This window comes from Aquimarina sp. MAR_2010_214 (assembly GCF_002846555.1).
Lineage (GTDB): Bacteria > Bacteroidota > Bacteroidia > Flavobacteriales > Flavobacteriaceae > Aquimarina.
Genome location: NZ_PJMS01000001.1, coordinates 1 through 57,671 on the forward strand (window position 1 = coordinate 1; position 57,671 = coordinate 57,671).

The 57,671-nt window shown below is 33.0% G+C and carries 50 protein-coding genes and 2 pseudogenes (1 of these 52 running past the window's edge); 19 read left to right on the top strand and 33 right to left on the bottom strand.

Annotation, left to right across the window (positions count from 1 at the left end):
* Positions 1-204: 204 nt before the first annotated feature.
* From ATE84_RS26510 to ATE84_RS00030, 7 genes and pseudogenes are all read right to left on the bottom strand, one after another.
* A pseudogene (locus ATE84_RS26510) lies at positions 205-729 on the bottom strand (efflux RND transporter permease subunit).
* Positions 638-1,384: an efflux RND transporter permease subunit gene (locus tag ATE84_RS26515; RefSeq protein WP_233195719.1), complete on the bottom strand. Its 747-nt coding sequence runs from the start codon at positions 1,382-1,384 to the stop codon at positions 638-640. Before ATE84_RS26515 ends, ATE84_RS26510 begins: the two are co-directional and overlap by 92 nt.
* Positions 1,385-1,460: 76 nt before the next feature.
* Complete coding sequence (locus tag ATE84_RS00010; protein WP_233195720.1) at positions 1,461-1,862, bottom strand: hypothetical protein; 402 nt, start codon at positions 1,860-1,862, stop codon at positions 1,461-1,463.
* A gap of 1,102 nt (positions 1,863-2,964) precedes the next feature.
* Complete coding sequence (locus ATE84_RS00015) at positions 2,965-3,852, bottom strand: IS1595 family transposase (RefSeq protein WP_101444773.1); 888 nt, start codon at positions 3,850-3,852, stop codon at positions 2,965-2,967.
* 46 nt (positions 3,853-3,898) lie between these two features.
* On the bottom strand, positions 3,899-4,336 hold the full coding sequence (locus ATE84_RS00020) for a hypothetical protein (protein ID WP_101444775.1): 438 nt from the start codon (positions 4,334-4,336) through the stop codon (positions 3,899-3,901).
* Positions 4,317-4,700: a hypothetical protein gene (locus ATE84_RS00025; RefSeq protein ID WP_101444776.1), complete on the bottom strand. Its 384-nt coding sequence runs from the start codon at positions 4,698-4,700 to the stop codon at positions 4,317-4,319. Before ATE84_RS00025 ends, ATE84_RS00020 begins: the two co-directional genes overlap by 20 nt.
* Positions 4,701-4,703: 3 nt before the next feature.
* Positions 4,704-5,336, bottom strand: a complete 633-nt coding sequence (locus ATE84_RS00030; protein ID WP_101444778.1) for an AraC family ligand binding domain-containing protein — start codon at positions 5,334-5,336, stop codon at positions 4,704-4,706.
* A gap of 310 nt (positions 5,337-5,646) precedes the next feature.
* Here ATE84_RS00030 and ATE84_RS00035 point away from each other — a divergent pair, with 310 nt between their 5' ends.
* Together ATE84_RS00035 and ATE84_RS00040 are read left to right on the top strand one after the other, a co-directional pair.
* A complete protein-coding gene (locus ATE84_RS00035; RefSeq protein ID WP_101444779.1) occupies positions 5,647-7,188 on the top strand; it encodes a polyamine aminopropyltransferase in 1,542 nt (513 codons plus the stop codon).
* Positions 7,189-7,197: 9 nt separating this feature from the next.
* Positions 7,198-8,709 carry an FAD/NAD(P)-binding protein gene (locus ATE84_RS00040; protein ID WP_101444781.1) on the top strand — a complete coding sequence of 504 codons (1,512 nt, stop codon included), beginning with the start codon at positions 7,198-7,200 and terminating at the stop codon, positions 8,707-8,709.
* Positions 8,710-8,716: 7 nt separating this feature from the next.
* Here ATE84_RS00040 and ATE84_RS00045 read toward each other — a convergent pair whose 3' ends face one another.
* The 7 genes from ATE84_RS00045 to ATE84_RS00075 all read right to left on the bottom strand — a co-directional run bounded on the left by ATE84_RS00045 (position 8,717) and on the right by ATE84_RS00075 (position 14,418).
* Positions 8,717-10,255: a polyamine aminopropyltransferase gene (locus tag ATE84_RS00045; RefSeq protein WP_101444783.1), complete on the bottom strand. Its 1,539-nt coding sequence runs from the start codon at positions 10,253-10,255 to the stop codon at positions 8,717-8,719.
* A gap of 26 nt (positions 10,256-10,281) precedes the next feature.
* Entirely contained in the window at positions 10,282-11,151 is an 870-nt protein-coding gene (locus tag ATE84_RS00050; protein WP_101444784.1) for a DUF350 domain-containing protein, read from the bottom strand.
* A 34-nt stretch (positions 11,152-11,185) separates the two neighbouring features.
* Complete coding sequence (locus ATE84_RS00055; RefSeq protein ID WP_101444786.1) at positions 11,186-11,887, bottom strand: hypothetical protein; 702 nt, start codon at positions 11,885-11,887, stop codon at positions 11,186-11,188.
* Positions 11,888-11,897: 10 nt separating this feature from the next.
* Positions 11,898-12,431, bottom strand: coding sequence for a DUF4178 domain-containing protein (locus ATE84_RS00060; RefSeq protein WP_101444787.1), 534 nt, complete (start codon positions 12,429-12,431; stop codon positions 11,898-11,900).
* 5 nt (positions 12,432-12,436) lie between these two features.
* Entirely contained in the window at positions 12,437-13,237 is an 801-nt protein-coding gene (locus ATE84_RS00065) for an ion transporter (protein WP_101444789.1), read from the bottom strand.
* Positions 13,238-13,606 (bottom strand): adenosylmethionine decarboxylase, encoded by a 369-nt coding sequence (gene speD, locus ATE84_RS00070; protein WP_101444790.1) that lies wholly within the window; start codon positions 13,604-13,606, stop codon positions 13,238-13,240.
* A 95-nt stretch (positions 13,607-13,701) separates the two neighbouring features.
* Positions 13,702-14,418 (bottom strand): PspA/IM30 family protein, encoded by a 717-nt coding sequence (locus ATE84_RS00075; RefSeq protein WP_101444792.1) that lies wholly within the window; start codon positions 14,416-14,418, stop codon positions 13,702-13,704.
* 737 nt (positions 14,419-15,155) lie between these two features.
* On the opposite strand from ATE84_RS00075, the gene ATE84_RS00080 reads away from it, so the two are divergent.
* From ATE84_RS00080 to ATE84_RS00115, 8 genes are all read left to right on the top strand, one after another.
* Entirely contained in the window at positions 15,156-15,674 is a 519-nt protein-coding gene (locus tag ATE84_RS00080) for an RNA polymerase sigma factor (protein WP_158237139.1), read from the top strand.
* Between the two features lie 72 nt (positions 15,675-15,746).
* Positions 15,747-16,703: a FecR family protein gene (locus ATE84_RS00085; RefSeq protein ID WP_101444795.1), complete on the top strand. Its 957-nt coding sequence runs from the start codon at positions 15,747-15,749 to the stop codon at positions 16,701-16,703.
* An 85-nt stretch (positions 16,704-16,788) separates the two neighbouring features.
* Positions 16,789-19,476, top strand: coding sequence for a TonB-dependent receptor (locus ATE84_RS00090; protein ID WP_101444797.1), 2,688 nt, complete (start codon positions 16,789-16,791; stop codon positions 19,474-19,476).
* A gap of 4 nt (positions 19,477-19,480) precedes the next feature.
* On the top strand, positions 19,481-20,284 hold the full coding sequence (locus tag ATE84_RS00095; RefSeq protein WP_101444798.1) for a DUF4249 family protein: 804 nt from the start codon (positions 19,481-19,483) through the stop codon (positions 20,282-20,284).
* 214 nt (positions 20,285-20,498) lie between these two features.
* Positions 20,499-21,365, top strand: a complete 867-nt coding sequence (locus tag ATE84_RS00100; RefSeq protein ID WP_101444800.1) for a hypothetical protein — start codon at positions 20,499-20,501, stop codon at positions 21,363-21,365.
* A gap of 600 nt (positions 21,366-21,965) precedes the next feature.
* Positions 21,966-24,185 (top strand): TonB-dependent receptor domain-containing protein, encoded by a 2,220-nt coding sequence (locus tag ATE84_RS00105; protein ID WP_101444801.1) that lies wholly within the window; start codon positions 21,966-21,968, stop codon positions 24,183-24,185.
* A 243-nt stretch (positions 24,186-24,428) separates the two neighbouring features.
* On the top strand, positions 24,429-26,597 hold the full coding sequence (locus ATE84_RS00110) for a M3 family metallopeptidase (RefSeq protein ID WP_101444802.1): 2,169 nt from the start codon (positions 24,429-24,431) through the stop codon (positions 26,595-26,597).
* 66 nt (positions 26,598-26,663) lie between these two features.
* Positions 26,664-27,422, top strand: a complete 759-nt coding sequence (locus ATE84_RS00115; protein WP_101444803.1) for a HupE/UreJ family protein — start codon at positions 26,664-26,666, stop codon at positions 27,420-27,422.
* Between the two features lie 533 nt (positions 27,423-27,955).
* Here the strand turns inward: ATE84_RS00115 and ATE84_RS00120 are convergent.
* Positions 27,956-28,465 (bottom strand): hypothetical protein, encoded by a 510-nt coding sequence (locus ATE84_RS00120; RefSeq protein ID WP_101444804.1) that lies wholly within the window; start codon positions 28,463-28,465, stop codon positions 27,956-27,958.
* Positions 28,466-28,663: 198 nt separating this feature from the next.
* Between ATE84_RS00120 and ATE84_RS00125 the strand changes: the two genes are divergently transcribed.
* The 7 genes from ATE84_RS00125 (at position 28,664) to ATE84_RS25945 (ending at position 34,872) form a co-directional block, all read left to right on the top strand.
* On the top strand, positions 28,664-28,975 hold the full coding sequence (locus ATE84_RS00125) for a hypothetical protein (protein WP_101444805.1): 312 nt from the start codon (positions 28,664-28,666) through the stop codon (positions 28,973-28,975).
* A 326-nt stretch (positions 28,976-29,301) separates the two neighbouring features.
* Entirely contained in the window at positions 29,302-29,832 is a 531-nt protein-coding gene (locus ATE84_RS00130; protein ID WP_101444806.1) for a DUF6702 family protein, read from the top strand.
* Positions 29,833-29,843: 11 nt separating this feature from the next.
* Positions 29,844-30,428: a HupE/UreJ family protein gene (locus ATE84_RS00135; RefSeq protein ID WP_101444807.1), complete on the top strand. Its 585-nt coding sequence runs from the start codon at positions 29,844-29,846 to the stop codon at positions 30,426-30,428.
* Positions 30,418-30,852, top strand: a complete 435-nt coding sequence (locus ATE84_RS00140; protein WP_158237140.1) for a GldM family protein — start codon at positions 30,418-30,420, stop codon at positions 30,850-30,852. The genes ATE84_RS00135 and ATE84_RS00140 overlap by 11 nt, the downstream gene beginning before the upstream one ends.
* 929 nt (positions 30,853-31,781) lie before the next feature.
* Positions 31,782-31,964, top strand: coding sequence for a hypothetical protein (locus ATE84_RS00145; RefSeq protein WP_101444809.1), 183 nt, complete (start codon positions 31,782-31,784; stop codon positions 31,962-31,964).
* A gap of 41 nt (positions 31,965-32,005) precedes the next feature.
* Positions 32,006-33,097, top strand: coding sequence for a DUF1611 domain-containing protein (locus ATE84_RS00150; protein WP_101444810.1), 1,092 nt, complete (start codon positions 32,006-32,008; stop codon positions 33,095-33,097).
* Positions 33,079-34,872 carry an alanine racemase gene (locus tag ATE84_RS25945; protein ID WP_158237141.1) on the top strand — a complete coding sequence of 598 codons (1,794 nt, stop codon included), beginning with the start codon at positions 33,079-33,081 and terminating at the stop codon, positions 34,870-34,872. The genes ATE84_RS00150 and ATE84_RS25945 overlap by 19 nt, the downstream gene beginning before the upstream one ends.
* A gap of 121 nt (positions 34,873-34,993) precedes the next feature.
* Here ATE84_RS25945 and groES read toward each other — a convergent pair whose 3' ends face one another.
* The 13 genes from groES to ATE84_RS00220 all read right to left on the bottom strand — a co-directional run bounded on the left by groES (position 34,994) and on the right by ATE84_RS00220 (position 45,022).
* On the bottom strand, positions 34,994-35,299 hold the full coding sequence (gene groES, locus ATE84_RS00160; protein WP_101444812.1) for a co-chaperone GroES: 306 nt from the start codon (positions 35,297-35,299) through the stop codon (positions 34,994-34,996).
* Positions 35,300-35,324: 25 nt separating this feature from the next.
* Positions 35,325-35,519: a general stress protein CsbD gene (locus ATE84_RS00165; RefSeq protein WP_101444814.1), complete on the bottom strand. Its 195-nt coding sequence runs from the start codon at positions 35,517-35,519 to the stop codon at positions 35,325-35,327.
* An 8-nt stretch (positions 35,520-35,527) separates the two neighbouring features.
* Positions 35,528-36,571 carry a beta-1,6-N-acetylglucosaminyltransferase gene (locus ATE84_RS00170; protein ID WP_101444815.1) on the bottom strand — a complete coding sequence of 348 codons (1,044 nt, stop codon included), beginning with the start codon at positions 36,569-36,571 and terminating at the stop codon, positions 35,528-35,530.
* A gap of 49 nt (positions 36,572-36,620) precedes the next feature.
* A complete protein-coding gene (locus tag ATE84_RS26430; RefSeq protein WP_199176844.1) occupies positions 36,621-36,788 on the bottom strand; it encodes a hypothetical protein in 168 nt (55 codons plus the stop codon).
* An 18-nt stretch (positions 36,789-36,806) separates the two neighbouring features.
* Entirely contained in the window at positions 36,807-37,157 is a 351-nt protein-coding gene (locus ATE84_RS00175) for a cupin domain-containing protein (protein WP_101444817.1), read from the bottom strand.
* A gap of 431 nt (positions 37,158-37,588) precedes the next feature.
* Positions 37,589-38,479: a mechanosensitive ion channel family protein gene (locus tag ATE84_RS00180; RefSeq protein WP_101444818.1), complete on the bottom strand. Its 891-nt coding sequence runs from the start codon at positions 38,477-38,479 to the stop codon at positions 37,589-37,591.
* 208 nt (positions 38,480-38,687) lie between these two features.
* Positions 38,688-39,545 carry a prohibitin family protein gene (locus ATE84_RS00185; RefSeq protein ID WP_101444820.1) on the bottom strand — a complete coding sequence of 286 codons (858 nt, stop codon included), beginning with the start codon at positions 39,543-39,545 and terminating at the stop codon, positions 38,688-38,690.
* A 403-nt stretch (positions 39,546-39,948) separates the two neighbouring features.
* Positions 39,949-40,488, bottom strand: coding sequence for an AraC family transcriptional regulator (locus ATE84_RS00195; RefSeq protein ID WP_101450752.1), 540 nt, complete (start codon positions 40,486-40,488; stop codon positions 39,949-39,951).
* Between the two features lie 78 nt (positions 40,489-40,566).
* Positions 40,567-40,914 carry a hypothetical protein gene (locus ATE84_RS00200; protein ID WP_101444823.1) on the bottom strand — a complete coding sequence of 116 codons (348 nt, stop codon included), beginning with the start codon at positions 40,912-40,914 and terminating at the stop codon, positions 40,567-40,569.
* A gap of 195 nt (positions 40,915-41,109) precedes the next feature.
* A complete protein-coding gene (locus tag ATE84_RS00205) occupies positions 41,110-41,304 on the bottom strand; it encodes a cold-shock protein (RefSeq protein ID WP_101444824.1) in 195 nt (64 codons plus the stop codon).
* 1,104 nt (positions 41,305-42,408) lie between these two features.
* Positions 42,409-42,480: a transposase gene (locus ATE84_RS26520; protein ID WP_304528990.1), complete on the bottom strand. Its 72-nt coding sequence runs from the start codon at positions 42,478-42,480 to the stop codon at positions 42,409-42,411.
* A gap of 407 nt (positions 42,481-42,887) precedes the next feature.
* Positions 42,888-43,517, bottom strand: a complete 630-nt coding sequence (locus ATE84_RS00215; protein ID WP_143273536.1) for a transposase — start codon at positions 43,515-43,517, stop codon at positions 42,888-42,890.
* Positions 43,518-43,978: 461 nt separating this feature from the next.
* Entirely contained in the window at positions 43,979-45,022 is a 1,044-nt protein-coding gene (locus tag ATE84_RS00220; protein ID WP_101444828.1) for a hypothetical protein, read from the bottom strand.
* A gap of 732 nt (positions 45,023-45,754) precedes the next feature.
* Here ATE84_RS00220 and ATE84_RS26525 point away from each other — a divergent pair.
* Positions 45,755-45,919 (top strand): annotated as a pseudogene (locus ATE84_RS26525) (IS1595 family transposase); the annotation flags it as partial.
* A gap of 235 nt (positions 45,920-46,154) precedes the next feature.
* The gene (locus ATE84_RS00225; protein ID WP_101444830.1) at positions 46,155-46,496 is read left to right on the top strand and encodes a glycosyltransferase; all 342 of its coding nucleotides are present in this window, start codon (positions 46,155-46,157) and stop codon (positions 46,494-46,496) included.
* A 639-nt stretch (positions 46,497-47,135) separates the two neighbouring features.
* Here ATE84_RS00225 and ATE84_RS00230 read toward each other — a convergent pair.
* The 5 genes from ATE84_RS00230 to ATE84_RS00250 all read right to left on the bottom strand — a co-directional run.
* A complete protein-coding gene (locus ATE84_RS00230) occupies positions 47,136-49,106 on the bottom strand; it encodes an OmpA family protein (RefSeq protein WP_101444831.1) in 1,971 nt (656 codons plus the stop codon).
* Between the two features lie 182 nt (positions 49,107-49,288).
* Positions 49,289-49,720: a DUF6438 domain-containing protein gene (locus tag ATE84_RS00235; protein ID WP_101444833.1), complete on the bottom strand. Its 432-nt coding sequence runs from the start codon at positions 49,718-49,720 to the stop codon at positions 49,289-49,291.
* 5 nt (positions 49,721-49,725) lie between these two features.
* Positions 49,726-50,958 carry a hypothetical protein gene (locus tag ATE84_RS00240; protein WP_101444835.1) on the bottom strand — a complete coding sequence of 411 codons (1,233 nt, stop codon included), beginning with the start codon at positions 50,956-50,958 and terminating at the stop codon, positions 49,726-49,728.
* 48 nt (positions 50,959-51,006) lie between these two features.
* Entirely contained in the window at positions 51,007-51,963 is a 957-nt protein-coding gene (locus tag ATE84_RS00245) for a type IX secretion system membrane protein PorP/SprF (protein WP_101444837.1), read from the bottom strand.
* 71 nt (positions 51,964-52,034) lie between these two features.
* Positions 52,035-57,671, bottom strand: partial view of a gliding motility-associated C-terminal domain-containing protein gene (locus ATE84_RS00250; protein ID WP_101444839.1) — the final stretch only. 16,263 nt of this gene lie beyond the right edge of the window; only the last 5,637 of its 21,900 coding nucleotides appear in the window; its start codon lies beyond the right edge, outside the window — the gene reads right to left on this strand; it ends in the stop codon at positions 52,035-52,037.

Below are 57,671 nucleotides of genomic sequence, written 5' to 3' on the forward strand. Positions count from 1 at the left end.
ATCAAAATAATGAGCTGTCCAAAAATGGCTGAATTCATCATTTTTGAAGCTCCAGAAGATGTAATTTCATCTTTAGGTGTTGTTGTTCAACTTTCGAACAAGCGTTAATTTCATCTTTCTTTTGTGTAATTCGAAAGGCAATAAACTCTACTATAATGACGGCACCGTCTATTATGATTCCAAAATCTATAGCTCCTAGACTCATCAAATTGCATCCACCCCAAAGATGTACATTAAAGATAATGCAAAAAGCAAACACAATGGAATAACCGATGCTACTACTAGTCCAGAGCGAAAATTCCCTAATAGTAAGACAACTACAAAAATTACAATCAAACATCCAAGAATTAAGTTCTCAGAACGGTAAAAGTTGTTTTAGCGATCAGTTCACTTCGATCAAGAAAGGCATTGATATAAACTCCTTCTGGTAATGATTTAGAGATTTCTGCAACCCGCTTTTTTACAGCTTCAATTAACTTTTTTGGAATTTGCATCTTTAAGCATCATAACTTGTCCCAAGACTTTTTCCCCTTCACCATTACCCGTTATTGCTCCAAAGCGAGTAGCGCTTCCGAAACCTACTTTTGCAACATCTTTAATATAGACTGGTAAACCATCTTCATTTTTGACAACGATATTATTGATGTCGCTCAAAGAGGAAACAAGACCTTCTCCACGAATAAAAAAATGCTTGATTAACTTTCTCGATATAACCACCACCTGAAACACTATTATTCATTTCTAATGCCTTAAAAATATCATGCACTGTGATATTCATTGCATTAAGTTTTTCGGTATTAATAGCAACTTCATATTGTTTTAAGAAACCACCCCAGGTATTAACTTCAACGACACCGGGAATACCAGAGAGTTGCCGTTTTACTATCCAATCTTGTATTGTTCTTAACTCTTCTGCATTGTACTTATCCTTGAACTCTGGTCGTACATCAAGAATGTATTGAAAGATTTCTCCTAATCCTGTGGTAATAGGTCCCATCTCTGGTGTCCCAAAGTTTTCAGGAATTTTTTCTGATGCAGATTTTATTTTTTCGGCGATAAGTTGTCTTGGCAAAAAGGTTCCCATATCATCTTCAAAAACAATGGTCACTACCGATAATCCAAATTTTGAAACAGAACGAATCTCTACAACACCAGGTAAATTTGCCATTTCTAATTCTACAGGATAGGTAATAAATTGCTCCATGTCTTGTGTAGAAAGATTACGTGATGTTGTAATCACTTGTACCTGATTATTCGTGACATCAGGGACAGCACCAATAGGAATTTGAGATAAGGAGTACAATCCAAATCCTATAATAAATGTTGTAAATAAAAGAACAATAAATTTATTCCTAATACTAAAATTGATAATATATGATAACATAACTCATAATAATATAAATAAGATTACATCAGCGTATATGCACTGATGTCTAAATAGATAAAACTTATAAAATGAATTATGCTTGCCGTGGTGGCTGAAAGATTCCTGACAGATGACAATTATAGTCAGGGGATTGGTAGAAAAAAGTAGTAGAAGAGTTCTTCTGCTCTTCTATTTTATTCTGATCATTCTTATTGTCATTGATGATTAAGGCCAAAAAAGAATTTGTTGATCCTTGATGTTGAAATGGAAGTTGCTCATGCTCTTCTTTCTCTTCTTGATGCTCCTTATGATGTACTTGTTTTAGCTCTCCATAATGCTTAGAAATGAACACAACAAAATTATCACCATACTCATCTGCATGAAATTTGGCATGCTCCATTAACTCATCTAATTGTACAATATCATTTACACCGACATTGAAACTTTGAGTTAATACTAAACCCGAGATTACTATAGATATTAACTTTGCGATCATCTTGTATATGATAAAGATAACTCATTTTAAGGAAAGTTAATTGATTTGTAGTTAATTCGAAACTGATCTAAATTAAGAAAGAAAAAATCTCCTCTTTTAGATGAACCAGGATATTTGTATAAATGCAATAATTGAGATTGATCTCCATTTTTTTAGAAAAAAAAGCCTCACATTTATATGAATTTTTTCTTTGTGGCGAGAACAGAACTCGAATACTGAATCAACTCTAGCATAGGCTCTGTGGCCTTCGGGTTATGAGAATGATTCACAGATCACTCAACCAACTACTTATAAGTGTTATACAAATTTTAAAGTCAACAAAACACCACAAATAACAATATTTCACTATACCTTTATTATCACATCATCATCCACAGTTTCATTAACTCTTTTATCTTTTTTGAAATAATTTAAAAGATTAAAATTTGCATTTTTATTAACAAGTACCTCTTTTAGTGATTGCTCTTTTTCTTTTTTGATCAAATAAAAATCGTCCTGATGAAACTTATAAATATACTCTTTAGCAACATATTTATATGAATTCCATTCTTTTTTATTTTACAGTTATGATTACTCATCGACCACTTTTGAAAATTTGTGCTTTTGAAAAAATGAAATACTGTTGATTCTAAATCATAATGATGACGATTAATTCCATGAGTTAATCTCATAGAAACAGTTTGCCATTTCAAAGAAAAATTCAACCACCATAAATAATCAAATAGTGTTATTATTTCAATTGGAGATTTCTTGAGTTGAGGTTCTATAAAGTCAATAATTTTACTTGTATATTTATAAGTCCCCAGTTTCTGGTGATAACAAAATCTAAAATTTCAGGATATGGACTAAAAGCATCTCCGGTAATAATTGAGTATTTAAGTTTATCGCTTCCAAAAAGTTGATCGCCGTGCTCCCCAGATATAATAATTTCGTCTTGTGCAATATGATCTATAATAGTGGTCTGAATGATTTCATAATTCAGTTTATCTTGGCTAAGTTCTAAAAAGCATATTATTTACTACTATGTTTTTAAATTCCATCCAGGCAGTATTGGAAGCAAAGGCTATAGCTGCTACGGTTGCCATTTTACTGGTTGAATTTTTTATTTTTCTAAGACTAAAAACCAATTCAGATAATTCTGAAGGTATTTTGTTGCCACTCCATTGAAGGGCTCCATAAATTTCCTTAGACGCATATCCATATTATTCACATTTTGTACGTGATATATTTTGTCAACAGCTCTTTGACCCTTCGAAGCATTAAATTTTTTGTGTGCTACCTTCTTGTCTTTTGCAAATGCAGTATAGCTTCTGTGACTGTCGCTACAAAGGGTTTCTACTTTAGCCAACTTCCCTTGTAATATAGTCTCCAAGTCACTTTTACTAATGCGACCTCTGGTAGCTACTTTGAAATCTTTGTTCCCTGATCGGTCACAACTGGCTATCACAGCTACTTTTTCATTACTGAGACCAGCTTTACTTGCCTTTGCGCCACGTTTTCTAGCAGGACGATCCAAATTTCGATTCCCTTTTTCAGAGTAAGCAAAGAAAAGATCATCACTCTCTAGGATTCCTTGGAATTCATCCACACTTACGCTCCCAAAGGAGACAAGTAATTTGTGCCTCCAATCAAAAGAAGTCTGAATAGAAATCCCTGTTTCTTTGGCACTCTTGCGAATACTATATCCAGAGAGTAAACAGAATAAATAACGATTAACTTTGTCTTTCTTCTTGAGGTTGTACCAGAACTTACCGGTAGTTTCACTAAAGTTTTTATGACAAGTATTACAAACATAGCGCTGTACTCCTTTGAGCTTACCATTAGCCTTAATTTTATTGCACTTACAATGAGGACAGCTTATGGCTTTACTCTGATTGCTATCAATCAGGGCTGAACCCTCAGTAGAGATCTCCAATAATGTGGAAACAATTTCTGATTGAACCAAAGCCGATGAACTAATGAAAAAATCTCTAAAATCTTCTGGTATCATTTCTCCGTTTTTATAAAGTAAAGATAAAACATATTCTAATTAGAACTTAGCCTTTATCTTTTATGATATCATTAAAAAATTTGGGGTATTCAATAATAGATTCTTTAGACAATACTATTTGTAGCCTATCGATATCATCTGTATCCGTTAATTCTAGGATTAATGAAATTAAAGCAACAGTAGAATCTATTCCACCTGACCACAATACTTTTAATTTGCCTTTTGTAGAACTAGTAATCTTAGTTGCTCTGATTCTACATACCTCATCAAAAGTTAAATCGGTATTAGACTCATCCGGTATTTTATCTATAATTCTAAAATCAATTCCCGAATCAATAGTTTCTGTACGATCTATTAATATTGTTCCAAAAAATTCACAGCTTTTTAAATATACAGGGTTTACTTTTTTTTTCCATAAACGATTGCGAAACAATTGTTTTTTGGACAAATAATACACCTGACTATCAAGATTTGGCAAAGACATCTTCAGGTTGTTTTTTACAAATTTCTAAATATTCTTTTAATTGACTTTCAATAAGTGTTATATCAAAATCTAAAAATGAAGATGTAAACACCCCTGTAAAACGAATCTTATCATTGATACGATTAATTCTTAATAAAGGAAATCTTTTTTTAAAAATCCAAAAAACAGTACTAACTCCTTCTATAAGCCACTCATTCTTTTTTCTTCTTATTTGGTGAGTAATGTTATATCTTTTAACTGAAGAACTATGCTCATAGGTAACAATTCTTTCTCGTATTAAAAAATCTTTTCTGGTAGTCGTACACATGTGATTGAATTCTTCTAAGAAATCAATAATGATTTTATCTATTTTTTCATTTTCCATTTGTTATATCATTACAGTACCGTTAAACATTGGGTGATTTTTTTCTAACGCACCTACTGAGGAATAAATATGCAAGGGTATTGCTATTAATGGTTTTTCAGTATCCGTTTCAAAATGATGTGGGCACATTGGTTCTAATATACATACCGAACCCGGTTCTAAATCTGTTACTATATTTCTGTTTTCTATTCCCACAATACTTTTTCCTACCCCTTCTACGATTAGAACAACCCGAAAGGTTGAATGAATATGATGCTCTTGTTCTTTGCTAAAAGGAGGCATCTTAAGGTATTGTAATGTAGGGTCTCCTAACCTTATAGGAGGAAACAATTGTTTCGTAGAACATCCATTAACATAAGGTAGCGTAGTAACTCCTTCTAAAGAAAAACTAGCATTAGGGTGCATATACCCTCTGATTACAGTTGCTAAATATTTTGAATTTATTGTACAAGGTCCTTTCTGTACTTTTACCTCTTTTAACTCACTATCAAAATAATAAACACAATCTCCCTTTTCTACTTTTATTTTTTGCAACCCTATATAGGAAGTAAAAAAATAAAGCTGATTTAGATCACTCTCAAATATTTCTTGATTTTTTACATGAAAATAATGTGCTCCAAATATTTCGTTCGTCATAGTTTTAAATAAACATAATGTTATTAGGATTAATTCTTTGAGTTTTGATTCGAAACTAAAAAAGTAAGTTTGAATTAAAATACTTCTCGCTGACCTAACCGATTCCTAGATAATTAATCTATGGGAATTATATATAAGATATAAGTTCAAAACTAAACATTTAATTAAATTACTACTATATTATATGCTAAATTTTGTATTCTTTATACTTTAGATAAGTTAATCATAGTAGTCTACTTTCTTTCATTTTTTTCTATGTAATTTTGAAACGACTATAAGAGCACGATTGTAAATCCTAATAATACATAAATTGTCACAAAAAAAGTCTAGAATCCTTAAACTAGCACTATTTGCTACAGGACTGTCTGGGATTGTTGCAGAATATATCCTATCAACCTTAGCTACTTATTTCCTTGGAGATTCTGTGTTTCAATGGACGATGATACTTTCGATCATGTTATTTTCTATGGGAGTAGGAAGTAGATTGAGTACATTTTTTACCACTAAAATTTTAGAAAAATTCCTAATTGCAGAACTTTTATTATCATTACTCACTTCTACAGCTGCTCTCACTACTTATTTCTTAATGGGAATGACAGAAAACATAGGAGTGGTTATATATAGTTTTAGTATTGCTATTGGATTATTAATTGGTGTGGAGATTCCATTAGTAACTCGTATCAATGAAGAAAATGAAGAATTAAGAACCAATATTGCCGGTGTAATGGAGAATGATTACTATGGTAGCCTTATTGGTGGGTTATTTTTTGTCTTTGTAGGACTCCCTTTTTTGGGGTTAACTCATACTCCTTTTATCCTTGGAGGAATTAATTTCCTAGTAGCGATTGCTCTTTTTGTAAGACTCAACAAATATGTGGATACCTCTTACAAATTATCCTTTAACATTGCAATTCCTGTTATATTATGTACCATTTTGTTTTTAAGTTATAACGCAGATGAAATCGTATTGTACGGTGAACAAGAAAGATATAACGACAAGGTAGTATTCTCTAAACAAACACGTTATCAAAAAATAACAATTACGCAATGGAAAGAACATTATTGGTTATATTTAAACTCAAGCAAACAACTTTGTACTTTTGATGAATTTTTATATCATGAACCTTTAGTACATCCGGTAATGAAACTTACTAAAGACCCTCGTAACGTGTTAATTCTTGGAGCTGGAGATGGTTGTGCTATCAGAGAAGTCTTAAAATATAAAAACGTACAACAAATCACACTAGTCGATATTGATCCTGAAATGACAAAAATTGGAAAATCCAATGAGATTTTCACAACGATGAATGATAGTGCATATTATGATCCCAAAGTAAAGGTAATTAATCAAGATGCATTTCAGTTTTTAGAAAATACTTCTGCATTCTACGATGTCATGATTCTGGATTTCCCAGACCCTAAAAGCATTGATCTAAACAGGGTATACACCAAGGAATTTTATCGGCTTTGCCATCGTAGATTAAGACCTTTTGGGCATATTATTACACAAGCTGTTAGTCCTTATTATACTACTAAGGCATTTCGATCTATCGAAAAAACAATAGGTGATTCAGGTTTTAATGCACTTCCAATTCGTAATCATGTGTATTCATTTGGAGAATGGGGCTGGGTAATTGGATCTAAACACGAAAGTAAAAGCAAACTCAAAGAACGGCTTTTGGATATGACCTTTGATGATATAGAGGTAGAATGGATCACCAATGAATCCATGAACTTGATGACCTCTTTTGGCAAAGATTTAATCAAAATAGATAGCGTAGAGGTAAATACGGTTCGCAATCCTGTACTCTATAAATATTATTTAGATGGCACATGGGCTAAATTTTTATAGGAGACATTCATGGATAGACGTCAATTTTTATATCTTAGTGGAGGACTGATCACTATCGCATCTTGCAAAAAATCAGATAGAGAGGTCAAATCCAGACCTAATTTCCCTATCCATATTGATTCAAACAGTGCTACAGGGCATCTCGTTAAATCTGCAGTTCAGTTACCAGTTACTACAACATTAACCACAGAAACACTAGTTGTAGGAGGAGGAATATCAGGAATGGCTGCGGCCTGTTCTTTATCATCAAATGATTTTATAGTTTGTGAATTAAACTCAAGCTTAGGAGGCACATCTAGTGCTTTATCTATTAATAATGTATTTTATTCTCAAGGAGCGCATTACGAACATACCTATTTACATAATTATGGATATGAAGGTTTAGAATTATTAAAAAAATTAGATGTTATAAAATTCAATTCATATACTAATTTATGGAATTTTGTAGACCAACAGCATCTTGTTCCTTCTCATCAGGAAGAAGCTTGTTATGTTCACGGAGAAATGAAATCTTCAGTTTTATTAAATTCTGAACTTCGCAAAAACTTTTTTGACTTGATACGAAGTTTTAGAGGCAAACTTCCATTACCAAGTACCCTAATATCTTCAGAACTCCATTATCTTGATCAGATTACTTTTTTTGAATACCTTGATAAATACCTACCTATTGATAACACATTTATCAATGCAATAGATTATCAAATGCTAGATGATTATGGAGGTACTACTAAACAAATTTCGGCGTTAGCCGGTATTCATTATTACACTTGCAGACCTTATTACACCAACAAAAACATAAAAACATTTTCGCCTACTGAGGGGAATTACTATTTTATTAATAAAATGAAGAATTACGTTCCTTCTAGTAATATACATTGTAATCATTTGGTCTTTGAACTGAAAAGAGAGAACGAAAAATGGCAGGCAGATATATTAGACACCAAAAATGGAGTGCGAAAAAAAGTAGTCTCGAATACTGTAATTTATGCAGGCCAAAAGCATGCTTTACAATATATAAACCCCACATCATTTCATCAGTTTAATGATATTTCGTACACTCCCTGGGTCGTTATTAATATAATGCTTACCGATGATATTGCATTACCTAACAGTAAATGGCAAAATGATTTTATATCTACAGACACTACATTTTTAGGGTTTTCCGATTCTAAAATCCAAAATCCGAAAAATGATCGAGTTCTAACTGCATATTATTGTTTTCCTGATATGCATCATTATAGTGTTCAGAATTTAGAGACTTCTTATGACTCGATTGTTCATGAAACAATCAAAAAAATGTCTGCCTATTACAAAAAAGATATTAGCCGTGCTGTAAGAGAAGTATTTATTAAGTTACTGGGGCATGCAATGCCAATTCCACAACCTGGTTATCTAACTAAACCTAGAAATCTATTGATCGATGATCTAGCTTTTGCAGGCGCAGATACAGGTCGTTTACCTCTCTTATTTGACGCTTTAGATTCTGGAATACAAGCTGCAAAAACGGTTTCGAATATCTAACATTTTTTTAATACATATCCCAATTACCATTCAAATAATACTTATAAAGCATGGGAGAGTTAATTGTATTGATTTCGACCTGAGATGTATCTGTAAGTGGTTTTCCGAAAGAGGTAATTAAATCTATTGCTTCTTTATTGAGCCATTTATTATTAAGATTTTTATATGAAGCTTGCTTTAACCGCTTTATCATCTGTTCTTTGGTATGTTTTTTACTACCCAATATCCAACCCCACTCACCTAAAGTCAACACTTGATTATGCATTTGTAAGTTAGTAAAACCAGCTGTTTTCATTGTTTTATCAATACAATAAAACGCTTTTGTCGCATAATAAGGGCTTCCAGCTTGTGTAATAATATGACCATTAGGTCTCAATGCATGGTGTGCTAAACGATAAAACTCTAGTGAGTAGAGCTTATTAATTTCTATGGTTTTAGCATCAGGCAAATCCACTATTATAATATCATAATACGTTTCGTTTTCTTTTAAAAAAGTAAATCCATCATCATTTACAATGGTTACTTTAGGGTTTTGCAGTGCTGATTCATTGTATTTCACAATCCCTTCAAACTCTTTACCTAGCTTAGTCATCGCCGGGTCTAAATCTACAAGTGTAATAGTACTTACTTCTTCGTATTTTAGTAGTTCTTTTACATTAAAACCATCTCCTCCTCCGATGATCAGGATATTTTTATGTTCAGGAGTTAGTGCCATAATGGGATGCACCATTGGTTCATGATATAAAAATTCATCGAACGTACTTAACTGTTGATTTCCATTAATGTACAACCAATAATGCTCTTTCCATTGTGTAACAGTAATATGCTGGTATTTAGATTGTTCTTGATAGACTATTTTATCTTTATACCTTGATTGTTCACCGTATAAAATTATTTCTTCTGATGAAACAAACCCAATACTTAAAATAACAGCTAACAAAAATATGCTGATGTTTATCCATTTTTTTTCTGTAATTAACATACTTCTATAATTCCAAAATAAAAGTATGGCTACTATAAAATTTAAGGTTCCAAAAACAAATGCAGTATTCGTAATCCCTAATTCTGGAAGACCCCAAAAGGCGAACAACAAACCTCCAATAAGACTTCCTATATAGTCCCAAGACATAATATTGGAAATATTTTTATTTAAAGACTCATGAGTTTCATTAAGCCTTGTTGCTAAAGGGATTTCAAATCCTATACAAAAACCTACAGACAATGCTAATCCGTATATAATAATATTTATAAATTCTGTTTTTGCAGCGAATACATATACTAATAATGGAGAAAAGCTAATCAGAATGGATAATGAAAATTCTATAAAAAGAAATGCTAATAATAAACGTTTAGTCACCAATCGACTCATACGACTACCGATTCCCATAGCAAACAGCATTATAGACAATACAATAGTCCATTGTACTATTAAGTTTCCTATAAAATAAGATGCCAATGTTGACAAAATAAATTCTGAGGTTAACCCAGAAACCCCTGTCGCAAAAATGGCAATTTTAAGCCATAAGCTCTTATTTGTTTTTAGCATAAATAATTTTAAAAAAAAGCGGAATCTTATGCAAAACTTAGACAGATAAGTATCGATCCTCCTATATATGAAAAAGCTTCAATGATTGCAGCTCCATTATTTGGTTTTTCTTGATTTACAATTTCATCAGTAAGATTTCTTTTAGGGAGTAATATTTTATCCGTTAAGACCCTTGCTAAAGGCAGTAATAACAGACCTATTCCTGTTTCCAGCAATAAATTTTCTCCAACTACAATCCAACTATCCGCTTCCATTTGTGTTCCAAAACGCACCAAATTAGCAACTGCCACTATGGCTCCTGAAAACCCAATTCCTACAGCTACATTATCCTTTTTGATATACTCGTGGATATCATATGGTGTTATCTTATTATATACAACACTCACTAACGCCAAAACAAACTGTGCAATCAACCAAAGAATAAGTATTTCGAAAAAATTATCTTGATTTTCTGTAATTACACCATAAATTACTAAACTATTGGCAATGCATATAGCAGCTTCTAAAATACCGACACCGACATTTTGATCCTCTACAATTTCTTTTTTTATTGAAAACTTTCTTAATATGACTTTGTCGGAAATTAAAATAGATACATTCAGCAAAAAAATGGATAATAAGCCATATATCCCAACTTCTATAAGGTCATCCACAATATGTCCGATCCCTTCTCCAGAATATACAGCAGATATTACGATCACCATTGCGATATAATAACCAACATTTGCAAATGAAAACGCCAAATTATCCTTTTCTACTAATTCTTGATCCATATTAATGCTTCTATGAAACAATTGATATACTTTTTTACCGATTAAGAATAAGACAAAACTGACGATTAAATAGATTAATGCTGTAATCAAATTATCTATAGTTTCTAAAAAATTAAACTGCATATTCTATTGAATTAATGACTTGTTAATATAAAGATTATTTTCCAAAACCTGTACTTCTTGATCTACTTCCTGATCTGCTTCTTGAAGAAGACCAACCTGATTTAGAAGCTCTTCGCCTAAAGAAATTAGGCTTTTCTTTTCTGGTTTGTTGAGAATTCGTGCCATAACGTGAACTACCTCCTTTTTTAGGACCATAGTAGTTTCTTGACCCATAGTATCCGCCTCCGCGATAGGTATCATAGTCGTTTCTATAGATTGGTCTATTAATCATACCGAACATTTGATTCATGAACATATAACGCCCATAGAACCCCCAAAAAGTACTCCCATTATGAGTTCTCCATTCACCATATCTACTATCACCAACATACCCATATCCAGGCGGCGACGCAACTTTAGAAATCTTTCCTTGACCTTTTTTTTCTAAAATAACCATTCCCAGATTATCTTCATGCTTAGCAAAAAACTTCTTATCTACTTCAATCCAATCAGAAATTTGCTCATATGGCGTATCATCTTCTTTGTGTTTGATGACCCTATATTTATGTGAATATGTTTTAAAAAAAGTACCATCGACATCCATATCTTCTAAAATCACAGAGAATTGTTTTTCATTACTATTCTCTACAATATAATTATCTAATGGTGTTTTTTTGAAATTCTTAGTACCACAACCCACAATACTTGTGATGAGAAATCCTGCTACTATTACTTTTATAAAATTTGATTTACTCATTTTTACATTTTTATCTTGGAAGAATATTAGAAAACTCAAACTCTTTTACATAGTTCCCATGAGCTACTTCAAATTCTTCTTCGCCAACTCTATCGATAGAGATTAACTCTTTATTATCACTATTCTGATACGTCCAATTAACCAGTTCATCGTAGCCTTCCTCATCACCTTCTTCCATACAATGACCTAAACTAGAACTAATTTTTACAAAAGTAGTATTATTATAGTTTATAGAATTAGGTGCTTCATCAGTCGAAGTTATAATTTCTATTAAATTAGGTAAAATATCTAATACGTCGATTTTATTCCAAATAGAACAGATTAAATCATCATCTTCTTCTACATAAAGATATAATGATTCATCACCTGAATCCAAGAAATATTCTCTCGAAAAAGAGTTATTCCCCCAATCGTATACATATACGTTCTTAACTTCCCAAGTTTTTAGAAAATAATCCAGTATATATCCTTTTTTAAGATCATTTACTGTAAAATCAACAATACTTTCTGGTTTGTCTTTTTTAAAAAAATTAAATATTCCCATATAAATTAGTTTATACTCTTACCACAATGTTTACAAGTTGTTTTATCCTTGTCTTTTTCTAATGAACTTCCAAATCCATTTGCTAAAATACCTGCGGGTAATGCAAATAATCCAACACCCAAAATTGCCATGATCCCTGCCATAAATTTACCTAACCCTGTAATCGGATATACATCACCATAACCCACTGTTGTAAGTGTAGCTACTCCCCACCACATGGTTGCCGGTATACTCGAAAAAGCATCTGGCTGAGCTTCATTTTCAACAAAATACATCAGACTTGATGAGACAACCAACAATGTTAATACGGCAAAAAGTGAAATCACTAGTTCTTCTTTTTTAGACAAGAATACATGACGTATGTGACTGAACGCATTATTATATCTTGATAATTTTAAAATTCTAAATAGTCTAATTAATCGCACTCCTCTAATTACCCTAGCATCTACGGCAACTAACAAAGGAATATAAGCCGGCACTAGTGCTAATAAATCAATGATACTAAAAAAAGAAAATAAATATTTTAGTCTTCCCCTAATAGGTCCTGAATATTCTTCTTTCTCTGTAATTGACCATATTCTGAATATATATTCAATTGTAAAAACACAAATAGAAAACAGTTCTATGAAATCAAATATATCTTGATAGTCTTTTTTTAACCAATTAACAGACTCTAAAACAACGGCTAGAATATTGAAAAAAATTAAATAGACAATAAATAAATCCACTCTTCTACTCCATTTATCATCGGCTTCTCCTTTTTCTAGAATTTCATAAGATCTTTTTTTAATGCTATTGTAATTCATTTAGTTGCTTTCTGCTATATTATTAATCAAACCTCGTTCTACACTTTTGTAAGAATGTCTTTTAGACTTCAGTTTTTCAGCTAATAATTGATAAGACAAAAGATAATCCATATCTGTATTACAAGTAAAAAAATCTACTGCTGCATATCCATATTCTGGCCAAGTATGTATTGCTAAGTGACTTTCGGCTATAACGACAACACCTGTCACTCCTTGGGGTGCAAATTGATGAAATACTGATTTTATGATCGTTGCTCCTGCAACAGTTGCTGCTTCATCCATTGAAACTTCTAAGATATCTAATTTATCAAGAATATCAACAGAACATTCATGGAACTCCATAAGTATATGCAATCCTAGTCCATTCATTATGATTAGTGGGATCTTTTTTTAAGGTTAGTTACTAGTAATCATCATAATATAAAAATCTGTAAACTTTAGGTTTACAGATTTAATTTATCCTTTTAAGCATCCTTTTTATTAGAAGCTATTTTGGCTTTCAGCTCTGCCAAACTATCTGAGATCTTATTTCCAGGATCATCCTTAAGCACATTATCTATCTCATCATCTATAGATTTCCCTTTACTAGCAATACTGCCATACGCATCAGATAATGCTTCTTCTTCTGCTACTTTATCTTTCATTTTCTCTAATAAAGAAATAGTGTTAGAAGAATCAATCTCTGAGATTTGTTTATTTAAATTTTTGGTAGCTGAAGCCACTTTTACTCTAGCCTTTAGTGTTTTCAATTCATTTTCCCAGGAATTAATATTATTCCTCAATTCCTTAACATTCCCTTCTAATTTACTAACATTTTGACTAAATAAAGCCTGTTCTTTTTTGGCTCTTTCTAAATGTCCTTCTGACTCTGTTTTCTTCTGTAAGGCTTGGCTTGCTAGACGATCAGCCTCCTCTGAGGTGATTTTCCCATTTGCCGCTTTCTGGAGTAACAAAACTGCCTTTTTTTCATAATCTAAGGCTCTCTCAGTTTCTGCCGCAATATCATTTTTGGATCTAATTTCTAACGCTTTAACCTCTGCTAAAGCTTTTAAACTATCTTCTAAATCCTTTTTCATATCTCTAATACCCTGTTCTGTCATTTTTATAGGGTCTTCTAATTTATCTACTACTGCATTTGCCTCCGCTTTTCCGAGGGTAAATAATCTCTTGAACAAACTCATATTATATATTTTTATTAATCTGTAGTATATACTCTACGTTATTTTACTTTATTTATATGCAAATATAATACATATTTTGTCTATTGCTAATATTTTTAGCAAAAAAATATAAAACTCAACTTCTTTAAAAGTTTCTATACTGAAAGATTTATCGACAAATGGGCTTTATAAATACTCAACAAAACATCCAGAGGCTTCGACCCCTCATCAAAATGCTATTTTTTTTAGCAATTATTGTTTAAAAAATGTAAAATCATTTCTTTTTAGATTTACCAGAGTATTTATATAACAACAACATCTAGTTTCGATTTCATAATCTTTCAAAACAAAGATAAAAGTTTTTAGAGTATAGTTTAGATGAGTCATAAATATAGAATTCTTCCCATTTAGATGAACCAGAATATTTACATAAGCGCAACAATTGGTCTTGATCTCCATTTAAAAAAAAGCCTCACATTTATATGAATTTTTTCTTTGTGCCGGAAACAAGACTCCATCCAATAATGAGGCTAAATCAACCAGAACTTGACTCTCTACATGAAAGTATCTTCTGTATTATTCGTCTTGCAGTTGTCCGTATTCACCAACAAAACAGTACTTTTTGATAAAGCCCCGTTTTTTGATATATTAGTCTATTTTGATTCTTTTCTTGGTATACTTAAAATAAAGAGCAAATGCAACAGTAAAGAATCTTAAGCGTTTTTATTTAACTTAGCCATCTACTGTTACTTAACTATTTGAATAAAAAAATTACATCGAACTCTATCAAAGAGGCCAAATTCTCCAATTTGTTTGATAAACACTATAACAGATTGTACAATTATGCCCTCAAAGTTTTAAAAGAAACTGACCTTTCTGAGGAGTTGGTTCAAGAAACATTTATCAAACTTTGGGAAAACTTTGAAAACATCAAGAAGTCTGAGCGTTCTATAGAATCATTTTTAATTACAACACTCAAAAATAAAATTATAGATGATTATAGAAAAAAACAAACTAGAGAAAAGCATACTAATTTATACACATTAAATACCAGTATTGAAACTCAGATTGACAAACAATGGGAATTAGTACAACGTATTGAAGATATTTATACGACTCTTGAACAAAAAACAACAGATATTTTCAAGCTATCAAGAGATAAAGGTTTGACCTACAAAGAAATTTCTAAACAAAAAGGAGTTTCTGTAAAAACCGTAGAACTCCATATATCAAAGGCTTTAACAGCATTCAAAAATGGCTTAAAGGACTACTTTTAAGAAAAGAAGTGGGTTTTCAATAGGGTAACACTACTTGACAAACGTCTTTTAAGTAGTTAACACCTTTTGGGTATGGAACATTTTAAAATTACAGAAACAGAACTTTGGGAATATATCTCCAAAACTGCTGACAATATAACGATTCAAAAAGTAGAAAAATGGATGGATTCTGCAGATTTTGATGAAGCCTTATTTATCAAAATAAGGACCATCTATAATCATACTTCTGAACAAAATCCTTCTGTCGAACACGCTAAAAAACGTTTCTTTAATACGGTCAAACCAAAAACAGTGGTTTGGAAAGACATGCTTAAGTACGCAGCCATATTGATCGTAATAATTTCTGGAACATATTTCTACAATACGATATCCTCGAATAAGAATCAAATAGTTGTCCAGACAACTTTTGGTGAACAAAGGAGCATTGAACTATCAGATGGCTCCAAAGTCTGGTTAAATGCTTCAAGTAGATTATCCTATGATGTAGAAACCCCAAGAAATTTATACCTAGAAGGAGAAGGTTTTTTTGAAGTTGCAAAAGATACATTGCACCCTTTTACAGTAACTACACCAGATCATATTACGGTCACAGCTTTAGGTACCAGTTTTAATGTCAAATCGTATATAGATAGCTCAATTACAGAAACAAAATTAATTACAGGTAAAGTAAAAGTTACTTCTGATACACAATTTAAAGAAAGCGTAGTCATGATTCCTGATGATAAAGTAACTTTTTACAAGAATACCAAAAAAGTGGTAAAATCTAAAATGGATTTTAATGAGTCCAAAATTGCTTGGAAAGAAGGAAAAATACAATTCGACAACAAAACCTTCAGAGAAATAGCCATCGATTTAAAAGCGCATTTTGGTAAACAAATCCGCTTTAAAAATGAAGACATCGCAGCTTCTAAATTTACAGGCTCTTTTGATAATAATACTCCAATAGATGAGATTTTTGAAATACTTAAAATTTCAAAAGACTTTACATATACACTAAATACAAAAACTAATGAGTGGATAATAAAATAAAAAGTGGGAAAACTGCCATTTTCCCACTATAAATGTTAAAAAATTCTAATCGCGAAATCAGTATAAATTAACAATATTCAAATTTATGAAAATAAACCTTTTTGAGGTCATGACGTGGCCAAAAATTAGTTATGGAAAAACTATTTTTCTAATGAAATTATCTTTCTTTTTTTATTTAGTTTTTTGTTTTCAACTCTTTGCATTCAATGGATTTTCTCAGAACAGCGTTACGCTAGCCGAAGAAAATAGTCCATTAAAATCAATTATACACAAAATTGAAGAACAGACATCCTACAATTTTATTCTAAATAATGATGTGATCGATGTTGATCAAAACTTTAGCATTAAAGTTATAGAAAAAGATCTGACGGAAACAATTGCATTGCTTTTTAAGAATTCTACCATTTCTTATAAAATCAAAAAAAATCATATCATCCTTTCTAAAAACAAAAACGATGATTTTACTATTAGTGGGATCGTTACAGACGCAAGTACTGGCGAAACACTTTTGGGTGCCAGTATTATTGTTAAAAATCTTAGCAAAGGGGTATTTACTAATGAATATGGCTTTTATTCTATAACCTTACCAAAAGGAGATTATGTTTTTGAAATTTCGTATTTAGGCTATTTGACTAAAGAGATCAACGTTCAATTACAAAATAATATGAACGTAAAGATAGAACTACAACCATCTTCAAGTATGTTAGATGAAGTCATCATAGTATCTAATCAGCATACTACAAGTCAGGTAAAATCAATTCTTGGGGGAACTTCGAATCTAACAGCCGAAGGGATAAAAAAACTACCTTCTCTTTTGGGCGAGCCAGATATTAACAGAGCGATACTAACTCAAACAGGGATTAGCAGCATTGGCGAAGGAACCAGTGGTTTTAATGTAAGAGGTGGTAATATCGATCAAAATTTAATTCTACTAGACGAAGCCCCTTTGTATAATACCTCTCATTTATTTGGATTGTTTTCTATTTTTAATGCTGACGCTGTCAAGATCATAAAACTATATAAAGGCGAAATCCCAGCACGTTTTGGAGGTAGAGCATCATCAGTATTAGAAATTCGACAAAAAAATGGAAACTCAAAAAGACTTAAGGGAGAAGGAGGGTTAGGATTATTATTTTCTAAACTCACTATAGAAGGGCCTATTCTAAAAGATAAAATAAGCTTCTTAGCTTCTGGCAGACGATCTTATTTTGATGTGTTTTTCCCATTGTTTCCAGGTAATGAAGCTGTTGACAAATTCCATTTTTATGACCTGAACACCAAACTAACTTGGAACATCAATAAAAAAAATAGACTTTATGCCTCAGGGATTTTTGCCGCAGATGTCATACAACTTAATCAAGATGATACAGGAGAAGGGGGATTTGATTCTGATTTAGATCTTGGATGGACAGATACTACCGCTACCTTACGATGGAATCACATCTTTTCTAATAAATTATTTACCAATATCACGGGTATTTATAGCAATTATAAGTTTAATCTAGGAATAAAAGAAGATATTGAAGGTGAAGAAGATATTGAAGAAACCGTTGGTAGATCAATCGAAAATTGGCTTTTTAAGCCTGATTTTACCTATTATTCAAATCCTACTACAACAATGAGATTTGGTCTTTCTGGTAATTTATATCAGTTTATTCCCAAACAAAGTTCTGACATAAGAGAAGAGCTTGTTGACAAAGAAAAAGCACTAGAGCTAGCAGCGTATTATAGCGTTAAAAAACAATGGGATAAATTATCGGTACAGACGGGTTTACGATACTCTTGGTTTGCAAATTTTGGAGAAGAAAACATTGCTATCTATGACCCTAATCTTCCACAAACACAAAACTCAATTATAGGAAATAAAAATGTTAAGAATAACGAAATATCAAAAAGCTATTTTGGGCTAGAACCACGTATCTCCTTAAAATATGATCTCAATGATCGAAAAGCTTTCAAAATGGGATACAATAGAATGTTTCAATACATCCATTCCATATCCAGCCAAAATATAGCTTTACCTAACGATATCTGGAAACCGTCTGGAGAGCACATTGCACCCTTAGAAGTGAATCAATTTTCTGCTGGATATGCATATGACACCAAGGATCAAGGTTATAATTTTTCAATAGAAGGATACTACAAAACATTTGACAACATTGTAGTGTATAAAAATGGAGCCCGATTAGGAGTCCTTGATAACTTAGAAACAGAATTGGTACCTGCCAAAGGTTTTTCCTATGGATTAGAATTGGCAGTTCATAAAAATAAAGGGAAATTAACTGGAAATATAAACTACACCTATTCTGTATCCAAACGGAAAACAAAAAGTGATTTCTATTCAGAACAGATTAATAGCAGTACATATTTTCCTTCGAATTTTGACAGGCCACATATATTTAATAGTACTGTGAATTACAAACTATCTAAAAAGTGGGAAATGGGAGTCTTCTTCACCTTTCAAACAGGAAGACCTATCACGCAGCCAAATGGTAGATTTACTTTTGATGGAGATTCATTTATTACATATTCGGATAGAAATGCATTTAGAATTCCAAACACACATAGAGCCGACATTTCGTTTACGTATACCCCCACAGATAACCCTAAAACAAACTGGAAAGGAAGTTGGAATTTCGGCGTATACAATGTATACGGACGTAAAAATGCGTTTTCGGTTAATTCTGTTTTTAAGAACAATACATTAAAAACGTCCCAGATTTCTTTTATTGCGGCGCCAATTCCATTCATATCTTATAATTTTAAATTTTAGATCCATGAAAAAACTATATATATACATCACACTAGTTTTATTAAGTATTCTAACAAGTTGTGTTGAAGATATCAATCCAGATTTTGAGTTTGAAGAACAAGTATTTATTTCTGGATTGCTTACCAGCGAAGAGGATTATGTTTCGGTTCAAATTCAAAAAACCACTCCTGTAACTGATACCACTTTTAGTGCTATAAATGATGTACAAGTATCATTGTTTACCAAAAATGTATCCAATACCGCATCACTAGTTTCGGATTCGTTTACCATAGATAATGGAAATTACAGGACTTCAGAGATGATTACTCCCATTATTGGAAACACCTATTGGATAGAAGTTATGTTACAAGATCAAACTGTGATTAAATCAGAAGAAGAAATTTTGAAACCGTCTATACCTATTATAGATATGGTAAAAAACGGTAACACAGTTCGAGTTACTTTTAAAGGCCCAATCGAAGAACAAAATTTCTACCTAATTCGCATAGAAGTTTTTAAAGGCGACATGTCAATTTCTGATGAATATGGCGTATTCAATGATAGAATTGTGAATGAAGTAGAAGAAAAAATTCTTGATATTGGCAATATAAAGACTGGTGAAACAGTACGAGTTAGTCTCCATAATATTAACTTTACTACGTTTCAGTTTTATGCCAATGTACTTAGGAACCAAGGTGATGAACCTGGATTCTCCTCTCTATTTCCACCTATAAATATTGTTGGTAATATTACCAACACAATCACTAATGAATTGATCCTAGGTAATTTTGGTATCGCAGGATTTAGTACCATGACTATGGATTTCTGAACTAAGGTCTTTTATTTTTTTCTAAAATGAAAAAATAGCAAACCATACATATGCACTTTTTATAAACTAGTTGAGGTACTAAACTACCCTGACCTTATCCGTTCATTTTTAACAATTCGTGAGTTCTGAAATACAACTCACTACTAATAAAGGGATTACTTTGATTGAGGTATAGCCCATTAAATTAATATAAACAATTTAAAATCAAATTATTATGAAGCATTATCACATGTACACAACAGTTCTTATTTTATCCTTATTTCTTATTGGCTGTAGCTCTGATGATAGTCCCGTTATTAACGAACCTATTGAAATATCGAAGGAAATTAAAAGTTTAATTTATTTCAGAGGAGACGAAAAAGCTCCTACAGTTCTAATTAATGCGCAAGCTGGACCTAGTACAGCACTCGATCAAGAGATAATAGATTTTTTTGTTGATGATTTTAATACCGCCGGTATTTTAACTGTAAATGTACACCAAGCACAAACGTTAACCCCTAGTATAGTTAATGACAATGATATAACATTAGAGCAAGCGGTTAATTTTAATGCAGAAAGTATAGAAACACTTGCCAAAGTGATTACTTATTTTAAGGATCAAGGCAGAACAGTTTATGTTTTAGGGCTTTCATTTGGTGCGTTTGTAACACAAGGTCTTATTGCCAAAAAAGGAATAGATATTGCTGATAAATATCTAATTATTTCGGGTAGATTAGATATGAATGACGTTATGTGGCAAGGGTTAGCTGAAGGAAAGGAAGGATATTTTGAAAACGGGGTTACTCCCATATTAGATTCAGAGCCACTAGCGAATGCAAAAAATAGAAATCTTCAAAGACTATCTTCTGGATTCGGAAAGAATAGATACACGAAACTTCTTAATACTATTGAGGATTTATCTAGCGTAACTTACATTTATGGAGCAACAGATATAGCTGTTGGTGGTCTTACCGCCGATGAAGTTTTGTTTTTGGAGTCTAAAAACGCTAATATCCTTGCTGGAGATGGGGGTCATGATGAGCCTTTTGTTGGTTTTCTTGAACAAGGTCTTAATGAGGCATTTGGAATACAATTGCAATAACTAATACTGTTAGTATTCAAATCGAAACAAACTAGCATCGCTTACTGGCTACGCTCATCACAAAATGATACTTTTTTGGTGCTTTTTTATAAAATTGTAGCGTTTTCCAAAAAAATAAAATAGTCCTAGATAAAAATAATCTTCTGAAATTCTGAAGGTTATTTTTAGTAGCGTGAACAAGGTTAACTCCTTCACTACTTTTCGTCGTTGGACCTTAAAAGGGGAGTTTGCACAAAGAAAACCATGATGCAAGGCATCAGATTTTCGGGTATAAAAAAACCAGTTGTTTTCACAACTGGTTTTTTTAGTAGCACCCGAGCGACATCTTATCGAACTTTTAGATTATTCATTCTAAATTAATCCTCTCAAAACCAATGGATTTACAAAAATTATGTAAAACAGATTTTTTTGCTTTTTTACTAACAAATTTATTTAATCAAATCTTCCAATCCTAAATTGTCCTATCTATTGGGAGGAGGTCACACCTTGATCTAAGGAACAAGAATTTTAGATAACATTCAAAATTAACATTAAATTTTCTTATTGCAATATTGTTGCATTAAATGTTTTTTTTTAAATTCGTCCCCTAAATAATCATAAATGAAGTTACTTTTCTTTACCATTTCACTATTGCTGCTAAGTAGTTCAATATATGCTCAAGTCCTAATCGGTACTGTGGTAAATCAAAATCAACTAGCAATTAAAGAAGCCAACATCTTAAACAAAACAACAAATGAGCACAATCATACGAATGCCCATGGTAGTTTTAGTTTAAAAAATGTCTCCATCGGGGACATTCTAAAGTTTTCACGTTTGGGGTATCAAAGTGAAGAAGTAATAGTCAAAGATCTAAGCACATCTTTGATTATTGTATTGTATCCACAATCTATCAATCTTGATGAAATAATTATTACTTCAAAAGTCAATACGCTTCAATTAATTACAGATGTAGATATACAAACCAACCCAGTAAATTCTTCCCAAGATATTTTGAGAAAAGTTCCTGGATTATTTATAGGACAACATGCGGGAGGGGGAAAAGCAGAACAAATCTTTTTACGTGGTTTTGATATTGATCATGGTACTGATATTAACCTAACTGTTGATGGACTTCCAGTAAATATGGTATCCCATGCCCACGGACAAGGATATGCTGATTTACACTTCGTAATTCCTGAAACTATAGATAAAGTAGATTTTGGGAAAGGGGTATATTATGAGGATAAGGGTAACTTTGCAACCGCTGGTTATGTAGACTTTAAAACCAAAGAAAACCTGAATACGAGTATGATCAAACTAGAGGCAGGGCAGTTTGACACATATCGCTTTTTGGGGATGTTTAATATTATGAATACTGCACAACACAATGCTTATGTAGCATCAGAATATTTATCTACTGATAGTTTCTTTGACAGTCCGCAAAACTTTAATCGGATTAACATTTTGGGAAAATATACAGGTTTTATTACTGATAGCGATAAGCTTGGTGTTACTGTATCTAACTTTAGCAGTAAATGGGATGCTTCAGGACAAATACCACAGCGAGCAGTCGATAGTGGTTTGATTTCGCGATTTGGCGCTATTGATGATACAGAAGGAGGCAATACGTCAAGGACTAATTTTTTAGTAAACTATGATAAGATTATTAATAAAAATTCAACTTTAAAAAATAGTGTTTATTGGAGTGCCTATGATTTTGAACTCTATTCTAACTTTACTTTTTTATTAGAGGATCCTATCAATGGAGATCAGATTAGACAAAAGGAAGGTAGAACAATTTTTGGATTGAATAGTGAATACCAAAAAGCATTTTCTGGTAATAAAGTGGAAGGAACTTGGCAAGCAGGGATTAGTCTTAGGAATGATCAAAGTAAGGACAATCAATTGTCTCGTTCTCGCAACAGAATAGAAACCTTAGAACAGATTCAGTTTGGAGATATTAACGAAACCAATTTTGGAGCTTACCTTGGGGCAAACATTCACCTGAATAAGTGGACATTCAACCCTTCTATACGGGTGGATTATTTTGATTTTCAGTATAATAATGCGTTATTAGGACTTTATAAAACTCAGGAAGAGACAGAAGCTGCCATTAGCCCTAAATTGAATATTTTTTATAATGCTTCAAATGAATTACAGGTGTACGCAAAAGCCGGAAAAGGCTTTCACTCTAATGATACGAGGGTTGTAGTTGCCCGTGGAGGCGAAACTATATTACCATCAGCTTTAGGAACTGATATAGGATTTGTTTGGAAGCCCACTTCTAAGATGCTTTTCAATCTTGCTTATTGGTATTTATATTTAGAACAAGAATTTGTTTATGTAGGGGACGCAGGGATCGTAGAACCCAGTGGTGAAACGAGACGTCAAGGAATCGATCTAAGTTACCGATACCAGATTTTCCCTTGGTTGTTTTGTAATTTAGATGCCAATTATACACATGCTAGATCTATTGATGAGCCTTCAGATGCGGATTACATCCCCTTAGCAGCAGATTTTACTTTGATGGGTGGATTTAATGTTCTGCATAAATCAGGTTTTTTTGGGAGTGTCAATGTTCAGCATCTAAATGATCGTCCTGCCAATGAGGATAATAGTATTGTAGCAGAAGGATATACTATCACAAATTTAAATGTAGGGTATAAATGGAAAAAAATGAGTTTGAGTATTCAAATACAAAACCTATTTGATCAAGATTGGAACGAAACTCAGTTCGCTACTGAATCGCGTTTGACTGGCGAACCTCAATCTGTTGAAGAAATCCATTTTACCCCGGGGACACCTTTCTTTTTGAAAACAACAGTGCAGTATAATTTTTAAAAAGAATTCTGAAACTGATAAAATGAACTCAATAAAGCCCCTATTTTATAACTATATGTTTTGCTATAGAGAGCGGTTATAAATATAGTATTTAATATGATCCTAACCCTAAGAACAAGTTGTATTATTAAACAGTTAAAAGAAACTAGTTTAAGAAAGTTTTCAAGCGAACTGTTAAAATTTCTTAGTTTCAACTATCTAATTAAAACAACTTTATTTATAAAATCATAAATAAAACCAAGAATGAAAAAACTTCTTTTTATTATTACACTAGCGCTTTTTAGTGCTTGTAAAACTGAAACAGACAAAACTAAAACGGAAGTATCACAAGTATCAGACAACCCATTTTATCAAGAATGGGATACCTCATTTGGGGTACCACCTTTTAATAAAATTAAGGATGAGCATTACATGCCAGCGTTTAAAAAAGGTATGGAAGAAAACCTTGCCGAGATTGATGTAATCGTAAATAATTCTGAAGCGCCTACGGTTGCCAATACGCTTGAAGAATTAGAAAGAACTGGAAAGTTATTTACCAAAGTGCAACGTGTTTTTTATAATTTAACAGGTTCAAATACTAACCAAAAATTACAAGAATTACAACGTGAATTAAGTCCACTAATTTCTGCTCACTACGACAAAATAAAGCTAAATAAAGAGCTTTTCAAAAGAGTTGAAACAATTTATAAAGAGCGTGAGAACCTTAACCTAAGTAACGAACAACGTAAACTTTTAGAAAATACACGTAAGTCATTTGTTCGTAGTGGTGCATTGTTGGATAAAGAACAAAAAGCTAAAATTACAGAAATCAATTCTAAAATTTCTGAGCTCAAAACCGCATTTGGTCAAAATCTATTAGCTGAAACCAATAGTTTTGAACTTATTTTGGACAAAGACCACTTAGATGGCCTATCAGATGGTATTATAGCGGCGGCGGCAGAAACAGCTACACAAAAAATGGAGAAAGCCAAAACTGACGAAGAGAAAGTAAAATACAAAGACAAATATGTATTTACGCCGCATCGTAGCAGTATGTATCCATTCCTAACCGAATCCAACCGACGCGACTTACGTGAGCAATTATACACAGCTTATACACAACGTGGTGATAATGATAATCAAACAGATAATAAAAAGGTCGCTGCAAAAATAGCAAAACTGCGTGCAGAGCGTGCTCAACTAATGGGTTACGAAACTCACGCGCATTTTGTGTTAGAAGAACGTATGCTAAAAACACCAGCAGAAGTTTATGATTTATTAATGCAGTTATGGAAACCTGCATTGGAAAGAGCCAAAGTAGAAGTTGCCGATATGCAGGCAGTTGTAGATAAAGAAGGCCACGATTTTAAAATAGCGGCTTGGGACTGGTGGCAGTATTCTGAGAAAGTTCGAAAAGCTAAATATGATTTAGATGAAGCGGCATTGAAACCGTACTTATCATTAGATAATGTGCTTAACGGTGTATTTGCAACCACAAACAAATTATGGGGCTTAACATATACAGAGTTATTCGATATTAATGTTTATCATCCAGATGCACGTGTTTGGGAAGTAAAAGATAAAGATGGTAGCCACCTAGGGATTTTTATTGGTGATTATTTCACTCGTTCTAACAAACGTGGCGGAGCATGGATGAATAGTTTTAAAGGACAATCAAATCTTGATGGCAAAGAACGCCCAATCGTAGTAAATGTATGTAATTTCCCTGCTCCTGTTGGCGATGATCCGGCGTTACTCAGTTTTGAAAACGTCACTACCTTATTTCATGAATTTGGTCATGCTATGCATGGTATTTTAACTAATGTTACCTACGGTAGTATGGCAGGTACATCTGGACCTCGTGATTTTACCGAGTTTCCAGCACAAATTCTTGAACATTGGGCAAGCGAGCCCGAAATCCTGAAATCATTCGCAACTCACTATAAAACAGGCGAAGTTATTCCTGACGAGTTAATCGACAAATTACTAAAAACCTCTAAGTTTAATCAAGGTTTTGCAAATACCGAATATCTGGCAGCATCATTACTGGATATGGATTGGCACACCATTAAAGCAGAGGAAGATGTTAAAGATGCAGATGCTTTTGAAGAAGCTTCTCTAGCTAAAATTGGCTTGATTAACGAAATAGCACCTCGTTATCGTAGCACCTACTTTGCACATATCTTTGCAGGTGGATATGCTTCTGGATACTATAGTTATGTTCACTCTGCTGTACTTGACTCAGACGGTTTTGAAGCATTTAAAGAAGCAGGAAATGTATTTGACCCAGAACTTGCTGCAAAGTTGAGAACTTATGTTTATCAAAAAGGCTCAACTGAAGAAGCAATGGAACTTTATAAACAATTCCGTGGACGTCAACCCAAAATAGACGCCTTACTGAAAGTAAGAGGGTTAGACGGTTCAACTGACTAACTCAGCTAAAACAATTTGAGAAGCGGTGCGGAAAACCGAGCCGCTTTTGTTTAAAATATCCCTGTTATGCTTATGAGATTTCTTAAAACTCTTATTTTCTGCGCCTTCTTGTGTTCTAGTTCTGTAGTTTTCTCTCACCCTGAAGACGAACTTGTTATATTAGAAATCGAACTGGGGGAACTTGACTTCCTAGATAAGGGAATAACTGCCGAATATGAATTAATAGCAGCCATAAAACGTCAGCGTATGCGTAAACTGGAGGCCATGCCTTGGCAAGAAAAATTTTTGTTATTTATTAAGGCAGGTGTTGAGCACATCATCCCAAAAGGTTTAGATCATATTCTTTTTGTATTAGGGTTATTTTTTTCCAGCCTTATTTTAGGACGCTTGCTTTGGCAGGTAACCGCTTTTACCCTTGCTCACACAATCACCTTAGCCCTGGCTGCATTTGGTTTTGTACAGGCTCCAATCGATATAGTCGAACCTCTTATTGCGCTGTCTATCGTTTGGGTAGCAGTCGAAAATTGTGTATTTAAACAAACAAACAAATGGAGACCTTTCATCGTATTCAGCTTCGGCTTACTACACGGCTTAGGCTTTGCGACTGTGTTAAGTGAATATGGATTACCTAAAAACAATTTTATTCCTTCGTTACTAGCATTCAATATCGGTGTAGAAATTGGTCAGTTGCTGGTATTAGTTACCGCTTCCGCATTAGTATGGTTTATTCGACACAAGAGCTGGTATCGTCGGCGGATACAAATTCCAGCATCTCTAATGATTGCCTTGGTTGGCCTATTTTGGTTTATCGAAAGAGTACTTTAAGTGCAAATTTGGAACTTCAGAAACGAATTTATTGTAACTGATTCGCATTTAATTGATTCAAGTTTCCGAAAAATAAGGGTAAAATGGATTTGTATTTTTAAGGTGCAAACCTTAACAACAGCCCGAAATACGCTAAGACAAAGTTATAGCAATATACTGTTTGGTCGATGACCTACTGAAAGAAATGAATTATAAAGGGTACAAGAATTATTATTATCCTGATTAGTAAGTAATTGCCACAACTCTGGTTTCTACCTTGTATTTTGGAATAACCAAACCTTGGCTCTCAACTATACCGAGTTATATTTTTGATTCAGTGATCCACAATAGCTATAAATATTTAACTATCAAGTCTATATAAAAACAAAAGGAAGTAATCTTGTCATTAGATCACTACAGAACTTATTAAACACAGTAAAGATAAAAAGTACGATATCTCAAAAAGATCACCAAAATCAATGTTTTACAACTTAAAAAGCCAAATTGAACTCTAGGGAACGATTTGGCTTTTCTATAGTTTATAGATGCCTTTTTTATTTTTTATCTGAATTTTCTTCAGTTGCTTTCTCTTGATCTTCTTTCATCATTTTTTGATCTTCTTCAGTAATCCGTTTGTGCTCTCCCGCTATACCTTCATGCTCTTTCTCCATATTTTCGTGCTCTACTTTCATAGATTCATGCTCTGAAGTCATTTGTTCCAATGTAAGCTCTCCTGAAGCATGTTTTGTTTCTAACGCTGCATGATTTTCTATCAAAACCTTATGATTTTCAATAAGTTCGCTATGTTTGGACAATAATGCTAAATGATTTTTTTCGGTTACCATATGAATAGAATCATTCTCGATAGCTTTATGTGCATCTGCCATTTGTTGATGATCATCTTTCATACTGTTATGTTCTTGAGCCATTGCTTCATGAGAAGTTTCCATTTCTTTATGTTTTTCTACCATGGCTTTGTGCTCTGGAGCTTCAGCTGGGTTTTGCTTACAAGAAACAAAGAAAAAGACTACTGCAATTACCGTTAATTTACTAAGTGTTTTCATGATTAATGTATTTACTATTCAAAGATATTAAACTCTTTTATTGATAAAATATTTGCTCTAATATTAATTATTTCAATTTCATTTAAAAACATTTCCAATGTTAAACAAATATGTAATTTTCTCTTAATTTTTGCTGAAAATCACTCCTTGTAAACATATTTAAGATTGGAGTACCGTATTAATTCCTATATTTAAAGCGTGAGAACAGATATCTGGAAAAATATTATCTCTTTCTTTTTTGTCTCCACTTTTCTATTTCTTAGAATTGTTGATGTTCATGCTTTTTCTCACTTCTCTGATGATGATCAAGTACATTGTGAATTATGTGAAATCATTACGGCATCTAATAAACTTACGCCTTTTACTGGTAGTGCATTTGTCGAGGTAGAACAAAAATCTATCATAGATTTTCCTGAATACAAAACCAATTTTTGTTACGAAACATCACAATACAGTATTACACTACCTAAAAGCATCTATAACAAACCTCCACCCACATTTTTAATTTAGAGCTGTACTTTTTTATTAGTGTTTTTACTTTTGTTAGTAAAAAACATAATTTGTATATATGATCATATATAAGCATGTGAAATTGTAGAAAAATACAATTACTCTTTCCTCTATTTTCTAATGCCACAAATTTTAATCACTTATAAAAGCTTTCCGAAATTTTCGGATAACGCTTAAGTACATATCAAATAAACCATTTTATAAACAAATTAATTCAAAAAATCTGTATTTGTTTACACCTTGGAAAAAATAACTCCTTACATACTGGAGACAACTATAAAAAGGTTAGCAAAACAGATACCCTGTAAATAAAAAAATACGCTAAAATGAAGCCGGAAATAAAATTATATAAGATATTGTTGCTATTAAGTGTCCTGTTTTTTTCTACATCTTTTAGAAATGCGCATCCCATTAAATTAACCTCATCTCTAATTGAATACCATCCTAAAACTACTAGTTTAAGAATAGAATGCAGAGTTTTTATTGATGATTTTACGTATAGTATAAACAATACATTCACCAAAAACATTAATCTTTCAAACCTAACAAAAGAAGATAAGAAGGGAATTGAAGATTATTTTGAAAAATACTATTCGATAACCATTAATGATCAAAAATTTCCTCTAAAATATAAAGATTCTAAGGTTCTGGAAGAGCACAATGTATTTATTCTCAAGTTTTCACAAGATGTTTTACCTATAAAAAAAGGAGATCAATTTTGTATAGAAAACACGCTATTTTTTGAAGAGTTCACGTTTATGCAAACCAATATGATTACGGTACGCATACCTCCTTTTATTACTGAAAATTACTTTGAAGCGACATTTAATGACCATTCTTTACCAATTGATTTATAAAATATATACCAATGAATAATTTAAGTTCTTTTTTTATTAACGGATGGAATCATATCGTGGATATAAATGCGTATGATCACCTGTTATTTGTGATGACACTATGTGCAGCTTTTCGATTAACACAATGGAAACAAATACTAGTGATCATTACAGCTTTTACTATAGGACATAGTGGAACTCTTATATTAAGTGCCTTGGACATAATTCCGGCGAATTCTGAAATCATAGATATGCTAATTCCTTTCACAATAATGATTACGGCCGTAGCAAACATTATTAATTATGACAAGCATAGCAAATTTTCGGATACTAAAATAAAATATGGAATTGCTCTGGCTTTTGGGCTGATTCATGGATTAGCATTTGCTAGCAATTTTAAATTTATGCTGTTTGGGGATAATATTATTATGCCTTTGTTTGCATTTAACATTGGTATAGAGGTTGGGCAATTGTTTATTGTTCTCCTTTTTATGATTTTCTTATGGTTCTATACAAAACTCATTAAAGGAGAGCATTTTAAATGGAATTTATTTGTCTCTGGAGCAGGTTTCGGGATTGCAGCTACTATTTTAATAAATGCTGTTAATGGTGGTTAACGAAAAAATAAATGGGTCAGAAGAATATATAATTGATGTTGGAAAAACAAAGGCTCGTAAAATAAATATTAAAGTAAGCGGTAAACTTGCAAATGGTACTGTAGTAACCGATAAAAAGAAATTTAGGATTAAAGATATTCCTAGCCCCGTAGGAACATTGCGTGCGGAAGATGGTAATATAAAGACGTCAAGGAGGGTTATTGAAAATGCGGCAATAGGAGCTATTATTCCGGATTTTGATTTTAACCTTCATGTTGAAGTCAAAGGTTTTAAATTTAAGGTAGATGAACAGCCGCCAATTAGTGTTACAGGAAATAGACTAAACTCTGAGGCTAAGATTGCATTAGAAAAAGCTAAAAAGGGATCTACTGTAACAATTTTCGATATAAAAACCATTTTAAAGAGAATCCTCATTATAGATTAAGAAGAACATCTCCTGTTTTTATTGAGGTAACTCATTGAGGTTTTAGAATAATTCCAAGTATATATGTAGCTGAAGTTTTGTTTAGCAAAAGTACTATTTGTTTCACATAGGGCATAAAAAAAGGGCTTCAATTTATTGAAACCCTTGTCACTGCTAGTAGCGGGAGAGATTGAAATACCTAACCATTCTATTGACAATTTATTTGAATTAGAAGCATTTATAAAAACTCATTCTACATTATTAATAGCATAATAAGGGCTACATTCTTATTTGTTTTCATTAATACTAAAATATTATCCTAAATACTAGGGGTAATATTTTAGTATTTTTTATATGCTACTCCCAACTCTCAGGACAGTTTAAAGATATTTTTTATCATAAAATATTTCATCTAAACACTCTTCTATTTACATTCTAAATATTTAATTAAACAGGTTAGAATTTAACCTATGATTTATGTAACATTCAATTCCTATTGTATAACCTTGCATCGATTAATTATAAAGATCTTTGTAATAAATATTATAAAATGAGAATATAATCGTTTTCAAAAAATGAATCTTGAACGACCTAGAATTACCAAAATGATAATGCATGCGGAGTATTTGATATATACTACAAAACATTTTCAGGTAAAAAAAGAGGCAGAAATTCAAAACTCTGCCTTTTTTAATAAAGTTGAGTAAAACCTTACAAAACAAATATTCTTTAGTAAGAAAATATTAAAACAATACACAAATTAATGTTATAGATCAATTTTAATATAAATGACGACACATAATTAGTCTAACTCTTAAAGCCATTCGAATAGATTCTTTAAAATCGTCATTTTTCTTGCTGATTCTTTTCATCCTCAGAGGTTATTTACTTATTAATTAATTCTCTGGGGCAAAAGAAATGAAAAAAATAAACCTCTTCTAATATTAATTATGAAACTGAATAAAAATGTAATTCTAAAATATGAAGTAGGTGATACGGTATTTACTAAAATAAACCCCAGCATTTCGCTGATAGTAAAGCGATATATTGATGGAATCTACTACTGTGGATTTCAAAATGATCCTGATAGATGGGAATTAGGTTTGACGGCAAGAGCATTGATAGGAAGTTAAATTATTCCGAAATCTTTTTTTTATCTTAAATCACACAAATTATGAAAACATCAGCAATTGTCTACTGCGAAAATGAATATGGCAAACTGGATGGTAAAATAGCAAACGGTCTTGTCCGGCATTCTGATAAGTATAAAATCGTTGGTATTATTGATAGTACAAAATCAGGTCTTGATGCAGGAGAATATTTAGATGGAATCAAAAATGGGATACCAATATTTCAGAATTTTAATCAAGCTATCGAAATGTTGGATAGTATTCCAGAATATTTTATCTACGGAATTGCTCCTCTACAGCCCTTACTTAATGATGAAGAGAAAAAAATTATTTACACCGCCATTAAGGCTGGAATACACATTGTAAATGGACTTCCAGAGTTTCTTTCAGAAGATGAAGTTTGTATGAGTCTCGCAAAAAAATACAATGTATCAATATTTGATGTTAGAAAACCACCATCTAAAGAAAATCTTCAACAATTTACCGGCAAAATAAGAAATGTTCAAACCCCTATCATAACAATATCAGGCACAGATTGTGCTGTTGGTAAGCGAACTACAGCACTCAAGCTGGTAGAAGCTCTAAAAAATGAGGGGTTAAACGCTATCTTTATAACTACAGGTCAAACAGGGATACTCCAAGGTTCAAAATATGGTATTGCTATAGATGTTCTAAGTTCTGGTTTTGCGACTGGAGAAGTTGAAAATGCTATTCTGGAAGCACTCAAAGAAAAACCCGATATTATTGTAGTAGAGGGACAGGGCGCACTTAGTCATCCAGCATTTACCTCTTCGAGTGCAATCATTCGAGGTGCTATGCCTAAGGCTATTATCCTTCAACATCCACCAAAAAGGCGTAACAGATGTGATTTCCCTAAAATTCCCATGCCAACACTTGAAAGTGAAATAAAAATGCTAGAAACTTTCTCTGGTTCCAAAGTAATAGCAATTACAATCAATCATGAAGAGATGAATGACCAAGAAGTTGAAAGTACAACAAAGACTTATGAAGAAAAGTACCAATTACCTGTCACTGATGTCTTAAAAAACGACTGTAGTAAGCTGATAGAAAAACTTTATGAAATATTCCCCGATTTAATTCGTGTCAATCCACTACTATGTCAACCCCAAGAATAGACATTAATCTTGGCAAAATCGCTCATAATGCCAAGGTTCTAAGTTCCCTTTTTCAGTCAAAAGGCATCAATATAATCGTTGTTACCAAAGGAGTTTGTGGGCATCCGCATATTGCTAATATTTTGGTAAAGAGCGGGGTAAAAATTCTTGCTGACTCAAGAATAGCAAATATCAAAAAAATGCAAGAGGCTGGTGTAAAAGCTACTTTCCTATTGATTAGGACACCTATGATAAGTCAGGCAGAATCTGTAGTATTAGATACCGATATGAGTTTAAATTCAGAGCTATCTGTAATAAAAAAACTTTCAGAATTTGCTATCCTACATGGTAAGGTCCATAAAATCATACTTATGGTAGAATTAGGAGATTTGCGCGAAGGTATAGTGCCATCACTATTGGAAAATACGATCAAAAAGGTATTAGCTCTAAAAGGTATCAAACTTCAAGGAATAGGTACAAATCTTGCTTGTTTTTCGGGAGTTAAACCCACAACAGAAAAGATGGACATGCTGTCTACTATTGCTGTTAGTATTGAAAAAAAATTTCATATTAAACTATCCATAATTTCAGGAGGAAATTCGGCTAATTATAATTGGTTCAGCACTACAAAAGATGTTGGCAGGATAAATAATTTGAGATTAGGAGAATCTATATTTTTGGGTTATGAACCCTTAACAGGAAAACCGATTCCAAAACTTCATCAAGACGCTTTTATGCTAGTGGCTGAAGTTATAGAATTGAAAAACAAATCATCCGTACCCAATGGTGAAATAGGTCTGGACTCTTTTGGTAACAAACCAAAATTTAAAGACCAAGGCATGATACGACGGGCTATCTTGGCAATGGGTGTACAAGACGTAATGGTGACCGGGCTAACTCCAAAATTAGATATTGAAATCTTGGGGGCCGGCGGTGATCACATCATCATCAATGCTAAAAAAGAGGACTTAAAAGTGGGTAGTGATGTATCATTTACATTAAAGTATGGCGCATTAGTTACTGCAATGAATTCATCCTATATTTCTAAAAACATTATCACTCCTATAAGTGCGGCAGCGTATTGCGCCATAATAGAAGAAAAAGACAGGTTGCACAAAAAGAATACGGCTACTATGCCAATTAATGAGGATCACACTCCGTTGATAAGTCTCCAGGATTCGGATTTTAATTTAATATTTGAAAAGTCTATTCAAAAAAACTATCGCTATTTGGTTAGAAAAGAGGTATATAAAAAAATAGGTCGAATCAGTAAGCTTCTGGATAATCTGGGCAAAAAACTAATTATTAGATCAGCCTGGAGATCATTTGAACATCAGCAAAAACTATGGGATCAAAAAGCCAGTTTTATGAAAAAGAAATACCCTAAAAAAACAGCAGAAGAAATTAACGAAATAGTGTCAATGTTTATTGCTCCAAAAAGGCAATCTACTCATGCAACAGGAGGGGCAGTTGATGCGCTGATTTATGATTTGAGAAAGAAATGCGTAATGGATTTTGGAACCAACGATGGACTACACATTGATTTAAATAAAAAATGCTATCCCAAACATCCTGACATTAGCGAAGAAGCAAAGAAAAATCGCAAACTCTTGATAAAACTTTTCGAGGATGAAGATTTTGTATGTGACCATAAAGAATATTGGCATTTTGACTATGGCAATATTGGCTGGGCGGTAGAAAAGAATAAGGAATACGCTAACTATGGTATTTTAAAGGAGTCGTATGTACAATCGGCAACTCTTAATTATCCAGATAAAGTGTTCTTTTATCTTTAGACGTGTGGTATTTTATAAAAATGTTTTCATTGCGTAATTCAATACTCTTTTCCTTAAGTACACTCAGGTAGTACTTTAACTAAAATATATTTTCTTTTCTAATATGTCTGTTTTAATATTCTTATATAAGTTCTAAAGTAGTAGTTGGTTGAATAATACCAAAGATGTCTGATTCTTTCATAATAAGCGCATCAATACCTCCAATAGTAATTTCGGTTCCAGAATATTTCCCGTATAATACCGTATCACCAACTTTTACAGTCATGGGTTCATCCTTTTTACCCTTTCCAACGGCCAGTATGATTCCCTTTTGAGGTTTTTCTTTAGCATTATCAGGTATGATAATGCCTCCCTTTGATTTTTCTTCTGCTATATCTGCTTTTACTAAGACTCCATCGGCAAGCGGTTGTATTTTGAATTTATGCATGATCTTTTTTATTAATTATTAAAATTCAATAGGTTTGAAGCTCTGCAAAAAGCGATTCTAGCTCTGCTCTGGTTTTCTTAAGTTTAATAGCAAGATTATCAAGCATTATTTCTTTTTGTTCATCTTTAAAGTCAAAATCTTTATCAGATAAAAAAGTGAATCTCCGTTTGAGCATTACCTTTTGTTCTCTCCAACTTCTTGTAATATTTGTTTTAGCCATTTTACTATTTATTTACTACCATTAAGTAGTGGTTTTGGTAGTTGAATTGACGGATTTATAATTGTTTCCGGATCTAATAGATCACTTTTTTTTGCATCAATAGTAAGCGTTGAAATAAGGTTAAAATCAATACTATTAGAATTATTTGTTATTTGATTTGTGTCTAGAGCTTCCTCCAGAATATTCAATATAGATTCATCTACTCTTTCATCGAATTTTCTGGCGAATAAGTTGTCTCCTTGTATTAAGAAGTCGATATCCGCTCTTGTCAAAGTTTTTGGTTTCAATTTTATATTGCTATCAACTATCCTTACAACAGCTCTCTTATCATCGTTTATGATCGTTTCTTTGAATGAAGTATTCATTAGTGCCGTTTGAAAAAATGATTTATCGGCAATTAGGATCTTGCGATAGAAATCTTCAAACTTTTTCACTTCAGGACTGTGACAAATAAATTCACAGCATGCTCTGGTCAAAATCATCCATTGTCCGCCGACATACCAAGTCACATTTTTCATGAAAGATCTTTTATAGGGTATGCCGGAAAAGCCAATACCTATCTCATGAAAATGGTTTTCAATGCGGTTTAGTGTATCAGATTTCTTCTTAATTTGATTGGCTATTTTTATGAAGTTTTTTTCTTTATTCCTTCTCAAAAAATCAAAAATAAAATCTTGAGATTTCAAAGGAAAATCCTGATCGCTTAGATTAATAAAAAAATCCCATTTCAGACAACGGTTTAAGAGATATTTCATTCCATTAATTTGAGACTGTACCGTACTATATCCTCCCCTCTCTACATTTTCACTTTTTAAAAGATAAACGCTGGAGTAATCTTCTAAAAATGTTTTAACACCTTTTTCAATGTTTATATCAACCTCTTGATCGATCTGTATTAAGTAGTGGTTTTCTGGATGATAAATGGCTTTAAACAATCGTGTGAACTGTCCAGGAAAACGGTGAACCAATATGAAGTAGGCAATCTTAGGCTTCTTTTTTGGAATGTTAAAATGAAAGCTTTGCTTTTTTGTTATGCCTAATTCTTGTGTCATTTTATGTATGTGTTATTTTGTTCTTAACTTTAGTCATTTTAAGTAATCATTATAAAAGCTCTCTTTCAAAAAACACTACTTCCTTTTTCTTAGGATCTTCTGCAAACGTACAGTAATATATTCGGCGGTAGTATAATCGTACAATCAATTTAACTTCAGGATTTGCTTTGGCGTAAACAGTATCACCTGGTTTGAATTTACCTTCTTGCCCTTCCATATACTTTATATTTAAATTCTAAATACTCACATCTTCATAACCACTTTTAATGATGATCGACATCATTTTAAATCGTTTATTAGCCTTTACTACATTTCTTGTATGAGCTGGGATAATGATTACGTGACCAGTTTCAATCGTATTTGATTCTTCATTAATAATAATCTCAGCTTCTCCGTCTATAATCTGAATTAGATTGTCAAAAGGAGATATTTTAGAGGGCAACGCTTCTCCACTATCAAATGATAATATAGTTACAGTTCCTGTTTTTTTCTTCAGGATTGCTTTCATAACCACAGATCTAGGTACATAATCAATAATGTCAACCAAATTAAGTCTAAATGATTTTTCTAATTCTTGATTTTTCATGAATAATATGATAGAAGATTAATGCTAAACTAGAATAAGATGATCATGATTTTTTACATAACGTTCATTCACCACTCCTTTTCTCCTTTCTTTTTGCAGCTTTTGCAGCCCTTTTTTCTTTCAAGCTTTTTGCAGGTGCTTTTTTACCTGACTTGGATTTACCTTCTTTTTCTTTTGACATGATTTTCTGTTTTAATAATATTAGTAGCTCACCTGTTATGGGTAGTTTTAATATGTATACAAAAATCAGTTAATTAATGATTTAATGCGTTACATTACGCTGAACCTACGTTACATATATCACACTTTTGAATAATATTATTTTGAATATTAAATAACCAATATATCAGAACTACAATTTGTTAGGATATGATTAGATAGTAATTCATCATTTGAGGTTTTTCTGATTAATCATAAACAAAAGGGTCTAATTATAATGAAGAAGGCATTATATCACTCTTCTTTTTAAAAGGCTTCTTATAAACAACTGTACGGTGTGGATATGGGATTTCAATACTTTCTTTATCAAACCTTTTTTTAATAGATTGATTAATATCATAGTGCATATCAAAAGCTTTGTATGGATTATCACACCATACTCTAGCTTTCAGGTTTACACTACTCTCACCAAAACCAATAAGAAAAACCTGGACAATTTCTATATTTCTATTTTTTTCTTTCTTAGATCGGTTATCAATACAAAAAGGGTGTTTTTCTGCCTCCTCTCTCATAATGGTTTTGGCAATATCAATATTGCTTTCATAACTTATTCCAATCTCAATTGATTGACATATTTTTTCATTTGCAATACTACTATTAATAACTGTTTCACCACTTATTATTGAGTTTGGGATAATGATCCTTCTATTTTCAAAATTGACAATTACTGTGTGTCTTAAAGTAATATCTTCTACTGTCCCTGTATATTGATTAGCAATTGTGATAAAATCACCAACTCTAAATGGCTTGAAAATAACAATAAAAGTTCCACTAACAATATTAGATAAGGCTTGTTGCGCAGCTAACCCAAGAATAGCTAGAAAAATACCTGCACTTGCAAAAACCGTAAGTGCATAAGCTTTGAGAGGAGGGATTAGGAAAGTAATGGTAGCTAGGGCAATTAGCCAAAATAGAAAAGCAACAGCATTTTTAAAAAAATGATAATGAGTAGGCGCTATTTGAGAGTTTTTTGAGGTATGCAGAATATACTTATTGATTATCCATAACGATAATTTAATAAGAACCATAGTGATGATAATAACAATACCAATAATAAATAGGTAATTGTCACTCCAGCTCGATATAAACTCTATTATTTTCATCCGCTGTTTTTATTATTTTTAGATTGTCATACTTCGACCTTGCTCAATACGAATATGGAATTTGCCATTAAACATTCTGGTTGATATTAACTTGTTCATACTAAAATGTATAAAAAGGATTACTTAAAAATTCTGTTAGACAAATTATGCTTTAATCTAATCATTCGTTTTAAAGAGTACTTACTATAATTTTTAATGACCTTTAATTCTATGCTCTTTTTTGTTTTTTCCTCACATCACTTACACCAATAAATGGGATGGCGCCAGCACCTGTTACTTGTGGTAAAACTCCATTCCATTTTTCTATTGCTTTAAGATTTGCTTCTATCTTTCTGAGTTCAATTAGATCAGGTGAAATATTCATTTTTTGTAAACGCAACGCCTCTGCTTCAGCTGTTGCAGCAGCAATAGTTTGCTCTGCCTCGACTTTTATCCTATCCAAATCTCGCTTTGCCTTTAATGCATTTTGTTCTGCAGTTTGTTTTGCTTCAATGGCATCAGTAAAAGTTTGAGAAAAGCTGAAAGAAATAATAGAGAAAGCATCAACTGATATATTTGATGCAAGCAGTCTTGAGGTAAGTGCCTGTTGCATTTCGGTACTGACGGCTGGTCTTTTGGTAATTAATTCTTCTGCAGTATATCTGGCTGAAACAGCTTTCATTACCTCTTGAATGGCTGGATCAATAATACGCTCTTTAAATTCTACTCCAATGGTTTGGTAAACTAAATTTGCTTTATCAGGTATAATATGATAATTCAAGGCCACTGATAAATCTACATCCTGAAGGTCTGAGGAAGAGGATGCAGCATCAGTCATTGTTTTTTGGATCTTTACATCCATTAGAATCACTGTTTGCATTATTGGTACTTTAAAGTGAATCCCTTCCTCCAGTACAACATCTTGAACTGCCCCAAAATTTTGAACAATTCCTCTTTCACCTGCTCCTACTTGAACCCATGGCTTAAATGCTATTAGTAGTATAAATACAAATGCCAAAATGAATAATTTCTTCCATTTGCCATTTTTCAATGCATTCTTTATTTGATTTATATCTTGATCATCCATTTTGCTTTTATTTTACTACAAAAATGGGATAATTAAATATACATTGTGTTATACTACACTAAATCCATATTACATATATCACACATTCTCAAATATCAATACAGAAAAAGATTATTTAGTATAGAAATAACTTTCAACAAGCATGGTTTCTGGCAAAAAACAGGTCACCTTTATGGTTATGAATAAAAAAATAATTTTATCCATGGGTTTACCTATTAGGATAAGAAATGCTACTGGTAAAACAGCAATCATTGAACTTAATGAAGGGCATTTTGTGATATGTAAGTATCAAAACAATATATCGGTTTATCTAAATGATGCAAAATTGAAAAAGTGGTATCCTGTAAGTTTGTATAAAAGATTGGTTTATATGCTTAAGATCTGGCTAACATGATATAATTGGTCATAAATCTTCCAGATTTTGTTTACGCTTTTCTTTTAATTGCTTATAAAATGTAGGGGTCAATCCTGTCAATTTTTTGAATTGATTGGATAAATGCGCAACACTGCTGTAGTGTAGTTTATGGGAGATCTCGGTGAGATTTAGTTCATCATAAATAAGCAATTCTTTAACCCTTTCAATTTTATGGATAATAATAAATTGCTGAATGGTAATTCCTTTCACTTCAGAAAAAATATTTGCTAGATATGTATAGTTATAGCCAATTTTTTCACTTAAATAATCGGAATAATTGACTTTAGGTAATTCATCTGTATAATGAATCATTTCGATAATGACATTTCTTATTTTTTCAATTAGAATACTTTTTTTATTTTCCATTAATTCTAAGCCAGATTTACTTAGATTTTTCTTCAGTTGAATACGTTGCTCTTTAGTTATATCTTCTAAGAGTTCTATAACACCTAACTCTAAAACGACATAATGCAATCCAAGTTTTTTTAACTCTTCTTTCACCATGAGTTTGCATCGTAAACTGACCATGTATTTTATGAATAATTTTGTACTCATGCTTATATTTTGACGAGGTATTTGTTTTTTGTTAAGAATTAAGATTTTATATCATTTTCGAAGATGTTGTTCAGGCACAAGCTTCTGTAAACGTAATATGGTTGTGACTTCTCTATTCTTTTTCCCCTCAATAATTATATCCTTAGTAAACGATATGATAAAATTTTCTCCGACATGTTTATCAATATGTAATGGATATTTTTCAAGTATAACGGACAAAACTTCGTTAAAAACCAATATTCTTTCAAATCCAAATGCAGTTTTATAACAAAACGAATAACCACCCTCAACCTGTCCTTGATAAACCCTCTCTAATTGTCTTATCTGATTTATTTCTTGGGAATGGCAAATGGTAAATGACATCAGCGCTATTAAGAAAAGTTTTATCTGTATTGTCATTTTTTGTTTTTTTGTAGGGAGTTTTGCTTTAAGAATATATATTTAAGCTTCCTCGGGCAATCTAAATATCTTAATTATCCTTGAACTTGGGTTTTAGATACTCAAAATTTAAGTATATCATCAGCATAGGAAATAAGACATAAAAAGCCATCTTCAATAGATGGCTTTTCAACATTTTCAAAGCGACAGGACTTGTTATTTAATCAATTCAACATTGACTGCGTTCATTCCCTTTTCACCTCTTTCCATTGTAAATTTTACGTTATCATTCTCACGAATTTCATCTATAATACCGCTTTGATGTACAAAGACATCCTGATCAGAATCCTTGAGTTTAATAAAGCCAAATCCTTTGGCATTATTGAAAAATTTTACTGTTCCTTCTTTCATTACTTTGTATTTATTACTTAATATTCTGTTTAATGTTTGTTTGATATAATTATTTACTCTGCTTCTTAGCGTTTTTTTTGAGAAGTTAGAGTTTGTTCTTTCGGGAAAAACTAGATTTTTGATACTATCGGCCTTTTGTTTTAAGCCTGTCCAAGTATAATTCGAGGACGACGTATAAGCATAAAAGATTGAGAAACAAACAGAAATGTTCAATTATGAGGACTTGTTCTACATTGAAAACAGCGTCCAAACTGATCTTGCTATCTTTACATTTAGCCTAAAAATGTTTTTTGCACTATTGCCGAGAAAAAAAGAGAGCAAGAAAAGAATATTGAATTTGAAAAAACAAAATTAAATTGAACCTTTACGAATTTTATCATGGTAAAGATACCTTTAATTTGATTGCTATTCCCAAATCATATGTTAAATACTGAGATACAGTATTTCGTAATTTAAAACAAACCCATATACCAACTACGCTAACTTCTGGTATAGTAGTGAGGTTAAAAATATAGAATTCTTCCTCTTTAGATTAACCAAGATATTTGCTTAAACACAACAATTGAACTTGATCCCAATTGATCTTGATTCTTATTGAATAATCTAGAAAGGCATAATATTGAAAAAGCCAGACAAAATTGTCTGGCTTGAGGAAAAAAATGTCCGATTGTAGCGGGAGAGGTTGAAATATCTAACCATTCTATTAACAATTTGTTTGAATTAGAAGCATTTATAAAAACCCATCCTACATTATTAATAGCTTCATAAGGGTTACACTCTTATTTAATTTCATTAATACTAAAACCTTATCTTAAATATGATAGTCCCAATCCTTAGGACTCTTTGGGATTTATATTCAAGTAAAAAAACTCCGCTAAAAACGGAAGTTTTGATTTCCAGATTAGACCCAAAGGATCATAACGCTCATTCATGATGTTCTTGATATTTCACATACCTCTTAATCATATCTTCATCTAGTCCAACTGTACTTACGAAATAACCTCTTGACTAAAAATGATTCCCACAATAGGTTTTTTGTTTTAAATTTGGGTATGTCTTGAAAAATTTTATTGCAATTTTACCTTTCAAAACACCCATATACTCCTAAATAGATAGTTTTGGTGGAATCGAGCAGATCAAATGAATGTGATCCTTTTGTACATTCATTTCTATTATTTGAACATCCTTTCAAATACTAATTACTTGTAAATCATCTCCAACCAATGATTTAATCATACCTTCAAGTATTTGAAATAATCTTTTAGTAGGAACACCTTGGATTATTAACCTCTCAACACCTTGAAATTAGATTGTTTAACAAACCTTAAATAGTTGAAGTTCCAATTTTTGTATAAATAACCCAAGTTTCCTAAAAAAAAGGAGCGCATAAGTTCATTATTTTTGATTGTCAAATTCCAAAAAAGAACTCAAAATGCTCCAAGACAAAGTTATATCAATTTATTGTGTAATAGACGATCTATTGAAAGAAATGAACCATAAAGAACATAACCAGATAGTCAAGTGCTGATTACAGCTATATTTTCTGCGCTTTATTTTCGAGGTAATCAAATCTTAGCTTTGTTCTATATCAAGAGCCATTTCTTTGCAGAAACTATCAACAAGAGCGATTTTAACAAAGAAGTGATTTGAACTTTCTTTTTGAATTTTATAATTCCTATGACCATAAAGGCTAGATAGTTAAATCCTTTCCAGCTTTCTGTAGTGGTATCAAATCTATTGAGTAGTGATCTAAAACTATCCATCCAAGCATTGGTTCTTTCAATAGCGTACCTTTGATCGTATAGTTTTTGATCAAAATACTCATCCCTATCAGTATTGCCGTTACGTTTGTTAAAGCAAACATTAGCATTGATTTGTTTTAGACCACAAGCTTTTCTAAATTCCTTGGAATCAAATCCTGCATCAGCGTTTAAGAATAGTCCTTCTGCTTGTATATCGGCATCTTCAAGAGTTGCTGTAACTATTTCGAACTGTACTTCAATATTGTAAAGGTCGGTATGATGTCTGGCTACAGGTTCCGACATAACAAGAGGTAATCCTTGTCTATCAGTAAGATAGAGAGCATTAGTGGTCTTTCGCTTTTTCCTTCCTTGGTATTCTACATCTTGACCACCTCTGACTGCCGGAGTATGACTTCCATCTAGGTCAACACTAGAAAGATCTAGATGTTTTTTCTTAATAAGTTCTCCTATCCTATAAGCTTGATTCTTCTTGAACTTCTTTCCCTATTTTACACCTTGTTTTTTATTCCTCAATGCTTTCTTACCTCCAGCTTTATATATTTTACCCAAATCTTGTTTACTCCCGTCTGGATATGACCGAATATCTCAGCACATTACTTGAGTACCTTTCTTACTTTTTAGGTAATACGCTACACGGTAACGAATCAATTCCTGTGCTTCTTGACTATGTCTTTTCTTTATTTTTGTTTTCATCACAATGAAGATAAGACTTATCGAATATAAATAACAACTAATTTACCAATTATTAATAACTGAATATCATAATAGCATTCAGAAATATTATGATGCCAAATATCTTCCGTAATTTTTACCATACACAAAAATACGATTTTCTTGCTACGCACGAAGGCAATTCAGCTTGACGTCAAGAGTGTAGGGTGTTCTTTACAGACTTATAAATATTTCATTTCCTAACATAACCAACAAATAATCAGAGTACTTAACACTATACATATCCAAAAAATAATTTGTAATTTCATTATTATATTATTCTTATGTTTCAGGTTTTTTATGTTCCTGTTTTTAATATAATTTAATATTAATTCTCCATACTTTTTTTTAATTCTTTTTTCCATTATGAGTGGATCAAATTCGTTTCCAAAAACAGTTCTCCATTTTTGTCTTGCTAAGCAATATTTATTATTCTTTTCTAAATCAATAGCCTTTTTTGAATTGAAATAAGCTAAATTGACTTGATCTTTAAAGTTTTCTGGATTGTAAATTATTTGATGACTCCCTAGTACTTCCCATTTTTTTTGAGAACTTGGTAGGTTTTTAAGATATTTAAAAAAATTGTTACACATAATATCATAGCGGTTGTATGAACAATATTTACCCTCCCATTGAAATAAAAAATTATATGCAAGTGTTTCTAGAAGCTTTTCTTTAATTGGAACACTACAATTTATCCTCCATGCATGTGCCATTTTACATAACCTAACAAAGTTTAAACCTGTGGATTTATTCCCTATACTTATGGCATTGATCTCAGAAACTGGGTCTATTACCTTCCAACAACCTTCCAAAGAGATATCTGCATACACAAATTTCTCAAAGTTTTTGAATACTGGTATTATATGGATAGTCATATCATCAAAAAAAGACACTTGAATCGTTTGTCTATCCTTATTGATTCTCGCATTAGGATAAATTTGGTTAATTGTTTTTTTAACATCTATTAAAAATTCAAGTTGAGGATTACTATTGTGTCTAAAACATTTATTTCTTATAGTGTCTGGCATTATGTACATGATCTTTATAACTTTATTACCTTTGATAGCTGTTTTTCTTCCAAAAGCACCTATAAACATGCCTCCATAGCCAGATTTCAAATTCCAATACTTCATATTCAAAACCTTGCATATACAACTAAATCTTCTATAAATTATTATTTTTTCACTTTCTAAGATCATGAGATTATTACAAAACTCTTTAAAAACTGATGATACACTCATAAAACTCTTAATTTATTCAATATTTTTCATATTATATAATCAACTATATAGGGTTTAAGAGAAGATACTCTTGTTTTTTATATTTATTATATTCTTAGAAATGAGATCCAAATATGGCTTCTGAATTACTATTATCTTTTCCATAATTATTATGAGCTAGCATAAAACACTAATACTATAGAAACAGTAGAGAAGTCATTATCACTAGTAAATTTTTTATTTGATTATTAGGATATATTACTTACGGATAGCATATAATGAGAAACTGAATTAGGAGAAATATTATACATATTACGTTTCCAATCTTCATAACACGGTTATAACACATAATTTGGATTAAAAAACATAGGCAAATTAAAAGTGATTTATGCATTTTTTTCATATCGTATTATTTTAAAATTAAAAAATAAATTTATCTCTCTTGTTTAAAAAAAAACGAAAAATTCGTTTAAACAAAGAAAAAGAATCGTTGAAATGAAGGTATGAACAGTTAAATGAAATTCTAATCCAATTAACTTCTATAAAAACAGTATCTATAAACCAATTTAGTGTCAATCTCTGAAAAACTTTATAATACTCTTACTACATGAAGTTTTTCTCATTAACCTATTGCATTAATATGCATCCACTGTTAGGTTTTCTATAACCTCTATAATTTTTTGGTCATACTTTTTTCAAGCATATATTCTGTTAAAACACTAGTAGCGATATGGTTATAACCAATTTTACTAGATAAAAACGGTTTGGAGTTATGAATGTAAATCTTATAGTAGTTGTCCTTTTTTAAAAAGTGGAACTATTATACAAAGCTCGAATCTATCATTTATGGTTTGGTATAAAATTATCCTTTTGATGACTAACAGTAAGAAAGGATTTTCATCAAAAGAACCCCAAAAGCACAACTATAACCAGAGTTTATACGCAAATAGGTGTTAAAATATTATTCTAGTAAATTTAAAATTGAATCTTAATACATCAAAAAGAGAAATAATATTATAAAAATCAATAGGCCGATGAACGATTTGTCTTTCGACAAAAACTATTCGTCGAATTTAACTACACATTCATCGAAATATCCTAAAACACTTAACACATCGGATTACATTTGAAATGTAAACTTCAAAAAACTACTATGAAAATAGGAATTATCATACCATGTTATAATGAAGAAAAGAGACTTAATGTAACTGCTTTCTTAAACTTTATACAAAAAGAAAACGATTTCCACTTGTGTTTTGTAAATGATGGAAGTAAAGACAACACTATAGAAGTATTAAAGAAGATTCAATCTCATAATCCAGCTAAAGTAAGTGTGATTGATATCAAAAAGAATTCAGGAAAAGCTACTGCTGTAAGAGTTGGTAGGAGATATCTACATAGCAGAGGTGATATAGAATCTATTAATTTTATTAATGTTGATCTATCTTCAGATTTTGATGAGTTATTAAAAACTTTAAAAACCAATATAAATTGAGTTTTTTATTTGGATTCAGAATCAAGGAGATCTCAAACAACATTGGAAAAGATGGTATTAGAGTAATTATTTCAAAATATCTCAATATTCTTATTATACTTAATTTTAAGATTGTCCATTCAGGATACACAAGATAGTGCTAAAGTTCTCAAAGCAGATTTGGTCCCAGTAATTTTTAATAAAAGTTTTTAGAGATCAGTAGTTGCATATAGTCTTTTTTTTAGGTTCACTTTTTCTTTTCTAACCATTTTAGGTTCACCTTAAATCAGTTCTTAGCTATATATGAAAAAAAGGAGTTAAAAAAGTCAAGCACTCGATAGTTTTAATTATACACTTAATGAGATAGTGCTTGATAAATATTGACTTCTTTCAAATACTATTATTCTTCAATTTTTAAGTATTTAGTTTTTCATCTGTTTATATGTATTTCTTTTTAATGATCAGACATGATGATCAATAATTATTTAAGTTGCATCAACACACATATTCCTAACTCATTATCAAACAAGACTTTAATCTTATTAAGAAAACCTCCCATTTCTGGGAACAATAGTGGGAGGTTTTCGGGTAAACAAATTGGCAAAATTTTTATACCATTAATTAGTTTTTTTGCATTACTTCCTTTTCTCTGTTTTAAAATTATTTAAGAATAATAAACTCACTTCTACGGTTGCGCTTATGCTCATCGTCACTACAAGGTACACCATCCTTACATTTATTAATCAATCTCCTTTCTCCATAACCTCTCCCTGTAATTCGAGATTTATCGATACCTCCTTTTTCTACAATATATTTAATGGTGTTCTTTGCTCGTTTTTCACTTAATTTTTTATTATACCAAAAACTAGATCTACTATCCGTATGTGATCGTACATCAATTTTTAAATTAGGGTATTTCTTAAGCACCTCAATAATTTTTTGTAATTCTACTTTGGCATCTGGTCTTATAAAAGACTTGTTCACATCAAAATATATGATATCTAAATCCAATAATTTTGCTAAATCATCTCCTGGTTTTGCTTCTTTTTCTTCTAATCCTCCTTCGTTAAGTTGTAAGGTCAAATTATGCTCTTTCTCAAATACAGCACTAGTATTAAAAATAACTTCTGTAGATCTGTATCCTACCTTTATTGCTCTAACAAGATATGAGACTTTACATTCCAGATCAAATTTATACCTTCCTCTAACATCTGTAGTTGTTCGTTTTAATTCATCATTATTAATATCCATTAAAATCACTTCTGTGCCTGCCAAAATTTCTTTTGAAGTAGCATCTGTTACTACTCCAGTTACATATTGATTACAAGAAGTAATCAAGTCGTCAGTTTGTTTAAAACTATATATATCATCACTTCCTTTTCCTCCTGTACGATTACTAGAAAAATATCCTGTTTTTGTGTTTTCATTAATAATAAAAGTAAAATCGTCTTCAGAACTATTCACTGGTTTCCCTACGTTATAGGGAACAGAAAACATCCCAAATTCTTTAGGGATTGCTATAAATATGTCTAATCCTCCTAAACCAATATGTCCATCACTAGCAAAATACAGTTGTCCAGAATCACTTATATAAGGAAAAGTCTCTCTTCCTTCTGTATTAATTTTATCTCCTAGGTTTCTTGGTTTACCAAAGGTTTTGTCATCATTTATATCAACAACATACAAATCAGAAAGTCCTCTACTATCGGGCATATCACTGGCAAAATAAAGTTTTTTACCATCTGCACTTAACGCAGGGTGTGCAATAGAGTATTCATCATCATTAAAAGGTAACTCTTCTATATTTGTCCATTTGTCATTCACGAGTGTTGCTCTATACAATTTCAGCAATACAGTACCTTCTGTATTCGCCCCTAATTTTCTTTTAGTGTAATTGTTTCGAGTAAAATATACAGTTTGTCCATCCCTACTAAATGATGTTGAAGATTCATGAAATCTTGTGTTTATTTTCCCTTTCAGTTTTTTAGGTGACTCCAGAAGTCCTTTATCACTATTAATAGAGGATGAAAATAAATCCTGAAATGGCATTTCATCCCATTCATGAATAGTTTTACTCATTCCACTACCTTTGCCTCGAGAAGAAGAAAATATCAATTCTCCTTGATTATTAAAACTAGGAGCATAATCTGAATATTTAGAGTTTATACTTAACTTTGATAACTTGAATTTATCCGATTGCATTTCAATAAACTGCAAATAATCTCTTGTATTCCTAAAAAATTCTGCTCGTTGATCATTTCCCGTAAGATTATTAAATTGTTCCATTACTTCATCTGATTCCTTATACCGTTCCATACTTTTAAGGCTTTGAGAATATCTAAATAAGTACTCAGGATCTATCCTATTTGGATATGTAGCAACTAACTTTTCATACCAAACAACCGCCCCTTCAAGTTGTCCATTAAAATAATAACAGTCGCCCAGTTTTTTATATAAATCTGGAGATTCATATCCATTTTCTGCAACTTTAAGGTAAATTTCACGAGCATCAATAAAAGCATAACGTCCAAAGTTTTCATCTGCTTTTACCAGACGTTTTTCTTGGGTAAAAGCAACTGCAGATAATAATATGCTTAAAGATACATTTATAAAGTATTTATTCAAGTTCATAATTCTGTCGTTTTTTTAAATCTAAAAACTAATCTTTATTTCAGATTCTCATTTTTGTTTTTCAATATAGTTGTGAATTTTTGTCTTATCATTTTAAAAACAATAAACCCGTGTATATAATCAATTAACCTACAAGTAGTTGTCAATATTAGGACGTAATTATTTATAGTTATAAGCGTGGCTTATTCTATCAATTTATATTGTTTTTCTATTTCACGAACTTGATTAAGTAACTCTTTAGGCTCACTTCCTTGTGTCATTTTTACCTTTTTCCCCTTATAGGTAACATAAACATAAGTTATATCTCTAATATTTGTTGGACCGTATTCTGTATTATACCTTGAGAAAGGTAACTTTTCAAAACGGCTAATTAAATTGGTATACTCTTTTTTACTTAATTTTAATTCCCGTACTCCTTGATTAGGAACATTTTTAACTCCATTGTATTTTAGCGTTTTATTATCATAAATTTCAAAAGTATAAACAGGGCATTTTCCAAGACAAGGTGTTCGTTCAATTTTTAGTATTATTTGATCATTATTCATTTTTTTTGATGCTACGCAACCTGATATTATTAGTAATAAAAATAAAATCCCTACAACGTTCTTCTTCATTTCTCTTATTTTGATTGATTAGCGTATCTTTTTTCCATCATAATAGTGGTTCCACAGCCTTTAAACTTGGCTAATTTTTGCATCATTTTCTTTGAGTGGATAGCCGCATCACCAATACTTGCACGAATAGAAGTACGTATATTCTGTAAAGACAGATACCCGTCTAACTCAATGATTTTTTTATCTTTTATAAATGTATTGTCTGTAGGTGTAACTGCTAGCACATAAATTCTAAATGTTTCTGCAATATCTTCTCCCAGATTTGTAGCTCCGTATTCACTTACAAAATTATTTGGATTAGCGATATAATTTTGTTCTGCAGTATTAGTTTCGGGAATACTTGTCCAATAATTAGTATAAAACTTATAAATATAAGAGTCACTTTTAGCACAACCTTCTTGCAAGGAATGAGTAGTGCAGCTAGTTACAGATGGATCTACTTGGTAATTATTAAGAGTAACTATATGTCCAAATTCGTGAACAATAGTTCCTTTAAGACCATTTTCGTGATCATCAAAAGAATTTTGATACGATAAATCAATAGCTAATCCAAATTGCCAAGTGGTTAAGTCATTGTTTGTAGGGACTACATAACCAAGTGTTCCGTATAAGTCTGCAGAAGAATCACTATCGCCTGCAAAAATCATAAATTGATTAATTTTAGAAAGATCTGATTCTGGAACAATTTTTAATACTTGTTGCCAAAGTTCTTGATGTTTCTGATCGTCGTTTTGAAATGCTTTTAGGTTATCAGGAACAGTGTAATTTATTTTTTTTGTAATTGTTTTTCCTGAAACATTATACAAAGTAATCTTATCATTTGAAGCCTCACCAATTTCTACACCTGTATTTTCTGTATACTCAAGAAAGTTTGATTTTACAGGATTCCCTTTAGTATTATCGCTTTGAAAAGGGGTTACTTCAAAAGCAATATATTTTCCATCATCATCCGAAGTATAAGTGTATACTTTTTGAGTAGCATTAGTAATTGATACTGCATTTGTTCCATTAATATCATCTGCACGATACCATTTAAAGGTACTTGTTCCTTCTGGATCTCCTTCTTTATCAGAATATGTATAATTTCCTGTTGCTTGACTTGCTTCAACTTTTATACTAACATTAGTAGCTGTCGGTAATGCATTCAAAGGTGCATCATCATCATTACTACAGCTAATAAATATATTGCTAAATAGTATCACTATAAATAGCGTTAAAATAGTTTTAAAAAAATTCATTTTGTTTTATTTTAAGTCTTCTTATATTAATAATCATACCCTCACGTGTTAAAAGAAACGAGGGGTTAACATTCTATTGTATTTTTTAAAGAGTTCAAAACGTAACATGAACTCATAACTACCATCATTAAATTGAGTTTGCCCTAACTCTGTTACCTCTCTATCATAAGCAAAACCGATCATTAAAGAATCTGAAATCTGAAAACCTGCCATTGCACTAATTGCAGCACTCCAACGGTAAGCAACACCCAATGTTAATCGCTCATATAACAAAAAATTTGCAGAAACATCAACTTGTAATGGTGCTCCAAAAACCAGTTTACCTAATACTGCTGGTTTAAATTTTAGTTCATTACTCAGATCAAAAACATGACCCGCTATCAAATAGTAATTAATACGTTCTTCTGCCAAAAAACTAACGGCTGTACTGCTACTTGTCGTTGTACTCTCATCAAAATGATCTGTCTCTAACAGATTAGGAGCACTTAAACCAAAATAAAACCTGTTGGTATGATAATACAAACCAACTCCAACATTAGGACTAAACTTATTGTCAATATTATTCTCAAACAATGCATCATTAGTATTAAACTGGGATAAACGTTGGAAATCAACACTTAACAAATGACCTCCAGCCTTGATACCAAAACTTAATTTTCCCTGTTCTGAGGTCGGGATAGTATATGAAAAATCAATATCGAAATACGTCTCATCAGTAGGGCCTATTTCATCATTAACTATAGATAACCCTAAACCTAGACGTTCACTTCCTCCTAAAGGAGTATTAAGAGTTAATGTCTGAGTACGGGGAGCACCATCTAACCCAACCCATTGACTACGATGAAGCCCCATAATACTCATCACTCCTCGACTACCTGCATAAGCCGGATTAACACTTACTGTATTATACATATACTGAGTATATTGAGCATCTTGTTGTGCATAACTGGTATAAAATGCAACGTTTAAAAACATCACCACAACTATTATGTATATATTTCTCATCTGCTCTTATTTTTTTGTTATATACCCTCCCGTGGCAATATTGCCACGGGATAGTAGATTTTGGTTAGTTGTTATCTATTAATGTATAAGTATCCTGCTCTATTTTTCTGTTCTCCGGATTCCAGAACATATTCAAGAACATAATAATAAGTTCCCACAGGTAATTGATCTGTATCTTCTATCGTACTTCTTCCCGTTGAGAATCCTCTGAAGAAGTTATCGTCTCTTCCATAATTTTTGACTCCGAATACTTTAACACCCCAACGATTATAAATTGATACTCTATTTTCCAGGTTTTCGATTCCACTAATTACAAATACATCATTAATTCCATCTCCGTTAGGTGATATCCCTGTAAAGATTATAATTCCATCTTCACCCTCTCCTGTAGGTTCATTAGGTTCTAAATAATCCGGTATACCGTTACCATCAGTATCAATAGCATCATCTGGGTTACCATCGCCATTTGGATCTGCATTTTCTTCTGATGTTGGAATACCATCATCATCATCGTCATCATCCAAAATATCAGGAATACCATCACCATCAGTATCATCTGGGCCTTGTCCATCGCCATCAGGATCAATTTCTTCTTCATTAATAACACCATCATTATCACAATCTAAAGCCATCCATTGTGATGATACTATATTTATATTTTGATTATTCAAATCAAAACTACATCCGTCTTCCGGTGCTGTACCATCCTCTATTTCCTGAGCATTATTTACTCCATCTCCATCACAATCCATAGTATTCCAATTCTCTGATACATTGGCTAGTATTTGATTTTCTGCATTATAATCACAAACATCTATTGGATTAGTTCCATCTGCAATCTCCTGCCCATTAGTAACTCCATCTCCATCAGTATCAATTATACTTATATGCGTACAAGCAGTGCAATCTGGATTTGGATCAAAGGTCGATGATGTCACTATTGCTGTATTAATCAATTCTGCGTCTGCAAAATTACTATCTATACTAACTACCACAGTATATACTACAGTTGCTCCATTAGCAAGAATTGGTAAAGTATGATTTAAATTTCCTGTACCTGTATCTCCTAAACTATTTTGCCAAGACACAATAGATGTATTAGAAGGCGCTACATCAACCACATTAACATTCTGTGCATCAATCGGTCCATCATTTTTAACCGTTATTAGGTATACAACTTGCTCGTTTCCTGTATAATAATTATTAAGTGAAGTTTTTGTCGTTATAATATCTGCTCCACTTATCATATCTGGTCCATCTGTACAACTCGTACAACTTGGATCTGGATCCGTAGGACTGGTTACCGTAGCGGTATTGCTTAGTGTTCCTGTAAAACTTGCCGGAACATCCACATTAACCGTATAGGTAACTACCCCGCCATTACTCATATTAGTAAGGGTCTCATTAAGGTCTCCACTACCACTCGCATTAGGAAGGGTAGCCGTACCACTAGTAACCGCTGCTGTCCAACTACTGATCGTAGTGCCTGCCGGAGCAGTATCGGCAACCGTAACACTTGGTGCCATACTTGGACCGTTATTGGTCATCGTGATCGTATACGCTACTGTAGTACCTGGTGCAAACGTAGTGCTACCATTGGTTTTTACCGTAACAATATCATTTGATGGCGTATTGGTATCAGGGCCATCTGTACAACTGGTACAACTTGGATCTGGATCCGTAGGGCTGGTTACCGTAGCGGTATTGCTTAGTGCTCCTGTAAAACTTGCTGGAACATCCACATTCACCGTATAGGTAACTACCCCGCCATTACTCATATTAGTAAGGGTCTCATTAAGGTCTCCACTACCACTCGCATTAGGGAGGGTAGCTGTACCACTAGTAACCGCTGCCGTCCAACTACTAATTGTAGTGCCTGCCGGAGCAGTATCGGCAACCGTAACACTTGGTGCCATACTTGGACCGTTATTGGTCATCGTGATCGTATAGGCAACTGTAGTACCTGGTGCAAACGTAGTGCTGCCATTGGTTTTTACCGTAACAATATCATTCGATGGTGTATTGGTATCTGGACCATCTGTACAACTCGTACAACTTGGATCCGGATCCGTAGGACTGGTTACCGTAGCGGTATTGCTTAGTGTTCCTGTAAAACTTGCTGGAACATCCACATTAACCGTATAGGTAACTACTCCGCCATTACTCATATTAGTAAGGGTCTCATTAAGATCTCCACTACCACTTGCATTAGGGAGGGTAGCTGTACCACTAGTAACCACTGCCGTCCAACTACTAATTGTAGTCCCTGCCGGAGCAGTATCGGCAACCGTAACACTTGGTGCCATACTTGGACCGTTATTGGTCATCGTGATCGTATAGGCAACTGTAGTACCTGGTGCAAACGTAGTGCTGCCATTGGTTTTTACCGTAACAATATCATTCGATGGTGTATTGGTATCTGGACCATCTGTACAACTCGTACAACTTGGATCTGGATCCGTAGGACTGGTTACCGTAGCGGTATTGCTTAGTGCTCCTGTAAAACTTGCTGGAACATCCACATTAACCGTATAGGTAACTACTCCGCCATTACTCATATTAGTAAGGGTCTCATTAAGGTCTCCACTACCACTTGCATTAGGGAGGGTAGCTGTACCACTAGTAACCACTGCCGTCCAACTACTAATTGTAGTCCCTGCCGGAGCAGTATCGGCAACCGTAACACTTGGTGCCATACTTGGACCGTTATTGGTCATCGTGATCGTATAGGCAACTGTAGTACCTGGTGCAAACGTAGTGCTGCCATTGGTTTTTACCGTAACAATATCATTCGATGGTGTATTGGTATCTGGACCATCTGTACAACTCGTACAACTTGGATCCGGATCCGTAGGACTGGTTACCGTAGCGGTATTGCTTAGTGTTCCTGTAAAACTTGCTGGAACATCCACATTGACCGTATAGGTAACTACTCCGCCATTACTCATATTAGTAACCGTCTCATTAAGGTCTCCACTACCACTCGCATTAGGGAGGGTAGCCGTACCACTAGTAACCGCTGCCGTCCAACTACTAATTGTAGTCCCTGCCGGAGCAGTATCGGCAACCGTAACACTTGGTGCCATACTTGGACCGTTATTGGTCATCGTGATCGTATATGCAACTGTAGTACCTGGTGCAAACGTAGTGCTGCCATTGGTTTTTACCGTAACAATATCATTCGATGGCGTATTGGTATCAGGGCCATCTGTACAACTCGTACAACTTGGATCCGGATCCGTAGGGCTGGTTACCGTAGCGGTATTGCTTAGTGTTCCTGTAAAACTCGCTGGAACATCCACATTCACCGTATAGGTAACTACCCCGCCATTACTCATATTAGTAAGGGTCTCATTAAGGTCTCCACTACCACTCGCATTAGGGAGGGTAGCCGTACCACTAGTAACCGCTGCTGTCCAACTACTAATTGTAGTCCCTGCCGGAGCAGTATCGGCAACCGTAACACTTGGTGCCATACTTGGACCGTTATTGGTCATCGTGATCGTATAGGCAACTGTAGTACCTGGTGCAAACGTAGTGCTGCCATTGGTTTTTACCGTAACAATATCATTCGATGGTGTATTGGTATCTGGACCATCTGTACAACTCGTACAACTTGGATCTGGATCCGTAGGACTGGTTACCGTAGCGGTATTGCTTAGTGCTCCTGTAAAACTTGCTGGAACATCCACATTAACCGTATAGGTAACTACTCCGCCATTACTCATATTAGTAAGGGTCTCATTAAGGTCTCCACTACCACTTGCATTAGGGAGGGTAGCTGTACCACTAGTAACCACTGCCGTCCAACTACTAATTGTAGTCCCTGCCGGAGCAGTATCGGCAACCGTAACACTTGGTGCCATACTTGGACCGTTATTGGTCATCGTGATCGTATAGGCAACTGTAGTACCTGGTGCAAACGTAGTGCTGCCATTGGTTTTTACCGTAACAATATCATTCGATGGTGTATTGGTATCAGGTCCATCTGTACAACTCGTACAACTTGGATCCGGATCCGTAGGACTGGTTACCGTAGCGGTATTGCTTAGTGTTCCTGTAAAACTTGCTGGAACATCCACATTGACCGTATAGGTAACTACTCCGCCATTACTCATATTAGTAACCGTCTCATTAAGGTCTCCACTACCACTCGCATTAGGGAGGGTAGCCGTACCACTAGTAACCGCTGCCGTCCAACTACTAATTGTCGTGCCTGCCGGAGCAGTATCGGCAACCGTAACACTTGGTGCCATACTTGGACCGTTATTGGTCATCGTGATCGTATACGCTACTGTAGTACCTGGTGCAAACGTAGTGCTACCATTGGTTTTTACCGTAACAATATCATTCGATGGTGTATTGGTATCAGGTCCATCTGTACAACTCGTACAACTTGGATCTGGATCTGTAGGACTGGTTACCGTAGCGGTATTGCTTAGTGCTCCTGTAAAACTTGCTGGAACATCCACATTAACCGTATAGGTAACTACTCCGCCATTACTCATATTAGTAACCGTCTCATTAAGGTCTCCACTACCACTCGCATTAGGGAGGGTAGCTGTACCACTAGTAACCACTGCCGTCCAACTACTAATTGTCGTGCCTGCCGGAGCAGTATCGGCAACCGTAACACTTGGTGCCATACTTGGACCGTTATTGGTCATCGTGATCGTATAGGCAACTGTAGTACCTGGTGCAAACGTAGTGCTGCCATTGGTTTTTACTGTAACAATATCATTCGATGGTGTATTGGTATCAGGTCCATCTGTACAACTCGTACAACTTGGGTCTGGATCTGTAGGACTGGTTACCGTAGCGGTATTGCTTAGTGTTCCTGTAAAACTTGCTGGAACATCCACATTAACCGTATAGGTAACTACTCCGCCATTACTCATATTAGTAACCGTCTCATTAAGGTCTCCACTACCACTTGCATTAGGGAGGGTAGCTGTACCACTAGTAACCACTGCCGTCCAACTACTAATTGTAGTCCCTGCCGGAGCAGTATCGGCAACCGTAACACTTGGTGCCATACTTGGACCGTTATTGGTCATCGTGATCGTATAGGCAACTGTAGTACCTGGTGCAAACGTAGTGCTGCCATTGGTTTTTACCGTAACAATATCATTCGATGGTGTATTGGTATCTGGACCATCTGTACAACTCGTACAACTTGGATCTGGATCCGTAGGACTGGTTACCGTAGCGGTATTGCTTAGTGCTCCTGTAAAACTTGCTGGAACATCCACATTAACCGTATAGGTAACTACTCCGCCATTACTCATATTAGTAAGGGTCTCATTAAGGTCTCCACTACCACTTGCATTAGGGAGGGTAGCTGTACCACTAGTAACCACTGCCGTCCAACTACTAATTGTAGTCCCTGCCGGAGCAGTATCGGCAACCGTAACACTTGGTGCCATACTTGGACCGTTATTGGTCATCGTGATCGTATAGGCAACTGTAGTACCTGGTGCAAACGTAGTGCTGCCATTGGTTTTTACCGTAACAATATCATTCGATGGTGTATTGGTATCAGGTCCATCTGTACAACTCGTACAACTTGGATCTGGATCCGTAGGACTGGTTACCGTAGCGGTATTGCTTAGTGCTCCTGTAAAACTTGCTGGAACATCCACATTAACCGTATAGGTAACTACTCCGCCATTACTCATATTAGTAAGGGTCTCATTAAGGTCTCCACT

Bases quoted from the DNA above. Each gene is read 5' to 3' on its own strand.
- ATE84_RS26515 (WP_233195719.1), bottom strand. From the start codon at position 1,384: ATGTTATCATATATTATCAATTTTAGTATTAGGAATAAATTTATTGTT.
- ATE84_RS00010 (WP_233195720.1), bottom strand. From the start codon at position 1,862: ATGATCGCAAAGTTAATATCTATAGTAATCTCGGGTTTAGTATTAACT.
- ATE84_RS00015 (WP_101444773.1), bottom strand. From the start codon at position 3,852: ATGATACCAGAAGATTTTAGAGATTTTTTCATTAGTTCATCGGCTTTG.
- ATE84_RS00020 (WP_101444775.1), bottom strand. From the start codon at position 4,336: ATGTCTTTGCCAAATCTTGATAGTCAGGTGTATTATTTGTCCAAAAAA.
- ATE84_RS00025 (WP_101444776.1), bottom strand. From the start codon at position 4,700: ATGGAAAATGAAAAAATAGATAAAATCATTATTGATTTCTTAGAAGAA.
- ATE84_RS00030 (WP_101444778.1), bottom strand. From the start codon at position 5,336: ATGACGAACGAAATATTTGGAGCACATTATTTTCATGTAAAAAATCAA.
- ATE84_RS00040 (WP_101444781.1), top strand. From the start codon at position 7,198: ATGGATAGACGTCAATTTTTATATCTTAGTGGAGGACTGATCACTATC.
- ATE84_RS00045 (WP_101444783.1), bottom strand. From the start codon at position 10,255: ATGCTAAAAACAAATAAGAGCTTATGGCTTAAAATTGCCATTTTTGCG.
- ATE84_RS00050 (WP_101444784.1), bottom strand. From the start codon at position 11,151: ATGCAGTTTAATTTTTTAGAAACTATAGATAATTTGATTACAGCATTA.
- ATE84_RS00055 (WP_101444786.1), bottom strand. From the start codon at position 11,887: ATGAGTAAATCAAATTTTATAAAAGTAATAGTAGCAGGATTTCTCATC.
- ATE84_RS00060 (WP_101444787.1), bottom strand. From the start codon at position 12,431: ATGGGAATATTTAATTTTTTTAAAAAAGACAAACCAGAAAGTATTGTT.
- ATE84_RS00065 (WP_101444789.1), bottom strand. From the start codon at position 13,237: ATGAATTACAATAGCATTAAAAAAAGATCTTATGAAATTCTAGAAAAA.
- speD (WP_101444790.1), bottom strand. From the start codon at position 13,606: ATGAATGGACTAGGATTGCATATACTTATGGAGTTCCATGAATGTTCT.
- ATE84_RS00075 (WP_101444792.1), bottom strand. From the start codon at position 14,418: ATGAGTTTGTTCAAGAGATTATTTACCCTCGGAAAAGCGGAGGCAAAT.
- ATE84_RS00085 (WP_101444795.1), top strand. From the start codon at position 15,747: ATGGAACATTTTAAAATTACAGAAACAGAACTTTGGGAATATATCTCC.
- ATE84_RS00090 (WP_101444797.1), top strand. From the start codon at position 16,789: ATGAAAATAAACCTTTTTGAGGTCATGACGTGGCCAAAAATTAGTTAT.
- ATE84_RS00095 (WP_101444798.1), top strand. From the start codon at position 19,481: ATGAAAAAACTATATATATACATCACACTAGTTTTATTAAGTATTCTA.
- ATE84_RS00100 (WP_101444800.1), top strand. From the start codon at position 20,499: ATGAAGCATTATCACATGTACACAACAGTTCTTATTTTATCCTTATTT.
- ATE84_RS00105 (WP_101444801.1), top strand. From the start codon at position 21,966: ATGAAGTTACTTTTCTTTACCATTTCACTATTGCTGCTAAGTAGTTCA.
- ATE84_RS00110 (WP_101444802.1), top strand. From the start codon at position 24,429: ATGAAAAAACTTCTTTTTATTATTACACTAGCGCTTTTTAGTGCTTGT.
- ATE84_RS00115 (WP_101444803.1), top strand. From the start codon at position 26,664: ATGCTTATGAGATTTCTTAAAACTCTTATTTTCTGCGCCTTCTTGTGT.
- ATE84_RS00120 (WP_101444804.1), bottom strand. From the start codon at position 28,465: ATGAAAACACTTAGTAAATTAACGGTAATTGCAGTAGTCTTTTTCTTT.
- ATE84_RS00130 (WP_101444806.1), top strand. From the start codon at position 29,302: ATGAAGCCGGAAATAAAATTATATAAGATATTGTTGCTATTAAGTGTC.
- ATE84_RS00135 (WP_101444807.1), top strand. From the start codon at position 29,844: ATGAATAATTTAAGTTCTTTTTTTATTAACGGATGGAATCATATCGTG.
- ATE84_RS00140 (WP_158237140.1), top strand. From the start codon at position 30,418: ATGGTGGTTAACGAAAAAATAAATGGGTCAGAAGAATATATAATTGAT.
- ATE84_RS00145 (WP_101444809.1), top strand. From the start codon at position 31,782: ATGAAACTGAATAAAAATGTAATTCTAAAATATGAAGTAGGTGATACG.
- ATE84_RS00150 (WP_101444810.1), top strand. From the start codon at position 32,006: ATGAAAACATCAGCAATTGTCTACTGCGAAAATGAATATGGCAAACTG.
- ATE84_RS25945 (WP_158237141.1), top strand. From the start codon at position 33,079: ATGTCAACCCCAAGAATAGACATTAATCTTGGCAAAATCGCTCATAAT.
- groES (WP_101444812.1), bottom strand. From the start codon at position 35,299: ATGCATAAATTCAAAATACAACCGCTTGCCGATGGAGTCTTAGTAAAA.
- ATE84_RS00165 (WP_101444814.1), bottom strand. From the start codon at position 35,519: ATGGCTAAAACAAATATTACAAGAAGTTGGAGAGAACAAAAGGTAATG.
- ATE84_RS00170 (WP_101444815.1), bottom strand. From the start codon at position 36,571: ATGACACAAGAATTAGGCATAACAAAAAAGCAAAGCTTTCATTTTAAC.
- ATE84_RS26430 (WP_199176844.1), bottom strand. From the start codon at position 36,788: ATGGAAGGGCAAGAAGGTAAATTCAAACCAGGTGATACTGTTTACGCC.
- ATE84_RS00175 (WP_101444817.1), bottom strand. From the start codon at position 37,157: ATGAAAAATCAAGAATTAGAAAAATCATTTAGACTTAATTTGGTTGAC.
- ATE84_RS00180 (WP_101444818.1), bottom strand. From the start codon at position 38,479: ATGAAAATAATAGAGTTTATATCGAGCTGGAGTGACAATTACCTATTT.
- ATE84_RS00185 (WP_101444820.1), bottom strand. From the start codon at position 39,545: ATGGATGATCAAGATATAAATCAAATAAAGAATGCATTGAAAAATGGC.
- ATE84_RS00195 (WP_101450752.1), bottom strand. From the start codon at position 40,488: ATGGTCAGTTTACGATGCAAACTCATGGTGAAAGAAGAGTTAAAAAAA.
- ATE84_RS00200 (WP_101444823.1), bottom strand. From the start codon at position 40,914: ATGACAATACAGATAAAACTTTTCTTAATAGCGCTGATGTCATTTACC.
- ATE84_RS00205 (WP_101444824.1), bottom strand. From the start codon at position 41,304: ATGAAAGAAGGAACAGTAAAATTTTTCAATAATGCCAAAGGATTTGGC.
- ATE84_RS00220 (WP_101444828.1), bottom strand. From the start codon at position 45,022: ATGAGTGTATCATCAGTTTTTAAAGAGTTTTGTAATAATCTCATGATC.
- ATE84_RS00225 (WP_101444830.1), top strand. From the start codon at position 46,155: ATGAAAATAGGAATTATCATACCATGTTATAATGAAGAAAAGAGACTT.
- ATE84_RS00230 (WP_101444831.1), bottom strand. From the start codon at position 49,106: ATGAACTTGAATAAATACTTTATAAATGTATCTTTAAGCATATTATTA.
- ATE84_RS00235 (WP_101444833.1), bottom strand. From the start codon at position 49,720: ATGAAGAAGAACGTTGTAGGGATTTTATTTTTATTACTAATAATATCA.
- ATE84_RS00240 (WP_101444835.1), bottom strand. From the start codon at position 50,958: ATGAATTTTTTTAAAACTATTTTAACGCTATTTATAGTGATACTATTT.
- ATE84_RS00245 (WP_101444837.1), bottom strand. From the start codon at position 51,963: ATGAGAAATATATACATAATAGTTGTGGTGATGTTTTTAAACGTTGCA.